The sequence below is a fragment of the Streptococcus sp. 29896 genome, from assembly GCF_032594915.1.
GTDB classification, from domain to species: domain Bacteria; phylum Bacillota; class Bacilli; order Lactobacillales; family Streptococcaceae; genus Streptococcus; species Streptococcus suivaginalis.
Genome location: NZ_CP118733.1, coordinates 1 through 57,671, shown reverse-complemented (window position 1 = coordinate 57,671; position 57,671 = coordinate 1). Strand labels below are relative to the sequence as shown.

Sequence of the window (57,671 nt, the reverse complement as noted above, 5' to 3'; positions counted from 1 at the left end):
TTTTACAATATAATATCTTCGAAGAAAATCTATACTTTTAATTTTTCTATCATCAAATTGGTCTATCTGCTTAATAGTGCTATTATATAGCGAGTCAATCTCAACTTGAATTTCAGAAAAATCACTCCAATTTAAATCATTAATCTCAATTTTTGAAAAAATATCTCGTTGTTTTTCAAAAATCTTTGATTCAAGTGTTTTCAAAGCTTCTTTTCTATCGCTAATGACATTTCTAATATCTTTATTTATATTTCGAATATCGGCTGCAGAATCATTAAAATAGTCTTCTTTATTAATATTTGGAATAAAATCTAATTTTTGGATTTCTGATTTTATCCTATTATTTTGCAGTGCTAATTCGTTTTCCAAAGAGCTTAACTCATCAGAAAAAGCCAACTTTAGATTTTGAATTAAGTCACTGTCAATACTGTTACCACAAAACACACATTTCTCTGGATTTTCCCCATGAATATCAACACCATGCTTAATCCAATTTATTTTATTTGGACTGTTTTTATATTCATCCAAAATATTACTTACCGAGACAACTTTAGATAATAATTTCTTCGTATTTTCTAAAAACAATGTAAAATTAAAATTTTTATCATAACTAACTAAATCTATTTTTTGAGGTTTATTTATGTTTTTTTCGAGAATTCGTATTTTTGCTTGTTTAATTTTCTTTTCTAACTCAGCTAGAGCATCCTTGTCACTTTGTGACGGTAGAATAGGAAATTGAGGTGAGTGTTCGCTGAACTCCTCCTTTATGTCTCGTATATCATATTTATTGCCAACTACGACCGAGGGATTCTTTAAATTCTTGATTTTTGAAGCAGTTGTTCTCAGTTTTGAATCTAAACTATCTTTGCTGATTTTTTTCTTTTTTTGCTTCTCAGTTATATCCGATTCAATCTGCAACAATTTTTCATTTCTAGGTTTAAGTTCGTTTAATTGTATATCTTCAATCTTCTTTAAAGTCTCATTAGTATCACTACCTATCGAAATTTGAAAACTATTTAATTTATTGTCATTGTGAAGATAAATATTATCATCAATAAATCGCTGGTTAAAAACCTTACAATCTATAGGTAATGTATGAGTAGCTATTTCATTTGACTTGATAAATGTCTGGTTAGCTAATTTGATTTCAAAATCTATATCTCCGTACTTTTCTGGAAGTTGCTTAAGTTCAATACTTTGAAAAATTTTCGAATAAGTGCTTTTTCCAGAATAGTTTCTGCCATAAAAAATATTAACTCTTCCATCATTGAAATCATTACCGATACCTGACCGACTATGCTGTTTGTAGTCTTTATAGCAACCAAAATCTTTAATGTCAATTTTTTTAATTTCTAAACTTAACATATTTAATACCTCTTTTTAATTATATCATATAGAGATAGCATTAACAGAACATATTTAAATTACTTTTGAGTAAAAATCGTTCTAATCGGTCTTCGAATCGTGTAGATGAAGAAAATTCTTTCAATCCCATAAAATGAGACTTTTAAGCTTAATCTATCACATGAAATACTACAAAACTTAGCCTAGATTTGTCAGCCCAAATCATTCCTAGAGTTACTTTAATCCTATTTCTGCCTTAACAGAAAAACTCACCAACCAACAATAAGATAGCTTGAATATCTCCAAGTTTATGACGAGAATTTCCAAATACACACAAGTTTCAAGATTAATCGTTGAAATAGTAAATGAACTAATTAATGAAATTGTGATTTACAAGTCAGCTGGTGTGAAACGCAATCGAATTATCCAGATAGACATTTATTACAACTTCATCGGAAAACTAAATAACGAAAAAGCGAGTCAGGCGGACTGACTCGCTACTATTACACCTTAATAATTAAACTGCTAGGTGTCAGATCGGCTAACTGCCAGCTGTTTTCAAGGAGATTATATGAAAAAGAAAAGTTTTAGGATAAGGATAGTATAGCCCGATTAGCTTAAGATTTCCTTAATCCTCAAATAATTCTTTGATTTCTAACAAAGCTCTGATGTTTTGATTCTGCTCCACACCATCAATTTGCAGGTTGATGCTATGAATCCCTGCGTTGATAGCTGTTTCTACATCGAGCAAACGATCGCCGATATAGTAGGTATTTTCTTTATCCAGTCCGTATTTTTCGATGAGAAATAGCAGAGCTTCTGGACTTGGTTTGCGGGCAAAACCAGAATCACTGGTCAAGATTTCTGTGAAATGGTGACGGACGCCAAGATCCTCCAAAACCTGAAAAGCATTGTCACTCTTGTGTGTATAGACGAAGTTTTGAATACCTTGCTGAGCTGTCCAGTCCAGAATTTCACGCGCACCTGCCATCAAGGGAATCTGCGTATTCTTCTCCTTCAAGGAAGTCGCACGTACGCGATTAAGCTCATCGCTATCCAGACCGTACTTGTCCGCATCACGCACCAGCAAATCCTTGACAGAATAGCGAAGAATGAAATTTCTTACTTCTTCGCGGTCAAAAGGAAGATCATATTGTTCATAGGTTTCCTGAATTCCAGCCAAAATCGCTTCATAGGAATCCAACAGCGTTCCGTCCAAATCCCAAATAAATATCGGTATCATCTTATCTCCATTCATATGCTTGATAGGGCTTGTTCAATTGGTAACCCAATTTTTCAGCCAGTTTCAAGGAAGTCAGAGTATGGGCATCCCAGCTAGGATAGAGATTACGGTCTAAACAAGCTAAGATTAACTGAGCAGCACAAGCTCTAGCTAAACCCAAACCTCGATAGTCTTCCCTAGTATCCACTTCTATCTCAATCCCACCTGAATAACTGGCATAGGATGAGGCACCTGACACCACCTGTTCCTTATGCAAGATGACATAGCCTAGACCCAAGTCTAAAAACTGCTCCACATCAGCATAATTGCCCACCAAATCGCGTGACCATTCTTCTACCAGACAGGCATCATACAGATTACGGTCAATCACTTTCAGGTCAAACTCTTTAGGTAGGGCATCATTCAGTTTCTGCAAATGCCCAAGGTCAAAACTAGTATCTTTTTTCGTAGCATAACGGGTAAAGGACCGGATACTGTCTCCGTAAGTCCCTTCTATCAAGTCTGACCAGGCTTGGTTTTGAGGTACTAAAATAATATCCTTTCCCTCACACATTTTTAGCAAGTCCGCATTTGGTTTTCCGGCCAAAAAACCAAAGAAGCTCTGCCGTCCATAGAGAGCTAGGGCTGACTGGGGTGACTGGGCATTATCGACATGAATCTGTCCCATTCTGCCTTCTAAACAGGTCCAAATAATTGCCTCAGGCCAATCTCCAAATAAACTAGCTACTCGTCTCATCTGCTCTGCCATTATTTTTCCGTATAGGGATAACCCAAGTGCTCGTAAGCCTTAGCTGTCGCGACCCGCCCTGTCCGTGTCCGCATAAGGAAGCCCTGCTGAATCAGGTAGGGCTCATACATATCCTCCACCGTTTCACGCTCCTCGGCGATATTGACCGACAGGGTGTTGAGGCCGACGGGACCGCCGCCGTACATTTCAATCATGGTACGGAGAATCTTCTGGTCCACATAGTCCAGACCTTCACGGTCCACATCTAGCATGGTCAGGGCCTTGTCCGTAATGCTATCGTCAATCAGGCCGTCGCCCATAATCTGGGCAAAATCCCGCACTCGCTTGAGCAGGCGGTTGGCGATACGTGGGGTCCCACGGGAACGACGAGCCAGCTCGATAGCTGCTTCATGGGTAATCTCCATGTCAAAGATGTCCGCTGTCCGCTCGACAATCTCGGTCAAATCAGCCAGTTCATAATACTCCATGTGTCCAGTGATACCAAAACGGGCTCGCAGGGGATTGGACAGCATACCCGCACGAGTGGTCGCTCCAATCAGGGTAAAAGGTGGTAACTCCAAATGCACGGAGCGACTGGCCTCCCCTGCTCCAATCATAATGTCAATGTAGAAGTCTTCCATGGCTGAGTAGAGAATCTCCTCAACCGCCATGGGCATACGGTGGATTTCATCGATAAAGAGGACGTCGCCAGGCTCCAAGTCGTTGAGAAGGGCCACCAAATCACCTGCTTTTTCAATAACAGGACCACTGGTCTGCTTAATGTTGACCCCCAATTCGTTGGCAATAACAAAGGCCATGGTGGTCTTACCCAAACCCGGAGGGCCAAACAGAAGGGTATGGTCCAAGGCTTCATCACGGAGCTTGGCTGCCTCGATAAAGATTTTCAGTTGGTCCTTGACCTTGTCCTGACCGATGTATTCATTTAATTTCTGTGGGCGCAGAGTGCGTTCTACGAACTCCTCGTCCTGCATTTGTTCCATGTCTAAAATTCTAGTCATGAAACCATTATAGCATAAAATGAAAATACCAGACTCAGTGAGTCCAGTATTTCCAGGAGATTATATGATACCTAGCTCTTGTCGCTTGCGACTTAGAGCTAGGGACACCTTTAGGTGAAAAGGAAGTCTGCTATTTCTAGCTTGAATAGAGTATAACTCGTCAAGCTTAAGGGAAACTAAAACAGGATTTACGCTTATTTCTTTTCAATAATCCGTAAAAATCGTTCTAAATAGTGCGGATCTAACTCATTATACTGACTGCCTTCTGTTGAACTTTCTTTGGGAATGCCCAAATTCATCAGTCGCCGATCAAACTCCTCTAGTTCGATGTAGGTATCGTCAGGGATCAAGTTCTGATTAACAGTTGGTTGCATAAACACAATCTTTTTCCCATCCAGTTGAATTTGATAGCTAAACTCCCCTTGCCTTTCAGCTCTGTTCACTGTCACTAGCTTGGTCCCAAAGCCTGTCCAGACAGACTTGACATCGCTGTAAAGATATTCCTTGGACGGTGTCAACAGATTGACATCGATAATCTGGTCTTCGGTCACTGCTGTCGTGGTAGAAATCAGCAGAGCGGTAACCATGATACAACCGCCTGCCAGACCCAAGCCGTATTTCCAAGATAACTTCACCAGCCTCGCCAGTTTTCCCAAAAGAAAAACGAGAAAAGCCATGATAAACAATATAGCAACCTTGTCCAGACCAGTCGAATACTCATAGAAGAGCCAATCGCTTGGTAGGAAAAATCTTTCGGTCAACCAGCCGACAAGGACAAAGTAGGCAATCCCACCTACGAGGGAGATGAGACCAATCGGAATCCACCAGGCATGACTACGATTCTTCTGGCGGATCTTGTCCCGATGTTTCCACCAGGTTACAAGGTAGTCTCGCCAGAGAAGCATTATCCAAGCGGTTGCTAGCAGGGAAACCACTGCTAGTAGGAAAAGATTTTCCTGACGACCCTCTTGGATTCGGGTAAACAGCCAGAGAATCGGACCTGATAGCGACAAGGTCTGCAAGAGAGTCATCCAAATACTTGGTAGCAAGGCATCTTCTAAATCTTGTTTGAAGTCTTGAAATTCACCGCTTTCCACAAAGGCAATGGATTCCTGTGCTTCTTCCAACCAATCCATTTTCTTACCCAAATCCCTGACCACCTGGTCCAACAAATCAACCTTGTCTGTCAATTCTTCTGCTTGCTGGCTGATTCCCCGCTTTTTCCCACGCAAGGCTGACTGCAAGTCCTCCTCTGGCAAGGCTAAGAGGTCCGTAATCTCTGCTAGGGAATACTCAAAATAGCGGAGCAACTTAATCAAGCGAAGCTGCCGCACATTTTCCTCTGAATAATCACGGTAATCGTTGAGCGGATTTCTCGCCACTTCAATCAAGCCCTTTTCTTCATACAGCCGAATCGCCTTAGTTGACAAGCCTGTCAACTTCTCCACATCTTTGACCTGCATAAACAACCTCCAACTGTTTTGATAGTCCTAGCATACACTATTCCCCTAGGGATGAGTCAAGGATTTTTTGATTTTTTATACAAAAACAGTCAGCTAATTCTTGCCGACTGTTTTCTGGAGATTATATGAAAAAGAAATTTCGCTATTTCTAGCTTGAATATAGTATAACTCGCCAAGCTTAAGGGAAACTAAAAAATTCTCTGGAAAATCCAAAGAATTTTAATTTTTCATAATCCAAGTCGTTCAAAGATGTCATCAACACGCTTCGCATAGTAGTCTGGGTTGAAGAGTTCATCGATTTCTTCCTGACTAAGTTTAGCTGTCACATGCTCATCCGCTTCGAGAAGGGGCTTGAAGTCCACTTGATTATCCCATGATTGCGCAGTTTTTGGTTGCACCAAGTCATAGGCTTCCTCACGGGTCATACCTTTCTCAATCAAACTGAGCATGACACGCTGGCTATAAATCAAGCCAAAAGTTGACTCCATATTGCGTTTCATATTTTCAGGGAAGACCGTCAAGTTCTTGACGATATTGCCAAAACGATTGAGCATATAGTTGATGAGAATAGTCGTATCCGGCGTGATAATCCGCTCCGCTGACGAGTGGGAAATATCGCGTTCGTGCCAGAGAGCCACATTTTCAAAAGCCGTCACCAAGTGACCACGCACCACACGAGCCAGACCGGTCATGTTTTCAGATCCGATAGGGTTGCGTTTATGGGGCATAGCAGAGCTGCCTTTTTGGCCTTTGGCGAAATACTCTTCGACTTCACGTTGCTCAGATTTTTGTAGTCCACGGATTTCTGTCGCCATACGCTCGATAGACGTTGCAATCAAGGCTAGAGCTGAGAAATATTCTGCGTGAAGGTCACGAGGAAGGACCTGGGTCGAAATTTCCTGCGGACGAATGCCTAATTTGCCACAAACATACTCTTCTACAAATGGAGGGATGTTGGCAAAGTTACCAACCGCACCTGAAATTTTACCAGCTTCAACACCCTTAGCCGCCACATCAAAACGCTCCATGTTGCGTTTCATTTCGCTATACCAAGTTGCCAATTTAAGACCGAAGGTCGTTGGCTCCGCATGGACACCGTGGGTCCGCCCCATCATAATGGTGTACTTGTGCTCACGAGCCTTGTCGGCAATGATGTTAGTAAAGTTTTCAAGGTCACGACGGATAATGTCATTGGCCTGCTTGTAGAGGTAACCGTAAGCCGTATCCACCACGTCGGTCGAGGTCAGACCATAATGGACCCACTTGCGTTCCTCACCAAGACTTTCCGAAACCGCACGGGTAAAAGCCACCACATCGTGACGGGTTTCCTCTTCAATCTCTAAAATGCGGTCGATGTCAAAAGTCGCTTTCTCACGAATCAAGGCCACATCTTCTTTGGGAATCTCACCCAACTCAGCCCAAGCCTCATCTGCGAGAATTTCCACCTCCAACCAAGCCTTGTACTTGTTCTCTTCACTCCAAATAGCCGCCATCTCTGGGCGGGAATAACGTGTTAGCATTTTTTGTTTACTCCTTTAATTAATCTTCTACATTATTATTTGAATTCTATTAGGTCAGATTCATTTGCAATATACATAAGAGCATCCCACAAGATATTTGCATAAATAAATCCGTAAAACAGCGTGCATCCAAATTCAATTAAATACAATTCTTTCGTATCTGTTTTATTTTGAAAACTTATTTTTTGCTCATTAGCATCGTAAGAGTAGTCCCTATGATCTATGCTATTTCTGACTTCATTATCAAATATTCGTTTAAGAAATTCATTGTTACTTTCATCAAAAAGAAGAACTTTAATTCTGTTACCTACATTTTTTATTTTGTTATTAAAATTTTCTAAGTCTTCTTCTACAGGTTCCACTACTTTAGGAAATTGAGTATAAAACTCCGAATGAAATTTATTTATTTTACCTCTATTACTGATATTATTCATTAATATAATAATCAATATTAAATCCTTTAAATCCTCGTAATTGTCAGAATAATACTTTTTGATAGTCTCAAAATCAGTTTGAGCAATTCCCCATTTAGCCTTTATCTCATCAATTGGAAATGTTCCGACAATTTCATTGAGCATTACAGGCAAAATATAATTATAATAATTCAGAAAGTTAGAAGTAACAGTATATATTTTTTTTACGTAGGACCCATAATCTTTTTTTACAAAACTAAATAATTCATTATATTCTCTATAATGCTTTTTTCTTATTGTCTCCAATTGACCTAGCACTTTCCGAGCAATGTTATTATAATATTCACTCTCTCTAATATCTCTATATACAACATCCTGTAGAAATGAAATTTTATCTGACTCATTCACCTTCTTATGCTTCTTCTCTTTTTTACTCAATAAATTAAGTTCTTTTTTTCTTTTATGAAGATAAGTTGGAGATTTTTCATATAAATCCCAAAATGATGTATAAAGTTCCGATTTCGGTCGAATATTAGTCAGAAATTCTTTAACAAATTGTTGTAGTTGCTCACTTTTTTCCCCTGCACCAGACACTGCATATTGCATATGAGGTGACAAATGAATTATCTGGTGCATACTTCCTGCTGATTTCAACATTTTATCGGTATATAATTCTGTTGAAAGCTGAATCACATACCCTACATCATCTACATCAAATTCATCATCTTTTATCCGCTTACAATTCCATAAATTATCTAAAACATCTCCTTTCTTATCTACTGGAGATACTTGTGAATTTATTAACACCTCACCTCTACACATCACTTTACATTCAGGACATTCATATGCAAATGGAATCCAATTATAATAACCAGCTTGTACTCTTAGTCTCATTAATGAGTTACACGTCGTACACTTTAACATATAATTTGCATTCATCTTGCATCCCTCAACTAATTTAAAATTCTTACATTAATTATCCAATATTTTACCGAACATTTTAGTATATGAACGACAATTAATCTCCATATTCTCTACCAAACGACTATATTGTTCTGTAGTACCATGGTAGTATCTCTCAATAAAGATTATCATTACTATATAGTAAAGAAACATGAATGCAAAGAAACTATTTGCATAAGTTGCCAAACTAGTCTTACTACTTTTTGTAATTGACATATTACTTCCATGTAAACTATCATTACGTAACGAATAAATATAACCTGATAATAAAAGGAAAATTACTTCTTCATGATTTAAATTGAAACTAGTACTACCAATTGAGAATGTTTTCCCATTTAAAAGATATCTCTTGTAAAGCAAACTTGGCTTCCTTATAGAAGCTTCATATTTAGAAAAATCAGGACTCCCATACTTCATACTTATATTTTCAATTACTTGATTATTAAAAGTAGTGTTAGTCCTTAAACGAGCTCTCACTCTACTATCTCTCTCACTAATCTTAAGATATAAATATTGACATGACTTAAGCGGAATTATACTTATAAGTTTTTCAAATGCTTTAGATAAGTTGTGATCAGTACTAAAAATATTATCTAAGTAACTTGACAACCATCTTATTACTTCTGTTATATTATTAGTTTCACTTTTATTATCAGAATATAATTTTTTAGAGATATTATCAAAACTTTTGAACATAAATTCAAACGAATGGTTAGGTTTAGTTTCTATATATTCCAAAGCATCAATTATGAAAGAAAGGGCAATATTGAAATTTTTTTCATCACAATCTAGCAGAGTAAACGGAATAAATATTCTCTGAGATTTTTTAATTTGTTGTACTAAATCAAAATACTCACTCTCTGCCTCAAATTTATCAACAATCGGCCAATTATTATAATAATAAATACGCTTTTTATAAAACTCGCTCATTTTTACTTCTTCCTAGAATTCTTCAACTCCATCTGGCTTATCCCCCAACACTGTCACGTGTCCCATTTTGCGATTGTGCTTTGCTTCTAGTTTACCATAAAAGTGGGGATGGGCGGTAGGATTTTCTCGAAGAAAGGTTTGAACTGCTTCCATGTCTTGTCCGAGGACGTTGATCATAACGGCTGGTGAAAGCAGACGAATCGGAGGTAAAGGCAACCCTAAAATACCTCGGATATGGGTATCAAACTGTGAAAAATTACAGGCTTCAATAGAATAATGTCCTGAATTATGTGGGCGAGGGGCAATTTCGTTAACCAGAATATCCTGCCTTGCCACAAACATTTCAACACATAGGGTACCTGCTAAATGGAGCTTGTCTGCGATTTGCATAGCCATAGTTTTGGCTTTTTCAGCAAGTTCATCAGAAATACGGGCAGGCACAATGGTTTTGTAAAGAATATTATTGCGGTGGATATTTTCCTGCACAGGAAAGACGGTGTAGTCGGAGCCATTCCCAGACACAAGGACGGAGATTTCCAGGTCGAAATTCACAAACTCTTCCAAAACACACTCGGCAGAGTTGGCTAGTTGGCTGGCTTCTACCAAGTCCGCATCTTCTCGAATAACCTTCTGACCATGTCCATCATAGCCCCCAGTCGCTGTCTTTAAGACATAGTTTTTGCTGAGGTCCAGCCCTTCTAGGTCTAGGCTAGAAGTGACGACTTTGTAGGGGGCGACTTGCACGCCAGCTTTTTTTGCCAAAAAATCCTTCTCAAAAATGCGGTTCTGAGAAATGCGAAGGAGGTCTGTCCCTTGAGGGAGCTGGCCGTCCTTGATGACCGCGTCCAGTCCGTCGGCATCGACATTTTCAAACTCGTAGGTCAGGACATCACACCGCTCCGCCAACTGTTTGAGGGCCGCCACATCGTGATAGGGAGCGACAATAACCTCGCTGACCTTGGAAGCTGGGCAGTCCGCTGCAGGATCCAGCGTGATGACCTTGTGACCCATGTAAATAGCAGAAATAGCCATCATCTGCCCCAGCTGACCGCCGCCGATAATTCCGATTGTCTTAGATGAGGTCATCTGTCATCGCCTCCGCAATTTTTTCCTGCTCCTTGGCAAATTCTACCAGCTGAGCCGCGATAGTCTGGTCTTCAATGGAGAGAATGCGAAGAGCTGTCAGAGCCGCATTGGTCGCACCTGCTTCACCGATTGCCATGGTCGCAACAGGTACGCCACCTGGCATTTGCACAATAGAATAGAGCGAATCCACACCGCTGAGGGCACGAGACTGGACAGGGACACCGATAACAGGCAGGGTTGTTTTAGCTGCCACCATACCTGGCAAATGAGCCGCACCACCCGCTCCTGCGATAATGACCTTGATGCCACGGCCACGCGCTTCCTCAGCATGACGGAACATAAGGTCTGGCGTGCGATGGGCAGATACCACTTTCTTTTCATAGGCTACGCCAAATTTGTCCAGCACATCGGCTGCTTTTTTCATGGTTTTCCAGTCGGAACTAGAGCCCATGATGATGGAAATTGGAATGTTCATGCTTGTCTTTCCTTTTCTTTATCCCTTATTTCACGGCCTTACTTCCAATATCTGTCCGATAAAAGAGGCCTGTCGTGTCTTGTTTCTTCAACTCCGAGTAAATTTTTTCTTGGGCTTCTTGGACGGTGTCTGCTGTGGTGACTAACATATAGACCCGACCCCCGTTTGATAGCAGTGCTCTGCTATTTTCCGCAAAACGAGCCCCTGCATAGTAGGTCGTGATGTCGCCCTCAGTCTTCGCTGGCAACTCCACACCTTTCTCATAGTCCAGTGGGTAGCCGTTTGAAGCCACGACTACACCCAGCGTCACGCCGCTTTCCAGCCAAGTCAGCTGTGTAGGACGTTTGTGGAGGATGTCGTCGATGTTCTGAGCAAAGTCGGAGGTCAGACGAGGCAGGATAATCTGAGTTTCTGGGTCGCCAAAACGGGCGTTGAACTCGATAACCTTGGGACCTTGGTCGGTCAGAATCAAACCAGCATAGAGCACGCCCATATAAGACCGCCCTTCCGCAATCATGCCGTCCAGAATAGGCTTGACAATGGTGTCAACCGCTGTATCTACCACGCTTTGAGGCAGGTGGGGAACAGGAGCGTAAGCCCCCATACCGCCTGTGTTGGGACCTTGGTCGCCGTCAAAGGCACGCTTGTGGTCCTGGGCTGTCGGCAGGATATAGAACTGGTCGCCATTGACCAGGGCAAAGAGGGAAAACTCCTCGCCCGCCAAGAACTCCTCGATGACCACGCGGGCACCCGAGTCGCCGAACTTGTTGTCCAAGAGCATCTCCCGTGCCGCATCGATAGCCTGCTCGACGGTTTCTGCCACGACTACGCCCTTGCCCAGTGCCAAGCCGTCCGCCTTGACCACGATTGGAGCCCCCTGCTCTTCGATGTAGGCTTTGGCTTCTTCGAAGTTGGAAAATGTGCCAAAGGCTGCTGTTGGAATGCCGTATTTGACCATGATTTGTTTGGCAAAGTCTTTTGACCACTCCAGCTCCGCGGCTAGACGACTCGGGCCAAAAGCTTTTAGCCCAGCCTGTTCAAAATCATCAACGATACCTGCTGCCAAAGCATCATCTGGACCAACAAAAGTCCAAGCAATATCATTTTCCTTGGCAAAGTTGATGAGAGCGGAATGTTCGGAAATTCCGATGTTGACCAACTCGATACCGTCCAAGGTCATTCCGTCATTACCAGGAGCAACAAAGACCTGTCCCACCCGTTCAGACTCTAACATTTTCTTTGCTATAGCGTGTTCACGACCACCAGACCCAACAACCAAAAGTTTCATTTTTTCACACCTCAAAAACGGATTTTACACTCTTATTTTAACAGAAATATTCAGTTTATCATAATTTACTTGGATTTTTTTCTTTTTTCTCAATTTTTACCGAACAATTAGGTAGGAGGTAAAAAAATGAAAAAATACACATCATTTTTATGTTCAACAGCTATCCTAGCTGCCAGTCTACTTTCAGTATCTGTCGCCCATGCCACTAGCGATACAAGCACCCCAGCAACTACAGTCGGGCAGATTGAAAATACAGCAACCAATAGCGCTCCGGTGATGACAGTAAAACCATCCGATGCTGGGCGATTCAGTGTACTAATTGAAAACATCCCTCAGAATGTCGTCGAAGTTTTAGTACCTATTTGGTCTGATGAGAATGGACAAGATGATATTAAATGGTACTCAGCCAAAAAAGATATGTCTGGGAAATTCTTTGTGGACGTAGATTTTAGTAATCACAAGAATATCGCCGGTCTGTACCACATTCATCTATATACTCGAACGGATGGAGGCTCTTTAAATGGGCAAGTTCCCATGTCACACACATTTAAACAAGCTGAAGTAATGACTCCTATCACATCGCATTATCAGACAAAACTGTCTGTTGACAAACCTGGATATTTACATGTCTCAATTTCTAATATCCCCAGCGAGGTTACTGAAATCAGGGTACCAACATGGACTGACTTAGCTGGTCAAGATGACATTATTTGGTACAGTGCAGCAAGGCAAACAAATGGAATTTTCTCCCTGGATATTCCACTTAAAAATCATAATTTTGAAACTGGGAAATACCATCTCCATATCTATTCCAAAACAAGGACTTCTCAACTTCAGGGCAAATCTGGAACCTCAATTCAAATCGCTGGCAATCAACTCCCCAACATCGAAAAACCTGACATTACAGTCTTAAATATCAACCAACAAAAAGGAACCTATTCTATTAAGATTCGTGAAAAAGAATTTTCGAAAAGAATAAAAAAGGTAGAGATTGCAACTTGGTCTGAAGCCAATCAAAGTAATATTAAATGGCGCACGCCAACAAATGTAAATGGAGAATATACTGCAAATATTGACTATGCTGAACATAGTTATAAAACAGGGACCTATAAAAACCACGTCTATATTACTTACCAAGACAATAGCAGAGTAGGATACATCGCTAACTCTGTCTCTATTACAAATCCCAAACCAGCCACTATCCAAAACTATACCCCAAACAAATATCCTGTGGGACAGTGTACCTGGGGGGCGAAGCAACTTGCTCCTTGGGTTGGCAACTATTGGGGAAATGCGAAACAATGGCTTTCTTCAGCTCGAAATGCTGGCTTTCAGACTGGTACAACACCACGTGTTGGTGCTATCGCTGTCTGGACTGGAGGGGGTTATGGACACGTAGCGGTCGTAACAGAGGTTTCTAGTACAACGCGCATTCGAGTTAGGGAATCAAACTACAATTACAACCAAAATATCAACGACTACCGTGGTTGGTTCAATCCTGTTGCTGATGGTGTCACAGGATACATTTACCCATAACAAAAAGCTCCCTTGGAGCTTTTTTGATTATTGATTAAAGGAAACATGGACGTGGTCATAGTGATTTTCTGTAATGCTACCACGATCAGGCATCAAATTCCAGGTATAGGCAGGGCCATAAATGCTGGCAAATGGTGAGTAAAATCGCTGCTTCCAAATGATATAGGAAATTTTCTTCGAAGCCATATTGGCAATACTATACTCAGCAATCTGATCTCCAAGGCTTGAACTCTCGGGAACCATAAAATCAAGGGCCAAACCTGAACCATGGTCTCCAGAATCACCAGCTCGGTAACCACCAACAGTAGTCAGCCCAAAGAGAGCCTTCACTTCATCTTTATAAGCAATGACGTGCGCTTGCAAACCTGCATTTTCAGCGCTTGAACTGATGATTGTATTTGTTGCAGTTGTTGTCGAAGTAGATGACGATGTCGTTGCTGCTTCTTGTGAAGTAAAGCTATCAGTCGATGCAACAGTAGCCGGCGCACGCTCTTCAGTGGCGGGAGCTACTTGAGCAACAGGAGTCTCCACAGAAGCTTCTTGCTCTTCTGTTGCAGTCTCTACCGTCGGTGCTTCCGTTGAACTTGGCTCTGCAGCCTCTTCTTCGCTCGCATCCGTTGTCACTTCTACTTGATTCAAATCAACTGTCTTATTTTCGACAACCACTTTATTGGACTTGCTTTCAATAACAACCTCATTCATTTGCAAATCAACCGTCGCTTCAACGGTTTCCTGCGGATTTTCTGGCGCAGGCGTCACAATTTCAATCTCTGTAACCTGATGATTGGCATCTAAGGTCGTCGTCAATACAGTATCTGGGAAAATCAAGTCTAGGTTCGTAATTTGATTAACTTTGGCTAACACTTCCATATCAATCGCCATTGCATTCGCAATTGTACTCAGCGTATCACCGTACTGAATGGTGTAGGTTTCCTTACTACCACTTGCAATAATATCAGCTGAAATCTCATCTACCGAACGTGGCGTCCAATTCAAGGTGTCAGCCTTCACTTGACTCGAGAACATAGTCAGAGCCATTGTTGATGCTAAAAAAATTCGTTTATTCCATTTCATATCGAAACCTTCTTTTCTGTTTGATGGTTCTAATAGTAACTGAAACTTTCCTGAAATTCAATGCTTTCTAGCCTGATTTAACCCAACTGTAGTTTCTGACTTAGACTCGACATTTTTTGACATCTCACCAACACATTTGTCACTAATTCGTTATATTTGTTACAAAAAGAAACTAGCCAGAAATTCCAAATAAATCAGGTAATTGTGCATTTTTATTGAAGTGAAATCAAAAAGACTCGCTTTCAACGAGCCTATAAATTGATATTAAAAAATTTTTTTGTTAATCGTAGAAACATTGTTTTTTCCAGCTCTGCCTTTATCACTAGGTGTTTTTGCAATTGTAAACGTATAGCGATTATCTCCAAAATAGATTAACTTATAATGTTTCCCTTCTTCTCGTATATCAAATCCTAAATTTTTTAAAGAATTTCTTAATTTTGTAGTCATTCCTGTATAGTTACTTAGTAAATCCTTAACAGTATTACTTTTTTCTTCCAATAATGCTTGAAAATTATTCGAAGCAACAATGTCAGATATAATTGTAAACCGTCTGGAATCTGGATTCATTTTATCTAAATTACTATTCAATACTGATAAAATAAACTCTTTTACCTCATCTACAAAAAATTCCTCCTCAGCTCCCATATCAATTACAGAAGTTCCTGATTGTAAACCGACCTTCGCTTTTAAACTTTGATTTTCAAAAATTAACCTGTCGTTCCGCTGAGTCAATTCCCTAACTTTTAATTCTAATGCCTTCAATTCTTCATCAAACTCTTCTAGTATTGATTCGGTATCTTTTTTCTCTATTAACGCCGCATTTCTTTTTTGTTTTTGACTTTGCAACTTATCATATAACAACGCATTATTGACACCTTGCCAGGTTGATAATACATCGATTTTCAATGTATTATGGTAATTTAGAACTGAATTTACTATTCTATTACGGAGCGAAATATTTCCATTTTGATAGCTGCTATATATGAAGCGCTTATTTGGAATTACTTGGTTTGGAAAATAAATCCCCACAGCTCCCGAATAATCATTCTTACCATTGCATAGCTCTCTTAATTGCGAATTAGTACTAGTTGTATTTTGAACAAAAACATGTGCAACTCCTTTTAGTGTTCGAGCTAATTTACAAACATCCAACGGAAATTGATTGCTACTTGTTTTTGAAACATACACAACCGGGAGTCTAAAATCAGAATCACCATTAATGATTGAAGCTAAGTCTTGAATATTTTTTTCAGTGATTTCAATTGGAACATCACTTATTTTTAATTCCTTATCATCTTTTAAATACCCCTCTCTAATTAACAGAGTTATAAAATACGGGGTCGCAAAAGAATAGGTAATCTCTTCTGCACTATCTGTGAAACTTCTATCAAGAATAACCGACATTTTCATCGTATCAAAATTCATAACATAGTCAGTATCCCATATAATTCCATTTTCATTTTTTTCAAAACGAACTGCAATTATATTCTTATTCCGATACTCCTGAATATCTAGCCATAAATTTTTGTCGGTGAATTTAATATTTCGCTCTCCACACCAATTAATCCCTGAAATAACATTATCTGTATGGGGGCTACCTTGATTCCATTTAATCACTAACTCAATAAATTTATCGTGAGTTAAAGATTCATCAATATTTAAAATTGTTGAGAATAATAACATACCTTCCCCTTAACTATAAAAAATGATTAACCAATATCTAGTTTTATTCTAACATAAAATGACAAGTAACCAAAATAAATCTAATAAAGAATTTTTATAAAAACCACCCCAACTTCTCCAGCTGGGGTGTTCCTATTTCTCTAAATTCTCAATGTCTAAAATGTCTGACTCCTGTAAAGACCATGGTCAAGCCGTACTTGTTGGCCATGTCAATGGAATCTTGGTCGCGGACAGAGCCACCTGGTTGGATAATAGCCTTGATTCCTGCCGCAGCGATTTCTTCCACATTATCAGCAAAGGGGAAAAAGGCATCCGATGCCAAAACAGCTCCTTCCAAACGGTCCTTGGCCTGCTCGATAGCGATACGGACGGAAGCCACACGGTTGGTTTGCCCTGGTCCCACGCCCAAGGTCATCTTGTCATTGGTGATGATGATGCCGTTGGACTTGACATACTTGGAGGACTTCCAAGCGAACTCCATGGCCGCCCACTCTTGCTCGGACGGTTGACGCTCGGTCACCACCTGCCAGTCCGTTGGGCTTTCCACCACCACGTCCTGATCCTGCACCAAGAGCCCGCCGACAACGCCTGTGAACTCTTTTTCAACTTCGCTCGCATCCTGTGCATCAAAAGCCAACTCTAAAATCCGAAGATTTTTCTTTTTATTGGTCAAAATAGCTAGCGCTTCTGCCGAGTAGCTCGGTGCGATGATGATTTCTAAGAAAATCGGGTGCATCTTTTCAGCCGTCGCAGCATCCACTTCCCTGTTCAGCACGACGATGCCTCCGAAAATCGATACTGGATCAGCCTCATAAGCGTAATACCAAGCCTGTTCAATGGTTTCTGCCTGTCCAATACCACAAGGATTCATATGTTTAAGAGCCACAACAGTTGGACGGTACTTGAAATCACGAATAATCCGAATAGCCGCATCCGCATCACGAATATTGTTGAAAGACAGCTCCTTACCATTTAACTGCTTGGCAGAGGCAATCGAATAGTCAGTCGGAAGGGCATTTTGGTAGAAATCCGCATTCTGTTGAGGATTTTCTCCGTAACGCATAGGCTGATTGAGGTCGTAGGTAATGGTAAGTTTTTCAGGCTTTTCTTCACCAACTTGCTTGGTGAAGTAATCTGCAATCAAGGCATCGTAGGCTGCGGTGTGACGGAAAACCTTGGCAGCCAATCGCTGACGCGTTGAGTAAGCCGTCTCACCCTGCTCTGCAATTTCCCCTAAAACCGTCGGATAATCTGCCGGATCCACCACAACGGTCACGCTGGCGTGGTTCTTGGCTGCTGAACGGAGCATGGACGGCCCGCCGATGTCGATGTTCTCCACCGCCAAGTCGTAGGTCACGTCTGGACGCAGAATGGTTTCTTTGAAGGGATAGAGGTTAACCACCACCAAGTCAATCAAGTCGATTTCATGGTCGCTGGCTGCTTGTAGGTGGCTGTCCAAATCCCGACGTGCTAACAAACCACCGTGTATTTTCGGATGAAGAGTCTTGACACGACCGTCCATCATCTCTGGAAAACCGGTCACATCGTCAATGGCGATGGTGGTTACGCCTGCCTGATCCAAGGCAACCTTTGTGCCTCCTGTCGAGATGATTTCCCAACCAAGTTTGATCAATTCCTGGGCAAACTCCACGATGCCTGCCTTGTCGGATACGCTAATTAACGCACGTTTTGTCATCTCTACTCTCCAATCTTAACTGATGATTATATTGTCCTACCAAAGTTTTAGTTTCTTCCTCATTAAATTTTAGCGTACACAAAGTTGGATTCTCATTATCCAGATAAGCAATAAAACTCAGTAACCCAAATGACCTTCTTTTTTCATCATAAGCACTATCATATTGATTTACTGAATTATTGAAAATATAATCTTGTATAATCGGAGGTAATTGAAAAGTAAGTCTATATTCTCCATTATCGACAGTAGGTCTCACTATCCAAGTACCATTCTCTGATTCATTCCAAGTAATTGTAACATCTTGATGTGGGTTTCTACGTAATGATTCACGAAATTTATCATCATTGTCAGGTATGAGCGCTATAATCTGTGAACTTTTTGTACTTGCTATATAAATACTATCAACAACTTCTAAACGATGTTTAAATTCGCTAATAACAGAGTCTTGATAATCTATATCTATCCAATTATTCAATGAATAATCATTCAAGTTACCAATCCATGTAGTAAATTTTTCCTTGAAATCATTAACAATATCTTTCCCAATACTTTCACCATTAACACTATGAAGATTAAATAATCTATCTACAATTTGATTTATAAAGTCTTTAATCCAACTATAGCAGCCTGAGGATAAATCCATTAGATAAATTTTGTGAGCTATAGCCATTCTTTGAGCATCGTCCGTAAATCCAGAAGTAGAAAAAATAGCATAATTATAATTATATTTAGGCAATTCTAACTCTACACTTGTCATATGAACTGTAGAGTAATTAGTATTCACATCTTGTAAAATCCCAACACCCATCCTTACTCGATCTATACCTACTTTATAGGTTGCAGCATAAAATTTAGCCTCCAGAAATAACCGTATAGGATAAACAAAAGGTGGGGTAATACGAAATGTTCCTAATGAATCAAATTGATGATATCCTCCTCTTCCTTTAACGTTCAATCCGTTTCCTCGTTGTACAATATCAGTACTTGTAGTTATAACTAAATCATACCCGTTAACTTTCAATAGTTTTGCTAGTACAAGCTCTAATAAATATCCTTTTACCTGATGTTTTTTCATTTTCTCCTCACTACCCCCAACTCCTCCAAGACTGCTGGATAGAGTTGGTATTCTGCTTCATGTATTCTGGCTTCGAAGCTTTCTAAACTATCATTAGCTAGTCTAGGCACACGGACTTGTTTGATAATTTGTCCTGTGTCGACACCGCTATCAACCCAGTGGACTGTTACGCCACTTTCAGATACTCCTGCCTGCCAGGCATCTTCAATTCCATGAGCTCCTGGAAATTCAGGCAAGTAGGCTGGGTGGATATTGATGATCCTACCTTCATACTGAGCCAGCAGGGTTGGTCCCACAATCTTCATATAGCCTGCCAAGACCACCAAGTCAATCTGGTGCTTGTCTAAGAGTTGGATGAGGGCTTCTTCGTAAGCCTGCTTATCCGCAAATTCTTTTAATTCAAAAGTAAATGCTGGCACACCTAGTTTTTCAGCCCGTTCCAAGACATAGGCATTTCTACGGTCTGAAAAGACGAATGCTACTTCAAACTGCTCTGCGATGACTTGGAAATTAGAGCCGGACCCGCTGGCAAAAACAGCTATTCGTTTCATTTGATGACCACGCTCTTATCTTCCTTGGCGATGATACGTCCAATAGTGTAAACCTCCTCGTCAACTAGTTGACAGACACTATCAACCTTGTCTGGACTGACAGCCAATACCAGACCGATACCCATATTGAAGATTTCAAACATTTCTTCGTGCTTGATTTGGCCGTATTTTTCAAGGGCAGTAAAGATTGGAAGGATTGGAATCTTATCTTCCTCAATCTCAGCTGCAAGGTTGTCCGCAAACATACGGGGAATATTTTCGATGAAACCACCGCCTGTGATATGGGCAATGCCGTTGACCAGCCCTGCTTTTACCAGAGGCAACACCTGCTGGACATAGATACGGGTCGGCTCTAAGAGGACATCCTTTAGAGCTCTGCCATTGAGCTCTGGCAACAGAGCGTCGCCAGCAACATCCGCAAATACACGACGGACTAGGGAATAGCCGTTGGAGTGGATGCCGCTTGAGGCCAAGCCGAGGAGAATGTCGCCCTCCTGGACCTTACTGCCGTCAATAATCTGAGACTTCTCCGCAATACCGACAGCAAAGCCAGCCAGATCATAGTCATCCTCGCCGTACATGCCAGGCATTTCAGCCGTCTCACCGCCAATCAAGCCGCAACCAGCCTGGACACAGCCTTCCGCAACACCTGCAACCACCTGCTCCAGCTTGGCTGGCTCATTTTTTCCAGTCGCAATGTAGTCGAGGAAGTAAAGTGGCTCCGCACCTGCAGCGATGATGTCGTTGACACACATGGCCACACAATCTTGACCGATTGTGTCGTGTTTGTCGTACTGGATAGCCAGCATGAGCTTTGTGCCGACACCGTCTGTCCCAGATACCAAGACTGGCTCTTTGACATCCAGCTTGGTCAGATCAAACATACCTCCAAAACCACCGAGGGCTCCCATAACACCCAAACGTTCTGTCCGAGCCACATGCTTCTTAATCCGCTCAACCACTTCATAGCCAGCTTCGACATCAACGCCCGATTGGGCGTAGGCATTTTTATTTGTCATTTTAATTCCTTTCAACAGTTTACAGGTCTGTCAAGCGTACTTGACAACTCTGTTACTTACTTGACATTCTCGATATAAAAACTCGTTTTCTCTTCTAGGCTACGGAGGTACTCTTCCTCATAGTCATATAGAGGAGTTGGAAATTCTCCGTCAAAATAGGCCACACAGAGTCCACCTTTTGGAGCATCGGTGTCGATACCAATGGCCTCAATCATACCTTCAAGAGAGAGGTAAGTCAGACTGTCAGCTCCGATAATCTCACAGACCTCATCAACTGTGTGATTGGCTGAAATCAATTCTCGACGGGTCTGAATGTCAATCCCGTAAAAACATGGATACTTAAGTTCTGGGCTACCAATAGCCACATGGACTTCTGCTGCTCCTGCTTCCCGCAAGAGCTGAACAATGCGACGACTGGTTGTTCCTCGAACGATGGAGTCATCAACCATGACCACACGTTTTCCCTTTACAATACTTGACACGGCTGACAACTTCATGCGGACGCCTTGTTCGCGGAGCTCCTGCGTCGGTTGGATAAAGGTCCGCTGGGTGTATTGATTTTTTATCAGCCCCATTTCATTGGGTAGACCGGATTCCTCAGAGAATCCGCTGGCTGCGGAGAGGGAGGAGTTTGGCACACCGACGACAATGTCTGCTTCATGTTTGAACTCCTGGGCCAAACGACGGCCCATGTTTTTACGTGCCGTATGGACATTGACACCATGGATAACCGAATCTGGTCGAGCAAAATAGACATATTCCATAGAACAAACTGCTAGCTGCGTGTCATTCGTATAGGTATCGTAATGAACTCCCGAGTCATCGATAATCGCTAGTTCACCAGGCAGGACATCACGAACCCACTCGGCTCCGACAACTTCAAATGCACAGGTTTCACTGGCAACCACCCAAGCTCCGTTTTTCATTTTACCTATTGAAAGCGGACGGAAACCATTTGGGTCCAATGCTGCAACCAATTTGTCTTCCAGCATAATCAAGTAGGCAAATCCACCCTTAACAGTATTGAGGGCTTCCTTGATTTTCCCTATGAAATCTGGGTTGTGACTGCGACGAATCAGGTGCATCAAAATCTCAGTATCAGAGGAACTTGAAAAGATAGAGCCATTCTTTTCCAATTCTGCCCTCAGACTGACAGCGTTAGTCAGATTACCATTATGTGCCAACCCTACCTGCATATCTGAGAAATCAAAGAGAAAAGGCTGGATATTGTTGATAGAAGCAGAACCTGAGGTCGCATAGCGAACATGACCGATGGCTGCATTTCCTGTCAGAGCCTCCAAATCCGCTGGATTTTTAAAAACTTCTGCAATCAAGCCTGTGTTCCGATGGCGACGCAGGAAACCAGCATCATTTGCTAAAATTCCTGCTCCTTCTTGCCCTCGGTGCTGCAAACTGTGGAGGCCAAAATAGGTCACCTGAGCAGCCTGCGGATGTCCCCAAATGCCGAAAACACCACATTCTTCATTGAGTGATTTAACTTCATATGTCATAGTTATTTTCCTGTAAAATAGCGAACTGCTGAAACAAAGAGCCCTTGGTCTTTCTTACCTGGAATATTCTGGAAAAGCCCCTCCTCATAACGTTCTGAGTGTCCCATTTTCCCGATAATCTGACCATTTCGGCTGGTAATGCCTTCAATGGCATGACTAGAACCATTTGGATTGTACTTAGAGTCCATGCTTGGCTGACCTGTAAACTCAACATACTGGCTGAAAATCTGACCATTGTCACGCAAGGTAGCAAATTCCTCGTCCGTCACCACAAATTTTCCTTCCCCATGAGAAACTGGGATAGCGTGAATGTCGCCGACTTGAACACCTGCCAACCACGGTGAGTTGACATTAGCAATCCGTGTTTCCACCATTTTGGCAACGTGCTGATTGGCATCGTTGTAGAAGAGGGTCGGACTGTTTTCTCCTGCCTCCTCAAAGTTTCCATACGGCAGCAAGCCCGATTTGACAAGGGCCTGGAAGCCATTACAGATACCGATGATGAGGCCACCTTTTTCGATAAATTGGTCAATAGCAGAGCGGACCTTGGCGTTTCGTAAGATGGTCACGATAAACTTAGCAGACCCATCTGGCTCATCCGCAGCGGAGAATCCTCCTGCGAAGAAAAGGATGTTGGCCTTGTCAATATTGTCAACCATTGTGTCAACGGACTGTTCAATACTTGCCGCATCCAAAGTCACAAATGGAACCAGATTGACCTTGGCACCAGCCTGTTCAAAAGCCTTGGCGGAGTCGTATTCTGAGTTGGTTCCCGGGAATACTGGGATGTAAACAAGCGGTAATTCGACTGTTTCTTTGGCTTGTATAACCGCTGAACTTGTGATTGCAGGAATATCCTGTAAGTCTGTCGCCTGTTCAAATTCTGTTGGATAGACTTCTTCAAACTTACCTTCAAAGGCAGCTTGTAGGCCCTGTCCAGCTAGGTTGACACCATTGACAAGCAGTGTAAAGTCTGTTGTTGTTTGACCGATTTTCACAGCATCTGGAATGTCTTCTTGCGATGTGAAGACAAAGCCACCTAGCTGACCTGTCAAGCTGGTTTCAAGCTCCGCCAACTCGATTTCTGCACCGAGCTGGTTACCAAAGGACATGAGGGCTAGACTTTCTAAGACACCGCCGTACTTGACTGCACTAGCAGCCGTAATCACATAATCGCTCTGCCATTTTTCAAAAGCCTCAAAATTAGACTTGATCAAGGCAAAATCAATGTCTTCTGACAAAATCTGACCTGGAAGATAATAGATATGCTCGCCAGCCGCCTTGAACTCAGGTGATAGAACCTTGCGGCTGTCTGCCGTTGTCACACCAAAGGCAACCAGGGTCGGCGGAACTGTCAAGTCCTCAAAGGTCCCAGACATGGAGTCCTTACCACCGATAGACGGCAAACCAAGCTGAATCTGAGCCTCGATAGAGCCCAGAAGTGCTGCTACTGGCTGACCAAAACGCTCTGCCTGCTTGTCCATTCGCTGGAAATACTCTTGATAAGAGAAGCGAGCCTTGGACCAGTTAGCCCCTGTTGCCACCAAGCGAGCTGTCGCTTCAATGACCGCATAGGCTGCTCCATGGTAAGGTGACCAGTCTGCTAGGTAAGGATGATAGCCCTGAGCCATAACAGAAGCCGTGGTCGTCACACCCTGTTGGACAGGCAACTTCTGTACCGAACTTTCTGTCGGAGTCAGCTGGTGACGACCTCCGAGTGGGTGGTTGACGGTTGAACGACCAACAGACGAGTCAAAAATTGTCTGCAAACCTTTTTGACTGGCATGGTTGAGGTCTGACAACAGTTCTTTCAAGTCTTCTTGCAGGGTTTCAGCAGCTGTTTTACGCCTTTCTGGCAAGTTGACAGCACTGTCAACCACCTTAGCATCAACGACCACACGCACACCGTTAGTATCAAGGAAGGAACGCTCCAAATCAACAATGATTTGTCCATTCCAGGTCATGACTAGGTTTGGTTTTTCAGTCACTTTGGCTACGACAACTGCATGGATATTTTCCTCACGGCAGGCTGCGATGAAGGTTTCCATATCTTGAGGACGGACAACGACGCTCATCCGCTCTTGTGATTCAGAAATGGCAATCTCCGTTCCATTCAAGCCTGCATACTTTAGAGGAACCTTATCCAAATCGATTTCAAGACCGTCCGCCAGCTCCCCAATGGCTACGCAGACACCGCCTGCACCGAAGTCATTGGATTTTTTAATGAGACGAGTGACGTCACCATTTCGGAACAAACGTTGGATTTTACGTTCTTCAATGGCATTTCCTTTTTGGACTTCCGCTCCAGCCGTTTCCACAGACTCAACTGTCTGCACCTTAGATGAGCCTGTTGCCCCACCGATACCATCTCGACCTGTTTTGCCTCCTAACAAGATAACCACATCGCCTGCGACTGGTTTTTCACGGACCACATTTTCCTTGGGAGCAGCACCAACCACGGCACCTAATTCCATCCGTTTAGCGACAAAGCCTGGATGGAAGTATTCACGTACATAGGTGGTCGCAAGACCGATTTGGTTACCGTATGAAGAATAACCATGTGCCGCTGTTTTTGAAATGATTTGCTGTGGCAATTTCCCTGAGCGAGTAGCCGTCAGAGGCTGGGTAATATCACCCGCACCTGAAATCCGCATAGCTTGATAAACATAAGAACGACCTGACAAAGGATCACGAATAGCTCCCCCGATACAGGTTGCCGCACCACCGAAAGGCTCGATTTCTGTAGGGTGATTGTGGGTTTCATTCTTGAACATGAGGAGCCACGGCTCTTTCACGCCGTCCACATCCACTTCAATCTCCACCGAGCAGGCATTGATTTCATCCGACACTTCCATATCATCCAGTCGACCATTTGCTCTCTCATAGCGACCAAAAATCGTCGCCATATCCATAAGCGTCTGCGGTTTGTCTGTCCGACCTAATTCTGTCCGCATCACCAGGTACTTGTCATAAGTCGCCTGCAATTGCTTGTGGAATTTTGAAGCTGAAAAGTCTATAGACCTGAGTTCTGTTTCAAACGTCGTATGACGGCAGTGATCACTCCAATAGGTATCCAAGACCTTGAGCTCCGTCTCAGTTGGCACTCGACCGATTGACTTGAAATAGTCCTGAATAAAGAGCAGGTCTTCCACTTCCATAGCCAAGCCAGCCTCACGCTTGTAGGTTGCAAATTCCTCTGCCCCATAGCTATCAAAAAAGTCCAAGCTTGGAATAGTCGCATCTGACACCGAAAACTCCTGTGCCACCAAAGGAGCTTCCAAGTCCTTGAAACGCGAATCCACAGGGTTGAGCAAATAGTTCTTGATAGCAGCTAACTCTTCTTCCCGCACATCGCCATTCAAGATATAGAGCTGACCTGTATTGACACGCACCTCCTGACGACTGCCCAATAAGAGAAGGGCCTCCTGACTGCTGACAGCCCGCTGGTCAAACTGACCAGGAAGAGCCTCAATCGCAAAATAAGCAGCTTCCTCCAAGCCCAGTTCCGCTTCCGACAAGACCTTGTCCGTCACCTGCTCGGTAAAGATATGCTTAATAGCTTGCTCCAGCAAGTCCTCCTCCAGATGAAAGACATCATACACCTGCACCAGACGTACACTCGTCAAACTCGTCAGCTGCAAATTATGGGTCAACTCCTTACGAAGAGCCTCCGCCTTAATCTGAAAATCTGCCTTCTTCTCAACAAAAATCCGCTTCGCCATTTTTTCCAATCCTTACTTCACTTCTTGTAACTTTGCCAATACGACCTCGTAAACCTCGGTCAATTCCCCGAGACCCCGACGGAAAACATCCTTGTCCAGATGATTGCCATCCGCATCCCATAAACGACAATTATCAGGTGAAAACTCATCCGCCAATAAAATCTGACCAGACAAGTCGACCCCAAATTCTAGCTTGAAGTCCACCAAAGTCAGCCCAATCTGCGCAAACAAGTCCTTCAAGAATCCATTAATTCGTCTTGTTTCTTCCTTGATATAGGCAATTTCTTCTGAACTAGCTAGATTAAGGAAAGCAATGTGTTCATCATTGATAAAAGGATCATCCAATTCATCTTTTTTATAGTAAAATTCCACGATAGGAGTAGATAAGGCTATACCTTCCTCCACACCGAAGCGTTTTGAGAAAGACCCAGCTGTCACATTTCTCAAAACCACCTCAAGAGGAATGATCTCCACCTTCTTATTCAACTGCTCCGTATCCGACAAGCGCTTGACAAAATGCGTCTTGACACCAGCTTCATTCAACTTTTCAAAAATCAAAGATGAAATCAGATTGTTGAGCCGGCCCTTGCCCACAATCTGTTCTTTCTTACCACCATTAAAAGCCGTCGCCTGATCCTTATAGACCGCAACAATCTGGTCACTGTCAACTGTAGCGTAAATGTCTTTGGCTTTTCCTGAATAGAGAAGGTCAGTTTTCATGAAAATGTTCGCCTTTCGTAAAATATTCTAGTCTTTTTGTTTATTCTATCACACAACATTCGTGTTAACAAACAAAAATCTAAAATACTATCGAATAAAAAGAAAAACGCCCGTAATCTACGAACGTTCTTTTAATTGACTCCAAATAAAATCCACAATATCTGCTAATATTTCAAAGCGCTCAATCGCTGCATCTGGAACATCGACACCAAACTCGTCTTCCAAGGTCAATACGAATTCCATAATTTCCACTGAATCCGCAGCTATATTATCTGCTAAAGAAGATTCTGCCTGTACTTGAAAATCATCGCCCTTCTCCTCTTGGATAATAGCAACAACACGCTGATAGACCTGCTCTCTAGTCATGACTTTCCTCCACTACTGAAAATTTGGCAACCGATTTTTCGACAATGCCAGCCTCCAAAACGGAACGTGTCTGCTTGATCGTATAGAAAATCGACTGAGCATCGCTAGACCCATGAGCCTTGATAACAGGTGCCTTCAGACCAAGCAAGACAGCACCGCCAGCAGTTTTATAGTCCATAGCCCCCAAGGCCTTTTTCAAGGTTGGCTTGACCAAAAGACCACCTAATTTAGCACGCAGACCACCATTCTTGATTGAGCCAGTCAACTGACCGACAATAGATTTTGCAGTCCCTTCAACTGTTTTCAGCACAGCGTTTCCCGTGAAACCATCCGTCACGACCACATCCGCCACGCTGTTAAGCAACTCACGCGCCTCCACATTCCCGATAAAGTTAATCGACTTGTCTTCCGCCAAGAGTTTATAGGCTTCTTGGTGAACTGGCGTGCCCTTGGTATCTTCCGTACCGTTGTTCAAAAGTCCCACACGAGGTTGTTTGACACCACGCACGTGCTCCGCGTAAAATGAGCCAAGAATACCATACTGATAGAGGTGATGAGCTGTATTTTCAGCATTTGCCCCCAAGTCCATCATGTCAAATCCCTGACCATCCATAGTTGGCAAAGTAGACATAAGACCTGGACGGTCGATGTTCCTGATGCGACCGACGACAAAGACGCCTGCCGCCAAAAGAGCACCTGTATTTCCAGCCGACAAGACCGCATCTGCCTGACCATCCTTGACAGCTTTGGTCGCTAGGACCATAGAAGCCTCTTTCTTACGACGAATAGCCTTGACAGGCTCATCATCTGAATTGATTTTCTCCGTCGTATGGACTATGCTGACACGCTCTGTCGCTGTCAAATACTGCTTGATTTTAGCCTCGTCACCATAAAGTTGAATTTCAATGTCTGGAAAGGCAGCCAGGGCTTGATTGACACCTTCTACCACTGCCTGAGGGGCATGGTCCCCACCCATAGCATCTACTGCAATACGTTTCATTCTGTTTCCTCATTTTCTGTTCTTGGTTTCATAATCTGCCCCCAAGAAGACAAATCATCTATAAATTTCTTGGATTTCAAGTGAATCCCCACATATTCCTCGTACAGCTGGTCAATAAAAAGCCGTAATTTTCGTTTCATCTCAGGCTTGATGGAAATGGTTTCCAGCTCATCAAAGGAAATAGCCTGAAATTGATCAAGTAGATAGGGAACATTTGGATCCAGATAAGCCCGTCGCTCATCTTGTTGATAGTGTTGCGGACACAAGACACCGCTGTACTTGTAGGAATAGTCAAAAGGCAGGCCAACCCGATGACAAAAAGCACACTCGTGAAAATTCAGACTGACACCAAAACGTCCCAAGAGCTGAATTTCAAAGATATTGGTCAAAATTTCATAGTCCAAACCTGACTCCATCAAATCCAAGGTCTTGACCAAAAAAGCAAAGAGGGCTGGGTCATAGACCTTGTCCTGCAAGGCCGCATCTGCCAAGGCTAAAATATAGGTAGCATAGCTAAGTTTAAAAATATCACCGTTAATACTCTTAAATGGCTGTACCTGATGAAAATCTTCGATATAAGACAGACCATCATCATTGATTTTAACGATAAAATCCGCATAAGTCAAAGGTTGGATAGAAGCTACCAGCTTGGACTTAGAGGCATGTTTCACGAAAAACATTCGCTTGCCAGCCTTCTCTGTAAAAATCTTGACCAGCTTGTCATCTTCTCGAAAATTCCGATTGTAAAGGACTAATCCCCTAGTTTCAATTCGTTCCATTTTCTTCCAGATATTCCTTCAAACGAGCCATAGCTGTTTGAATTTTCTCCATACTTGCTGCATAGGAAATTCGCACATAGCCCTCACCATATTGACCAAAGGCCGCACCTGGAATAAAGGCCACCGCTTTCTTTCTCGCAAAGTCTTGCAAGAAGCTAAAAGAATCTTGATTGTAACCCGCAGGGATTTTGGCAAAGATGTAAAAAGCTCCATCGGGCTTGATAATTTTAAAGCCTAAGTCCGTCATCTTCTCGATGATGTAATCCCTACGCTTGACATACTCCGCTCGCATCGGCAGAGCATCATCCTTACCATTTTTCAGGGCCTCAACTGCACCATACTGCATAGCAGTTGACGCCGCTGTCACAAGATACTGATGGCTCTTGATAATTTGAGCGATGATGGAAGCCTGACTCATAATCAAGCCAATCCGCCAACCTGTCATGGCATGGGACTTGGACAAGCCCTGAATTAAAATGGTCTGCTCTGGCAAAAATTCCGCAATCGAAGTATGGGGCTGACCAGTATAAGTCAACTCCGCATAAACCTCATCCGACAAGACAAAGACAGGATACTTACGCAAGACATCCGCAAAGGCCTGAATCTGCTCACGAGAGTAAGTCACCCCCGTTGGATTGGCAGGATAGTTGAGAATGACAGCTTTTAGCTTATCCCCCTGCTCAATAATCGCCTCTTCCAACATCTCAGGTGTCAACACAAAATCATTAGCTGTCGTATCGATTTCAACAACGTCTGCTCCCACCATGTTGACAATAGGCTCATAGCCAGGATAGGCAGGGGCAGGTAGAAGCACCGTATCCCCAGCTTCCAAAATAGCAACTAAACTCGCTGATAGAGCCTCCGTCGCACCAATCGTAGAAAGAATTTCTGTTTCTGGATTGTAGTGCAGGTTATATTTTTCTGCTACAAACTCAGCCGCAGCCTGACGCAACTCCAAAAGACCAGCCATTCCTGTATAGTAACTCTGGTTAGCATCAATGGCGGCCTTGGCCGCTTCTTTAACATGATCAGGCGTTGTAAAATCAGGCTCTCCCAAGGTCAGTTTCAAAATCCCTGGAACATCCGAAATGGACTGATCAAACTGACGAATCATCGAAACCTCAATCCGATTCAAATTCTTATTAAAACGGTCATGTAACTTCATAGCTGGCCCCCTTAAACTCATAATTGTATGCGAACTAAAAAGCTAGTGATTTAGATATAGTCATTTGAATTAACTTTGATACAGCGTTACTTTCGGCCTGCCGTACTCTACGAAAGTAACTAGCTTCGCAAGTCTTATCTCCAACCTAGAACAGCCTGCGCCTCAGTTCCTTGTCTGAAAGCTCTTCATTCGACTATAAATCCCCTTGAAGTCCTACCAACTTCCGCGCAGATTTTTTAAAATCATACGCTTTTCTTAACGTTCTCATTAATTATATAAGAACATTATACCAAAAAGAAGAGCCTGACGGCTCTTCCAACTATTATTTGGTAATCTTTGTTTCAAATAGAGGTGATAGTGGACGTTTCTCATGGATACGAATAATGGCATCCGCCAACAAATCAGCTGTTGAAATATGCTCAATCTTCTCAATCAAACGTTCTTTTGGAATCTCAATAGTATCCAAGACTACCAGTTTTTCAATGGCTGACTTGGTGATATTGTCCATAGCTGGTCCTGACAAAACAGGGTGAGTACAAGATGCATAGACAGCTGTTGCACCAGCTTCCGCCAAGGCATCTGCCGCATGACAAATAGTCCCTGCCGTATCAATCATATCATCAATTAGGATACAAGTCTTGCCCTCGATATTTCCAATGATATTCATAACTTCAGATGTATTCATCTTATCAACACTACGACGCTTGTCAATAATCGCAATCGGTGTTTTCAAAAATTGCGCCAGTTTACGCGCACGGGTCACACCACCATGGTCTGGTGAAACCACCACATAGCCATCGCCTGTCATCCCGCGACGCTCAAAATAATCCGCAATAAGTGGTGCCCCCATCAAATGATCCACGGGAATGTCAAAGAATCCTTGAATCTGGGCAGCATGAAGGTCGATGGTCAACAAACGATCCACTCCAGCAGTTTCCAGCATATTGGCAACCAATTTTGATGTGATTGGCTCACGAGCACGAGCCTTACGATCCTGACGAGCATAGCCGTAATAAGGAACAACAACATTTATCGACTCAGCAGATGCCCGTTTCAAAGCATCTACCATGATCAAAATTTCCATTAAATTATCATTTACAGGTGAACTAGTAGATTGAAGGATGAAAACGTGACTGCCACGAATTGATTCTTCAATATTTACTTGAATTTCACCATCTGAAAATTGACGAACACTTGATTTCCCCAAAGGAATTCCAATTTTTTTTGCAACCTTCTCTGCTAACTGTTGATTGGACGAAAGTGCAAACAACTTTAAGTCGGTAAACGCCATGATATCCTCCTAGATTTTTCTACTCTACTATTTTAAACCTTTTTAGACCAATTTTCAAACAAAAATAAAGACCAATTCCATCTTACCCCAGAAAAATAGACCCTTGTTACCAAAGGTCTATGAAAGATGATTAAGGATAAATGTAACCTGTTACGCCATTAGCTGCTGGATTGAACCAACCACGGAAGTTACCAACATATTGGTTCCCGTTATAGTTTGATTCCACAACTTGGATTTGAGATCCATTTACAGCTGTTACAACCGCAACGTGTCCGTATGCACCAGAAGTCCAAACTGCTACCGCGCCGACTACAGGTGTCGAACCAGTACTGAAGCCTGCCGCAGATGCTGAGTAGAGCCACTGGTTAGCATTACCCCAGTAGTTCCCAACCCAAGGAGCTGCTTGTTTTGCACCCCAAGTACATTGACCGATAGGGTAAGTATTACCACTGCTGCTATTGCTTGCTGCTACAGAAGCATTATTTGATGTTGTTGTAGTAGTTGTAGTTGTTGTACTAGAAGCCACAGTTGTAGTAGCTACCGCAGCCTGAGTAGTGCTACTTACTGCTGGAGTAGATGTAGTTGTTGCTGGTGCGCTAGATTGTGCTGTTGCTGCCGGAGCTGACGTTTGAACAACTGCTGCTACAGCTTGCTGTTGTTGTTGCGCTAACTGAGCTTGCTGTGCTTCATATGCTGCCTGCTCTTCTGCTGCCTTACGTGCTGCTTCTTCTGCTGCTGCTTTTTGAGCCAAGAGAGATGCTTTTTCATTTTCAGCAGTTGCTTTTTCAGCTGCAAGGTTCAATTGAGCAACTTTAAGAGCTGCCTCTTGTGTTTTCAATTCTTGAGCTGCATCGTTCAATTTTTTCCAGTTTGCTTCAACGGTGTTGATTGCCTCCTGGTTAGCCTTTTGTTTTTCTTCAATCGCAACTTTGTCAGCTTTTTGTTGTTCCAACATACGGTTGTTTGCTGAAACGATTTCACGCATTGCATTTACACGTGACAAAGCGTCAACGATATTTTTTGAATCAAGGATTGTATTGATGTAAGAGCTTGCTGATCCATCTGTCTGAGCACTACGAGCTTGCTCTTTCAAAGCAGCATCGCGAGAAACGATATCAGCAGCCAAACGTTCGATTTCAGCACTCAAGGCTTTTGATTCTGCTTCAAGGCGCTCATTCTCAGCAGTCAATTCTGCTTGCTCTGCAACGATAGCATCTACTTGAGCTTGAAGAGCATCAACCTGCTCTTGAGCAGCTTGTTGTTGAGCTGTAATTGCGTTGATCTTTGCATCTTGTGCAGCAATTTGACTATCTGTGTTCGCTTGCACTACAGCTACATTTCCTGCTTGGGTCAATACAATTGTACTCAATAACAATGTAGCCATGATTTTTTTCTTCATACGAATGAACTCCTCTAAACTCTTCTATTCTTTATGACATTACCATTTTAACAAAAAAATTGCGTAAATATATTACGCAATTATTACATTTCTATGTCTTATTTGTAATTCCAAAAAGTCGGTTTAACAAAGGATTTAAGAAGACAAATAAGAGGCTATTAAAGACCAATGTCGGAAATAAGTAATACATAATAAAAATAAATACCGACAGATTTGTCATTCCAAATAAACGAGCCAAGACAAAACTAGAGGTTTCAAAAATGAAGGTCCAAATCACCAAGAGTGAAAGACTTGAAAACCAACGGAATTGAATTTTTTCCAAGAGAAAGGCTGTGAAAAAAGCCATTAAAGGAAAAATACAGGTCGCCATTCCCAAAATATTAAAATAATAGATATCGTACAAAAGCCCAAAAAAACTGAACCAAGCAATCAAGCTAATCATTGAAAAATACGGTATGGTATACAGAGCTACAATAAAAAATAATTGACTGCTAACCAACCAGATACCTGGTGTAAAATTCCCCAATAAATGAGTAATTTGCCCATCTAGAAGAAAACTGACAAACAAAATCAAGGGAGAAAATAGAATAAGCTGGCGGTACTTCATCATGACATCACCACCAATACGGAATAAATAGTTGAAAAATCAGCAGTTGGTTCGATGTATACTTGACGATTCAAATTCCCAGAACTCGTTACAACTTCACTAACTTTACCAATTTGGATATTGGCCGGGCTAGTTCCTGCCAGGTCACTCGTTACAACAGCGTTACCAGCCGTCAAATCAGCGCTGCTATTCAATTGTGAAACAATCAATCGATTGCTATCTGTGTCGTAGCCTGATAAAATTCCATAAACATCCGTATCACCATTCTCAATACGAATAGCAATCTTCTTCAAGCCATCGGAATTCGTTAACAATGACACAGCAGCCGAATCATCGTATACTTTTTCAACCATCCCAATCAAGCCGCCATTCGCCATCACCAACTGCCCTTCCAAAATACCACTACTGCTCCCTACGTTAATCGTTAACGAATTAACCCATGATGCAGGATTACGTACTAAGACATTTGCAGAAAGAAAGGTTGTCGACTGATTTGAAGAAACAGTTCCCAAATCAGATTGAAGGGCAGCTAACTCTTCTCTTAAAGAAGCATTCTCAGCTTTCAAGGAATCCACCTCTGCAAGACCTACCTTCAATTCCTTATTCTCTTGATAAGTATTCATCAAATCAAGAACAGCATCCTTCTGAGCTGAAACATAATGTACAGGAATTGATAAAACTGAGTGAATAGCATCAAGCGAAGAATGTACAAAAGGTGTTATATATGGAATTGTAACAGATTGCTGAATCGACAAAAACAGCAAAGAAAAAGAAAGTACAAAAAAAAGCGATACAGCAACAATAACCTTAGCAAAACGATTCATAGAAAAACCTCAAACATGAAAAAGATACAAGAAAACGAGAATATCAAAAGATAATCTCGTCTAGTACGGAGAATAAGGGATTCGAACCCTTGCGCCAGTTACCCGACCTAACGATTTAGCAAACCGTCCTCTTCAGCCTCTTGAGTAATTCTCCAATATATTAATGGGCACGAGTGGAATCGAACCACCGACCTCACGCTTATCAGGCGTGCGCTCTAACCATCTGAGCTACGCGCCCAAGGTAAGAACTTGGGTATATGGCGCGAGACGGAATCGAACCGCCGACACATGGAGCTTCAATCCATTGCTCTACCAACTGAGCTACCGAGCCAAATTAACAATTGCGGGAGCAGGATTTGAACCTACGACCTTCGGGTTATGAGCCCGACGAGCTACCGAGCTGCTCCATCCCGCGATAATAAAAAAAGGAGGATGTGGGATTCGAACCCACGCACGCTTTTACACGCCTGACGGTTTTCAAGACCGTTCCCTTCAGCCGGACTTGGGTAATCCTCCAAGAAAGTGGACCTTGTAGGACTTGAACCTACGACCGCTCGGTTATGAGCCGAGAGCTCTAACCAGCTGAGCTAAAGGTCCAGCAACAAGTATAGCGGCGAAGGGGATCGAACCCCCGACCTCCCGGGTATGAACCGGACGCTCTAGCCAGCTGAGCTACACCGCCAAATAACAAAATCGGGAAGACAGGATTCGAACCTGCGACACCTTGGTCCCAAACCAAGTACTCTACCAAGCTGAGCTACTTCCCGATATCATTAAAAATAAACCTCCCCTAATGTTCTACATTAAGCGAGTGATGCACCCTAGAGGAGTCGAACCTCTAACCGCCTGATTCGTAGTCAGGTACTCTATCCAATTGAGCTAAGGGTGCTCGTCATGCCGAGGACCGGAATCGAACCGGTACGATGTTGCCATCGCAGGATTTTAAGTCCTGTGCGTCTGCCTGTTCCGCCACCCCGGCCTCTCAAAGCGAACGACGGGATTCGAACCCGCGACCCCCACCTTGGCAAGGTGGTGTTCTACCACTGAACTACGTTCGCAATCTTTTCTTAATGCCGGCTACATGACTTGAACACGCGACCCTCTGATTACAAATCAGATGCTCTACCAACTGAGCTAAGCCGGCCTATTATTATTCTCTATGCGGGTTAAGGGACTTGAACCCCCACGCCCGAAAGCGCCAGATCCTAAATCTGGTGCGTCTGCCAATTCCGCCAAACCCGCATATGACTCGTGCTGGGCTCGAACCAGCGACCCATTGATTAAAAGTCAATTGCTCTACCAACTGAGCTAACGAGTCGTAAATATGATGCAAACTTTGTTTGCTCTATTTCCTACTTCAAACAATCCAATAGACTGATTGAACGGTCCCGACGGGAATCGAACCCGCGATCTTCGCCGTGACAGGGCGACGTGATAACCGCTACACTACGGGACCTATGGGAGTTAACGGGATCGAACCGCTGACCCTCTGCTTGTAAGGCAGATGCTCTCCCAGCTGAGCTAAACTCCCTTGCGCTAAGCGACTACCGTATCTCACAGGGGGCAACCCCCAACTACTTCAGGCGTTCTAGGGCTTAACTGCTGTGTTCGGCATGGGAACAGGTGTATCTCCTAGGCTATCGTCACTTAACTACTGAGTCTTGTCAACTCAAAATTGAATATCTATATTCTAACAAGTTTTACCAACGCTGTCAATATTGACTCTAGTTTATTTTTTGGATAAGTCCTCGAGCGATTAGTATTGGTCCGCTACATGTGTCGCCACACTTCCACTTCCAACCTATCTACCTGATCATCTCTCAGGGCTCTTACTAACATAAAGTTATGGGAAATCTCATCTTGAGGTGGGTTTCACACTTAGATGCTTTCAGCGTTTATCCCTTCCCTACATAGCTACCCAGCGATGCCTTTGGCAAGACAACTGGTACACCAGCGGTAAGTCCACTCTGGTCCTCTCGTACTAGGAGCAGATCCTCTCAAATTTCCTACGCCCGCGACGGATAGGGACCGAACTGTCTCACGACGTTCTGAACCCAGCTCGCGTGCCGCTTTAATGGGCGAACAGCCCAACCCTTGGGACCGACTACAGCCCCAGGATGCGACGAGCCGACATCGAGGTGCCAAACCTCCCCGTCGATGTGAACTCTTGGGGGAGATAAGCCTGTTATCCCCAGGGTAGCTTTTATCCGTTGAGCGATGGCCCTTCCATACGGAACCACCGGATCACTAAGCCCGACTTTCGTCCCTGCTCGAGTTGTAGCTCTCGCAGTCAAGCTCCCTTATACCTTTACACTCTGCGAATGATTTCCAACCATTCTGAGGGAACCTTTGGGCGCCTCCGTTACCTTTTAGGAGGCGACCGCCCCAGTCAAACTGCCCGTCAGACACTGTCTCCGATAGGGATAACCTATCCGGGTTAGAGTAGCCATAACACAAGGGTAGTATCCCAACAGCGCCTCTGTCGAAACTGGCGTCCCGACTTCATAGGCTCCTACCTATCCTGTACATGTGGTACAGATACTCAATATCAAACTGCAGTAAAGCTCCATGGGGTCTTTCCGTCCTGTCGCGGGTAACCTGCATCTTCACAGGTACTAAAATTTCACCGAGTCTCTCGTTGAGACAGTGCCCAAATCATTACGCCTTTCGTGCGGGTCGGAACTTACCCGACAAGGAATTTCGCTACCTTAGGACCGTTATAGTTACGGCCGCCGTTTACTGGGGCTTCAATTCAGATCTTCGCTTACGCTAAACCCTCCTCTTAACCTTCCAGCACCGGGCAGGCGTCACCCCCTATACATCATCTTACGATTTAGCAGAGAGCTGTGTTTTTGATAAACAGTTGCTTGGGCCTATTCACTGCGGCTCAGTTTAACTGAGCACCCCTTCTCCCGAAGTTACGGGGTCATTTTGCCGAGTTCCTTAACGAGAGTTCTCTCGCTCACCTGAGGCTACTCGCCTCGACTACCTGTGTCGGTTTGCGGTACGGGTAGAGTATGATACAACGCTAGAAGATTTTCTCGGCAGTGTGACGTCACTAACTTCGCTACTAAACTTCGCTCCCCATCACAGCTCAATGTTATAGATACAAGCATTTGACTCATATCACACCTCACTGATTAGACGGGCACTTCCAATCGCCCGCTTTAGTTAGCCTACTGCGTCCCTCCATCACTTCATACTCTAGTACAGGAATATCAACCTGTTGTCCATCGGATACACCCTTCGGTCTCTCCTTAGGTCCCGACTAACCCAGGGCGGACGAGCCTTCCCCTGGAAACCTTAGTCTTACGGTGGATGGGATTCTCACCCATCTTGCGCTACTCATACCGGCATTCTCACTTCTATGCGTTCCAGCACTCCTCACGGTATACCTTCTTCACACATAGAACGCTCTCCTACCATAACACCTAAGTGTTATCCACAGCTTCGGTAAATTGTTTTAGCCCCGGTACATTTTCGGCGCAGGGTCACTCGACTAGTGAGCTATTACGCACTCTTTGAATGAATAGCTGCTTCTAAGCTAACATCCTAGTTGTCTGTGCAACCCCACATCCTTTTCCACTTAACAATTATTTTGGGACCTTAGCTGGTGGTCTGGGCTGTTTCCCTTTCGACTACGGATCTTAGCACTCGCAGTCTGACTGCCGACCATAAATCTTTGGCATTCGGAGTTTATCTGAAATCAGTAAACCGAGATGGCCCCCTCATCCAAACAGTGCTCTACCTCCAAGATTCTTAATGTCGACGCTAGCCCTAAAGCTATTTCGGAGAGAACCAGCTATCTCCAAGTTCGTTTGGAATTTCTCCGCTACCCACAAGTCATCCAAGCACTTTTCAACGTGCCCTGGTTCGGTCCTCCAGTGCGTCTTACCGCACCTTCAACCTGCTCATGGGTAGGTCACATGGTTTCGGGTCTACGACATAATACTAAGGCGCCCTATTCAGACTCGGTTTCCCTACGGCTCCGTCTCTTCAACTTAACCTCGCATCATATCGTAACTCGCCGGTTCATTCTACAAAAGGCACGCTCTCACCCATTAACGGGCTCGAACTTGTTGTAGGCACACGGTTTCAGGTTCTATTTCACTCCCCTTCCGGGGTACTTTTCACCTTTCCCTCACGGTACTGGTTCACTATCGGTCACTAGAGAGTATTTAGGGTTGGGAGATGGTCCTCCCGGATTCCGACGAGATTTCGCGTGTCTCGCCGTACTCAGGATACTGCTAGGTATAAAGACTATTTCGAATACGAGGCTATTACTCTCTTTGGCCTACCTTCCCAGGTAGTTCTTCTATAATCTTTAAGTCCACATTGCAGTCCTACAACCCCGAGGAGTAAACTCCTCGGTTTGCCCTCCTGCCGTTTCGCTCGCCGCTACTAAGGCAATCGCTTTTGCTTTCTCTTCCTGCAGCTACTTAGATGTTTCAGTTCACTGCGTCTTCCTCTACACTACCTTAACAGTAGTGAGTGACAGGCATCAACCTGCCGGGTTCCCCCATTCGGACATCTCTGGATCTTCGCTCACTTACAACTCCCCAAAGCATTTCGTCGTTTGTCACGTCCTTCATCGGCTTCTAGTGCCAAGGCATCCACCGTGCGCCCTTATTAACTTAACCTTATTAACCTAACTTTTTTTCAAAAATTAGAAAACTCATTAAATATTCACAGCGTTTTCGGTTTATTTTCTTGTTACTATTTCTTAATGTATCTTAATCGATACATCAGGAATGTTTGATAGATATTCAATTTTCAATGGACAAAACTTTAACAACTTCCGTTGTTAATGGAGCCTAGCGGGATCGAACCGCTGACCTCCTGCGTGCAAAGCAGGCGCTCTCCCAGCTGAGCTAAGGCCCCACAAGACCTCTCAAAATTAAAGAAGACTAACGTACAGGTTCCATTTCCTTAGAAAGGAGGTGATCCAGCCGCACCTTCCGATACGGCTACCTTGTTACGACTTCACCCCAATCATCTATCCCACCTTAGGCGGCTGGCTCCTAAAAGGTTACCTCACCGACTTCGGGTGTTACAAACTCTCGTGGTGTGACGGGCGGTGTGTACAAGGCCCGGGAACGTATTCACCGCGGCGTGCTGATCCGCGATTACTAGCGATTCCGACTTCATGTAGGCGAGTTGCAGCCTACAATCCGAACTGAGACTGGCTTTAAGAGATTAGCTTGCCGTCACCGACTTGCGACTCGTTGTACCAGCCATTGTAGCACGTGTGTAGCCCAGGTCATAAGGGGCATGATGATTTGACGTCATCCCCACCTTCCTCCGGTTTATTACCGGCAGTCTCGCTAGAGTGCCCAACTGAATGATGGCAACTAACAATAGGGGTTGCGCTCGTTGCGGGACTTAACCCAACATCTCACGACACGAGCTGACGACAACCATGCACCACCTGTCACCAGTGTTCCGAAGAAAAATCCTATCTCTAGGACGGTCACTGGGATGTCAAGACCTGGTAAGGTTCTTCGCGTTGCTTCGAATTAAACCACATGCTCCACCGCTTGTGCGGGCCCCCGTCAATTCCTTTGAGTTTCAACCTTGCGGTCGTACTCCCCAGGCGGAGTGCTTAATGCGTTAGCTGCGGCACTGAGTCCCGGAAAGGACCCAACACCTAGCACTCATCGTTTACGGCGTGGACTACCAGGGTATCTAATCCTGTTCGCTCCCCACGCTTTCGAGCCTCAGCGTCAGTTACAGACCAGAGAGCCGCTTTCGCCACCGGTGTTCCTCCATATATCTACGCATTTCACCGCTACACATGGAATTCCACTCTCCCCTTCTGCACTCAAGTTTGACAGTTTCCAAAGCGTACTATGGTTAAGCCACAGCCTTTTACTTCAGACTTATCAAACCGCCTGCGCTCGCTTTACGCCCAATAAATCCGGACAACGCTCGGGACCTACGTATTACCGCGGCTGCTGGCACGTAGTTAGCCGTCCCTTTCTGGTAAGATACCGTCACAGAGTAGATTTTCCACTCCTACTCCCGTTCTTCTCTTACAACAGAGCTTTACGATCCGAAAACCTTCTTCACTCACGCGGCGTTGCTCGGTCAGGGTTGCCCCCATTGCCGAAGATTCCCTACTGCTGCCTCCCGTAGGAGTCTGGGCCGTGTCTCAGTCCCAGTGTGGCCGATCACCCTCTCAGGTCGGCTATGTATCGAAGCCTTGGTGAGCCGTTACCCCACCAACTAGCTAATACAACGCAGGTCCATCTCATAGTGAAGCAGTTGCTCCTTTCAAGCATCTACCATGCGGTAAATACTGTTATGCGGTATTAGCTATCGTTTCCAATAGTTATCCCCCGCTATGAGGCAGGTTACCTACGCGTTACTCACCCGTTCGCGACTCACTTATCTCGGTGGAGCAAGCTCCGGTGATATAAGTGCGTTCCACTTGCATGTATTAGGCACGCCGCCAGCGTTCGTCCTGAGCCAGGATCAAACTCTCATAAAAAGTTTTGATTCAAACTCAAGCTATCACTAGCTTTCCGTTTTATTGTTTTTTTCGTTATTGACGATTTATCCTTAGATAAATCACCCTGCACGTTTGGTTCGTCTTCTTTAATTTTCAAAGGTCTTGTTCGTTATCGCTCTCTCGCGACAACTATCTTAGTTTATCATTTCTTGCGAAACTTGTCAACACTTTTTTGAAACTTTTTTTATTTCGTTTCTTCTCTGTTAACTGCTCGCTCGAGACAACTCCATTATTCTATCACCTTAACCTACCTTTGTCAATAACTTTTTGAAACTTTTTTTATTTTTTCTTTTCCTTTTCCTTTTTCTTCATCCCCCTTGTCACCTAAAATCTTTCAAGACTTCTCTGAGTTCTCTCACCATCTCTTGTCGGCCTTTGAACCGTTCGCCTCGGATTAGTTTCATATAGTTATCTTGTTGGGTTGGGGATAGCTGGTCATAATAGCTCCGTAATCCATCTCGTAGTGTCAATAAGTCATCTTGTAAGAGCCCTGGACTGCGTAAGCAATGGCTCAGATCTCCTATCTCTTCATGTTGCATGCGATCAAAGGTCCGTTTTTGGCTGGCTTGTTGGCGAAGTTTATCCTTAATGTAGTTCCGAAACCGGACTTTGAAGAAGCCGTATAGGTTCTGACTATCCTTAAGCCCTGGGTACTCCTGTATGAGTTGATAGAAGACCAGCATCCCCTCTTGGTGCCAATCGCTGTGTTCCCACCCTTTTAAATAATACTCTCTGCGGGTTTTATCAACTATTCCCTTAACTTTTCTGTACTCTGATGAAAACATATAGTCTACCTCTTCCTATTTTTGTTTTCATTCTACTAACAATATCATCTCCTGAACAGGACATAAATGTCCGATTACTCTAAAATACCAAAAAAACTAAACCTTTACTGGTCTAGTTTTTCTTTTATTTCATCGTAAGAAAGTGGGTGTACTTCTTCACCTTCGGTTAATTCATTGTCCGTTGGCATCTGACCTGTTTCATACAAGGCTTTAATCTGTACACTATCCAATGTTTCATACTTAAGAAGGGCTTCCGCAATGAGTTGGTGTTTCTCACGGTTATCTTGGATAATCTCAGCTGCTTTATTATGAGCTTCTGTCAATAAATTACGGACTTCTGTGTCCAATTCGTAGGCTGTTTGTTCTGAGATGTATTTTTGTGTTGTTTGTCCACCAAACATGGCATGGCTACCTTCGTATTGCATTGGACCCATTTTCTCACTCATTCCGTATTCAGCTACCATAGCACGCGCCATTTGAGTAGCTTGTTCAAAGTCATTTGAAGCACCGGTTGTTTGAGTATTGAAAATAATTTCCTCTGCGACACGCCCGCCCATCAGGCCTGCCAATTGCTCTTTCATATCTTCTTTAGATAGGAGCATTTGGTCTTCTTTAGGAAGTGCAATCATATAGCCACCTGCACGGCCACGTGGAACAATTGTTACCTTATGGACTTCGCGGGCATTTGACAAGACAAGCCCGACAATTGTATGACCGGCTTCATGATAGGCCACGATTTCTCGTTCTTTGGCTGAAACTTGGCGATCTTTCTTAGAAGGACCTGCAATAACACGATCTTCTGCTTCATCAATATCTGCCGCATCAATCTTGTCTTTATTGCGACGTGCTGCAACAAGTGCTGCTTCGTTCAGTACGTTTTCCAAATCAGCACCAACAAAACCTGGTGTCTGTTGGGCAACCAACTTCAAATCGACATCGTCTGCCAATGGTTTATTCTTTGCATGAACTTTCAGAATTGCTTCACGGCCCTTCACATCTGGACGGCCGACAAGTACCTTACGGTCAAATCGTCCTGGACGTAAAAGAGCTGGATCGAGAACATCACTTCGGTTGGTTGCAGCAATAACAATAATTCCTTCGTTGCCTTCAAAACCATCCATTTCAATCAAGAGTTGGTTGAGGGTTTGTTCACGTTCGTCATTACCGCCGCCCATTCCAACACCACGTTGGCGACCAACAGCATCGATTTCATCGATAAAGATGATTGCTGGCGCAGCTTTTTTCGCATCTTCAAACAATGAACGAACACGGCTAGCACCGACACCGACAAACATTTCAACAAAATCAGAACCAGAAATAGAGAAGAATGGAACTCCTGCTTCTCCAGCGACAGCTTTTGCCAAAAGGGTCTTACCAGTTCCTGGAGGGCCTTCTAGCAAGACACCGGCTGGAATCCGGGCACCTAGTTTAGTAAAGCGTTTTGGATCTTTAAGGAACTCTACAACCTCTACCAGTTCTAGTTTTTCTTCTTCCGCGCCTGCAACATCTGAGAATCGAACTTTGATATTGCTTTGTTCCAAGGCTTTGGCTTTATTGCGGCCAAAATTCATGGCACCACGTGCACCGCCGCCACCTTGGTTCATCATCATCATGAAGAAGACGCCGAACAAGACAAGTGGGAATAGGTTCAGCAGGATATTTAACCACAAGCTATTAGAAGATTCTGGTTTGATTGTCACATCTACACCTTGTTCATCCGCTAGACTTTGAAGGGTTGACAAGGTTGAATCGGAAGCTAAAATCGTTGACCTAAAGTTTTTATAGGTTTGCGTGTCGGATACCTGGAAGAGCTTGATAGAGGAAGCTAGCTCACTTTTTGCTTCTACTGCATTCTTATAAGTACCCTTGATTTCGATAATACTGCTATTGGGTTGGTAGGTGAGTTCCGTAACATTTCCATTCTTTAATTCTTCTAGAACGGTTGAGTAGGAAATTTCCTGAGTTGCTACCTGACTGCCAGCATTCATGAATTGGAATCCTGTAATCAGTGTCGCAATGATGAGAATAATGAGAAAAGGATTTCTAATAAATCCTTTATTGGGCTGTTTGTTCATAAATTAGCAAAAACCTTCTATTAATTTGAATAGACTTCCTCTTTCAATACTCCGACATAAGGAAGGTTACGATAGTTTTCATTGTAATCCAATCCAAATCCAACTAAAAACTCTTTTGGAACTGTAAAGCCTGAATAGTCCGCTTCAATTTCCACTACACGGCCTTCAGGTTTGTCAATCAAAGTCGCAATTTTAATTGAATTTGCTTGACGTAGCGCAAATAACTCTTTCAATTCTTTGAGTGTACGGCCAGTGTCAATGATATCTTCAATAAAGAGAATATCGCGACCAGCAACACTGTTATCCAAATCTTTGATGATTTTTACAGTTCCGCTACTTTCTGTACCACCGTGGTAGCTAGACACTACCATGTAGTCCGTCTCGATATGTGTATCGATATGTTTGATCAATTCTGCCATGAAAGGAATAGAGCCCTTCAAGATACCAACAAGAATTGGATTTTTTCCTGCATAGTCTTCTGTCAGAACTTTTCCTAATTCTTTACACTTGGCAGCAATCTCTTCTTCCGTAATCAGAACTTTTTTAATGTCTTTTTCCAGCATAAGTCTACTCTTTCATTTTTATGTATAATGTAGCTTTGATTATACCATTTTTTGCAGATTTACTCAAATCACTAGTAGCAATATTGGAAATTCCAAGAATTTTTCCATCTTGTTCAATCACAGCGGCCCTGCGACGTTCAGAAAATGGGATTTTATTGTCTATAAAATAGCGACTCACTTTCTTTTGAATCCCATTTAAGAGAATTCGGTCGCCTGGCTGCCAGGTCCGAAATAGGATAGGCTTTTCTGATGGCAAAGCAAGACTCCAAGCATCAGGAAGGGGATGATTTTTAGTGACCAGATAGGGTCCCCAATGAAAAATACCATCTGATTTTATCACAATGTCTTGGGGTGCACTATCCGTCTCAGGTCCTATTTTTTGAATAGACATGGTCTTGTAGTCTTTTTTAAACCAGTAGCCATTTTTCAAATAGGTGTGAACATTTGCCTTTTCTACTATTATATGGTGCAATTCTTTGAATTGGGATTTTGAAAGATGAAGGTCAGGAAACTCTTGCAAGTAAAGCTGTAGTAAAACGTGTTGTACTGCTCTGCTTTGTCCCAAAAAAGTCGCAAGATTTGTCACATCCATCCCCTTTGTCAAATCGATCAGCGCCTGTTTAAAAATATAACTTTCTTGACCTACTTCAATCAAGGCTTGTGAAATGGCGGGATTCTCTTTTTCCAACTGGGGAAGGTAGTTGTTGCGAACTCGATTTCTAAAAAATGCTGGTGACTGGTTAGATTGGTCATCAAAATGAAAACAGTCCTCTAAATCTGATTTTCTAAAATGTAAGAGCGGGCGAATCAACTGGCCTGGTGGAAAATCTTGGACTGGTTGCATGCCTGCCAGATGAATCAGACGGCTGCCTCTCACCAATTTCATAAAAATGGTTTCTGCCTGATCATCTGCATGGTGGGCAGTCACCAAGGCGCTATAATCCTCTGTCTCCATGATGTCTTTAAAGAATTGGTAACGAAAATCTCGACCCCGTTCTTCTGTAAAGACACCTTGAAAAGACCGACAGTAAAAAGCCAGTCCATGTTGATGGGCCCAGTTTTGGAGATAGGCTTCTTCCTGGTCAGAACTTGGTCGGAGTTTATAGTTGACATGAGCTAGCCCCAGTTCAATTCCTAAGTCCTTGCGATAATGATAGAGAAGCTGAAGGAGGTTCATAGAGTCTTTTCCTCCTGAAATCGCCAAGAGGACGCGTTTGTGTTTATCAAAAAAGTGACCATCTTGTGTCACTTTTAAAAATTGTTTTTTTATCATTTTAGAATCTCATACACATCTTTTGCGATTTGTGAAATCGTGTCATAGGTAGATCTTTCTGTAAAGATAGAAAGAATGAAAGGACTGTCTGTATAAACGACTGCCACATCATGTCTAAAATCATAGGCATCTCCAATCTTATGGGCAACTGGAACGGGAATATCTTTAGAAATCCGTTGGTTATCGAACTTGGTTTCTTTCAGACTTTCCAAAACATAGCCATTTTGTTCATAGAGTTTTTCCATCATTTTTCCAGCCATTTTTGCAGAAGCAAGTCGTTCTTCCATGTCCCATTTTTGGCCCACAATACCTTCAATGGTAGCGGTAAACGTTGCATCAAACTGATGGCTTGTGTAATATGCAAGAATATTGCTAGCTACATTATCGGATTCTTTGGCTGTCCGATTAATCAAATCCTCGACACTATACACTTTATTATTAGCTGTTTTTGGAAGAGATCCACTTCCAAAAGCATCAAATGCTCCATAGAATTCCAATGTTTCCTTGGTGTAGGTTAAAGGTTGATTTAGTTGAAATTCTCCAGCATTAATGACTTCTTGAGCATAATAAAGGGTCGTTAATTTACTAGTGGATGCAGCATACATGAGTTTATCTTCATTCACTCCAGCTGCTTGACCTGTCTCAAGCTGCTGAACATAGATTGAAAGAGTATCTTTGTTATACTTTTCTTTTAATAACTGCTGAACAGCTTCCATGCGGTTGTCTGTTGCAGACAAATCTTCCATAGCAATCCAGCCTAGTCCTTCTACGTGAGCAAAAAGTCCCCAATGTGTTTCTGATAATTGATCCACTTGAACAGCTTGATAGGCCTTTTTCTGCTTTTGACTCACTTGGGCTTGATTGGCAATCGGGCTGGTATAGAAAACCGCATCTGCCTTTGTCCAATAAGTTTGATCCACATCTTGGTTCGAAAGTATGCTATCATCATAAATCATCGTCTGATCTGCTGCAATGTAGGTCTGGTCTTCTAATTGAAAAACCAAGACTTGCTGGTCATTGACACTGATTCCGACAATTCTAAAGACTTGATTGGGTTCAATCGTTCCAACTTTTTCAGTCAAGGCCTGGTCGGAAAATGTCGAGATTGTAGCAAAGACATTTGGATTGGTTGGGACAGTTTGAAAATCCGTATTATACGACTTATAATTCAACTGATAGCGGGCTTGGTTGCTTAGTTGAAATGGAAGTTCTGTGCTATCTACCTTGGTAGCATTCCATAGCACTGGCAATAGCAATAGCAATAGAACGAACTGCATTTCCCCTCCTTTCCATACTTCTTCATTAGTTTTCGTCTGGCTCTTCTTGTGCCAGTTTTAATTCCTTATTTTTTTCAGATAACTCTTCTAGTTTATCATCAGAATATTGCAAGAACTTTTCAACTGTTTCAAAGATAGATGACATCATTGCGGTAGTATCCCTGGAATATTATAGATAAATTCCCCTTCCTTAGACCATTGGTATTTCGCGCGGACATATTTGGCTGCAAAGTCTTCATTTTCTAATTGTTTGACCAAAGCTGCGCGTTCTTCTTGCTCAGCCACAAGATTTTGATACTGGTTTTCCAATTCTACCAACTGGCTCTCCCTGTCTTTCAAAGTTTGGTAGCTTTGAACTAGGTTATAGGTTGGCAAAATGAACAAAAAGACCACTAAAATCAAAATGGAGGCCATAAAGCGATTTTTCTGACGCTTTTCTGCCAAGGTCAGCTTGCTTTTCTCACGTTGGTTCTGGATATAAGAATTATTGATTTGAACGATTTTCGACTTCTTCATCAGTTTCTATCCTTGTCTCACTGATTATTTCATACATTTTCAGTGCATCTTCTTTCTTGGTACTGTCCTTCATTTCAAGAACCTTTACAGTCAATAATTTGTTCCCAAATCGGATTTCGATCTGGTCCTCTAGCTTGACATCTGTTGAAGATTTAGCCAATATGCCATTAATTTTGATCCGGCCCTTATCTGCAACTTCCTTTGCAACTGTTCTCCGTTTAATGATACGGGAAACTTTCAAATATTTGTCTAATCTCATGATTTCACCTCATCTCTTTATTTTACCATGTTTTAGTGAAAATGCGGGAATTATCCCGCTTTTCTCTGCTTGATTTCAACTAGTTTTTCGGCAAATAGCATCAATTCTTCCAGAATCTCAAAATCCTTTTTCCCTCTTACAGTAAAAATGACTTCTAATTGCCCCTTATTTTCAGCAATGCGGGCTTTCAATTGAGTCGCAGAAAGAGCTTCAAAATAGTCTTGTGTCAAGAAATGTTGACCAGCCATTGCTTCAAATCGCACTGTAACCTGCTGGTCTTTTCGTTCAACCAACTGGGTAAAGGTTTGATCAAGAAAGGTTTTTAGTAAGCCGATTTCAAGTAAATAGGCCACCACATCTGGGTATTCTCCGAAGCGGTCCATCAATTCATCTTGCAATTCTTGATAGTTTACACGAGTGTCAATTTGCTTGATTCGTTTGTAAATTTCAATCTTCTGACGCTGGTCTGTAATATAATCACTCGGTAAGTAGGCATCGATTGCCAAATTGATCTCTGTATTGCTCTTCTGCCGTTTCTGACTCTTGCCCTGTTTATCAAGAATAGCTTGTTCTAACAACTGAGAGTAGAGTTCATATCCAACCGAATCAATAAAACCAGACTGGGCAGCTCCTAGGATATTTCCCGCACCGCGAATGGACAAATCTTGCATGGCAATCTTGAAACCTGAACCTAGTTCTGTAAAACCTTTAATGGCTTCCAAGCGTTTTTCAGCCACTTCTGTCAAGGACTTATCTGGGCGGTACATGAGATAAGCATAGGCAATCCGATTGGAACGACCGACACGACCTCGAAGTTGATAGAGAGTTGACAGACCCATGTGGTCAGCATTTTCGATAAAGAGGGTGTTGGCATTTGGAATATCGACACCTGTTTCGATAATGGTAGTGGTCACTAAGACATCGTATTCCCCTTCAATAAAGGCAAAGAGGGTATTTTCCAACTGGATTTCTGACATTTGTCCGTGAACATAACCAATAGAGGCTTCTGGGACTAACTCCTTCAACTCAGAAACCTTCTGTTCAATGGTGTCAACTTTGTTGTAAAGGTAGTAAACCTGTCCACCTCGGTCCAATTCTCTCAAAACTGCATCACGAATGACACCTGTATTGGTTTCCATAACATAGGTTTGAACGGGATAGCGATTGGTTGGCGGAGTTTCAATAACAGACAAGTCGCGGATACCAAGCATGGACATTTGAAGGGTGCGTGGAATGGGTGTCGCTGTCAAGGTTAAGACATCGATTTTCTTCTTGAGTTCCTTCAATCGTTCCTTATGTTTGACCCCAAAGCGTTGCTCTTCGTCAATGACCAGTAAACCTAGGTCTGCGAAGACGACATCTTGTGACAGGAGTCTGTGGGTCCCGATCAGGATATCCACCTGACCCTTTTTCAGTCTTTCTAAGATCGCAGCCTGCTCTGCCTTTGTCTTAAAACGACTCATGACCTCGATGTTGACAGGAAAATCGGCAAAGCGTTCTTGAAAATTGGCAAAGTGCTGCTGGGCCAAGACGGTGGTAGGTACCAAAATGGCTACCTGCTTGCCGTCATTGACTGCCTTGAAAGCTGCCCGCATGGCTACCTCAGTCTTACCGAATCCGACATCTCCGACCAAGAGACGATCCATAGGAGAATCCTTCTCCATATCTTTCTTGATTTCCTGAATGGAGCGGATCTGATCATCGGTTTCCACATAGGCGAAGGCATCGTCAAACTCTGCCTGATTGGCATCATCTGGAGAATAGGCAAAGCCCTTGAGCTGACTGCGTTCAGCATAGAGTTTTATCAGGTCATCGGCAATGTCCTCCACCTGCTTCTGCACCTTCTGCTTGGTCTTTTGGAAACGGCCATCATTAAGCTTGTTGACTTTAGGAATTTTTCCGTCTGATGCCAAATACTTGGACAGTAGGTCAATCTGGTCAACAGGGAGGGAAATCCTATCAGAATTTTGGTACTGAATGGTCAGATAATCCCTGTGAATGCCGGATACGACAATGGTTTCAATCCCCAGATACTGACCAATTCCGTGTACATGGTGGACAACGTAATCCCCCACAGCAAGCTCTGTGTAGTCCTTTAATCGCTCGGCATTGGAAATATTTTTCCTTCTGACCTTCCGCTTGATTTTCCTATGGAAAATTTCGCGTTCTGTGATAAGGACCAGTTTTTCATCTAGGAAATGAAAGCCGCTAGCCAAGGAGCCAATGGTTACTTGTTGCTGACCTGCTACCAATTCATGCGGTGCATAGACAGGCAACTGAATGGCATATTCCTGTAACGTTTTCTGTAAAGCCTGTAAAGATGTCTGCGATTCTGCCTGGATAATGACTGTATAATTTGACTTGGCATAGCGAGCTAATTCATCTTTCAAAAGAGGAATTTGATTGAAAAATTCCTGCATAGGATGCTGGTTAAAGGAATGAATAGCATCGAAACGCAGGTTTCCTAAGCCTTTTTGAAAGGTAGAAAAGAAAGTCGCTGGTTTGTATTTTCGCAGCGGTTGATAAGAGGAGGCGAAGTAATTAAGACTTGACACTGCTTTACCCTTTTGTAAATCATCTGTCAAGATACCAGCAACTTCCTTATCAAACTGAGCGTGGCGATCCGCAATCTTATGAAAATCATCTAAAAAGACAGGAGAGCCTGCTGGTAAATAGTCCAATAAGGTCCATTCTTGCTCGTAAATGAAGGATAAAAATCGTGCTAAGTCTGGATGACGGTAGGATGTTTTTACATCTGCTAAGACTTCTTTTAAGTAGGAAATTTGTTCTTCTGACTGAGAATTTTCGATTGCATTTTCTAGCTTCTCACCTGCACGCAAAAAGTCTTCTGCTGAGAAAATCATCTCAGAAGCGGGGGAAATCCTCACCTGATCACAGCTCTCTAAGGATTTTTGACTGTCGACATCAAAGGTTCGAATGCCGTCAATTTCATCTCCGAAGAATTCCAATCGATAGGGAAAATCTGCATTGATATCAAAAATATCTAAAATATCACCACGTTGGCTGAATTCTCCTGCACTCAGTACACGTGACACCTTTTTATAGCCAATGGCTGTCAACTGCTTGACAATACTGTCAACTTCTATCTCTTGTCCAATAGACAAATCAAGTTTGGCTTGATGAAAAGCACTTGGACTTGGAAGTAAAATCCGACAGGCTGCCATGCTAGCAACTAGAATCCCACTTGCTGTTGGATCTAGTAGAAAGTTTAGACTATCAATTCGGGCTTGTGTTCTGTCCTTTGAAGCAAAAACAAATTCAGCAAGGGGACTATCATCTGTAAAGAAGTTGTAAACCACCTCATTACCTAAAATAGCTGCCAAATCTCCTGCCAGTTTTTCAGCTTCATTCTGACTGGCTGTTACCAGTAAGATTTTTTCTGAAATGGAGTCATAAGCAGAAGCAATCGTTATGGCCTTGCTGCTGCCTGACAAGCCCATAACGAGCTGCCTGGTGGATTTATTAAGGTTTGCCTGCCAGGTTTGAATGGTCTTATTTTGACCTAGTAAATCTAATAGGTTCATTATCCGTTAAACTTTCTCATAATGGTATCAAAATCGTCTTCTTCCAAATAAAAGTTGACAGCCTTGTCAAGTTTCTCTAAAGCAAGATCTATCTCGATACGGTCTTCTGTGTCAAAACCTGATAAGACGTGATTGACAACGCTCATCTTTCCTTTTGGACGACCAATACCTATCTTAATGCGGTCAAATTCTTGTGTCCCAATATGCTTAACTATGGACTTAATCCCATTGTGACCGCCTGCCGAGCCTTTTTGACGGAAACGGATTTTCCCAACAGCCATGTCCAAGTCATCGTAAGCCACCAGAATATCGGTTTCATCTAGACCATAATAAGTCATTAAGGCATGAACAGCCTTGCCTGATTCGTTCATGAAGGTCGTTGGCTTTACTAGATAGATTTTTTCACCGTCAATAAAGGTTGTGGCAATGTCCGCTTGGAAAATCTTGTCGTGGTTAAAGGTCACATTTTCACGCTTGGCGATCTTATCCAGCAACATAAAGCCGACATTGTGTTTGGTTTCAAAATAGCGGTCCCCAGGATTGCCCAGGCCTATGATTAATCGTGTCATTTTTTCTCCTTATCGTCACTTAGTTTATCTTTTATTACTTCGTTAACTCACCTTGCCGTACTCTAGTACTGCCTACGGTTCGTTGCCTAGTACTAAAAGCAAACTAAACGACTAGAAATACCAAAAGGCTGGAAAATACTTTCCAACCTGATTGTCTATTATACGTTAAAGCGGAATTCCATGATGTCCCCGTCTTGAACGACGTATTCTTTTCCTTCTTCACGGAGGCGTCCTGCTTCCTTAACAGCTTTCTCAGAGCCATATTGAATCAAATCATCATAGGACATGGTGACGGCACGGATAAAGCCTTTTTCGAAGTCTGAGTGGATGATACCAGCACATTGAGGGGCTTTCATACCGCGCTTGAAGGTCCAAGCACGAACTTCCTTCTCTCCTGCTGTAAAGTAGGTACCAAGTCCAAGCAAGTGATAGGCTGCACGGGTCAATTTGTCCACGCCAGATTCTGTTAATCCAAGGGCTTCCAAAAACTCACCCTTGTCTTCATCATCGAGTTCTGAAATTTCTTCTTCAGCACGCGCAGAAATCACCACCACTTCTGCATTTTCTGTTGCTGCAAAGTCACGGATTTGCTGAACATAACTGATAGACTCAGGATCTGCTACCTTGTCTTCATCGACGTTGGCAACATAGAGGACTGGCTTGGTGGTCAAGAGGAAGAGTTGCTTAACGATTTTTTGTTCTTCATCTGTGAAGTCAACTGTACGAGCAGATTTTCCATCTTCCAAGACAGGTTTGATTTTTTCAAGGACTGCAAATTCTGCGACAGAATCCTTGTCTTTTTGTGTACGGGCCATTTTTTCTACACGCGCATAACGCTTGTTGATGCTCTCTAGGTCCGCCAAAATCAATTCTAGGTTAATAGTATCAATATCTGCGATAGGATCAACAAAGGCATCTTCACGGCCTTGTTCACGCATGACATTTTCATCATCAAAGGCACGCACCACGTGGACAATTGCATCAACTTCGCGGATATTGGCCAAGAATTTATTTCCAAGCCCTTCACCTTTAGAGGCACCTTTTACGATACCAGCAATATCGGTAAATTCAAAGGTCGTTGGCACTGTCTTTTTAGGAGTGATGAGTTCTGTCAACTTCTGCAAACGCTCATCAGGCACTTCTACCATGCCGACGTTTGGATCAATGGTCGCGAAAGGGTAGTTGGCAGCCTCTGCTCCTGCCTTTGTAATCGCGTTAAATAGGGTTGATTTACCAACGTTTGGCAAACCGACGATTCCTGCTGTTAAAGCCATGTTTTTTACTCTCCAATTAAAAATTCAATCATGACTATTATAGCAGAAAAGTAGAGAAAAAGGGAGTGGGAAAGAACTCGACTAGTCTAAAAAAGAGTTCGTCTTCCCACCCCCGCACAGTTGATTAGGCCAGATTTGGAGTATAACGAACAAATCTGCCAATCAACCACTGCGCTGAGATGTTGACACAAACTCTGAAAAGTGGCGCTGGGCTTGAGCCCAGTCTCTTCGTTAAAAATAATGCATAATGAAAAATGAACCTAAAACAACAACTGCAACAAAAATGAGAGAGATAATATCTCCTCTTGTAAGAGGTCGTTTGGATTCTTCGTTCAAGTATTCCCAAACATTCATTTTTCCTCGTTGTTCCACCACAATTTCCTTCTCAGGTTCTTTTCCTAAAACCAGATAATCCAGACTGACACCAAAGATTTTTGCCAGCTGGATCAGTTTGTCAATGTCTGGCGTTGCTTCACCATTTTCCCACTTGGAAAAGCCTGACGGGAAATATAGAGTTTCTCTGCCAACTCATCTTGGGATAGGTTCTTGGCTGTTCGTAAAACTCGAATTTGCTGTGCTAACTGATTCATGATCATTTCCTCCTCTTTTTTCTAAGTCTATTATAGTTTAGAAAGGAACAGTTGACTAGCACTTGTTAGGAAAATTTCGCAACCAGCAGTTGCAAACTGCCAACTAGGCTTCAATCGGCAGCACTTGTTTCATTTTTCGTTCAAAATCATGCCGACTCATCATGACTACATGGTCACAGTTGGTACAACGGATTTTGATATCCGCTCCTAGACGAACAACCTCCCACTTATTTGCTTTCTTGCCGGTCGATTTGATGACACAGGCATGAGGCTTCTTCATTTCGACAAATGATCCTAATTGATACATACTTTCTCCTTATCGATACATCCTTCGTTCTTGACAGTTTAAAACAATCTCTCTAGCTTCTACTACCTCACCATCTATTTGGATGGCTATTACTTCATCTGCTATGACAGTGACTTCCTTGGCCATGCAGTGTTGGATAATCTTAGACGATTTATGACGATGAAAAATCATTTCCAATAGCGCCGTTATTCGATAAAAGAGAGAACCAGTAGCAAACCAGACCAGGTGCAACTGAGCTTGAAAAGGACTGGCGTCCGGCCAAATCATGATTCCCCCTCCAAAATAGGGATTGTTGGCTAAAGATAGAAAGAATAGGCGGTCTAAACGCATCTGCTCCCCGTCCAACTCCACTTGGACTGACAGAGGGGATTGACCAAATAAACTTCTTAAACCAAACAAGAGATAGGCTAGTTTCCCTAAACCAACTGTCTTTAACCATCTTTTGGTCCTCGATCCTTCTGAATAGGAGATAACCTGGGCAGCAAATCCTAGATCCAGACTATTGACGACAACTCCAAAATTCGATTGGAGAACTGTGATAGGGGTTGTGCGCTTTTCTATCAGTGCCTCCATCACTTGACGGATATCTTTGATAGCAAGGGCACGAGCAAAATCATTTCCAGATCCTGTAGGAAAATAGGCAAAAGGGATGTTCTCTGGCAGGGCCGTTAAGGCTTTTGATAGGGTTCCATCTCCTCCCAAAATCAACAAAGCATCCTGGTCTGGTTCGAACTCCGCCAAGATAGCCTGAATCTGACTGTACTCATCATCCACTCCCATGGTCAAAAAAATAGTAGGGACTAGCTGTGGATAAGTATCACTTATCTCTTGGATAAGCGACTGTGCTCCCTGACTCCCTGCCTGAGGATTGGCTAAAATAAATAGCTTCATACAATACTCTTTTTTAAGATTTTTTTCTAGTATAACATAAAAAAACGTCCTTAGAAGAACGTTTTTAGGATTTTAGTTGGTCCGAACTGGCGTAATCAATTGAATAAAGGATTCGTCTTCTTTATTTGGCACAACTGTGAACGGACGGACCGGAGAAATGAAGCTAACTTTTACCTGCTCGCTAGCAACAGCTTTCAATGAATCGATCAAGTAACTTGGGTTGAAACTAATGACAAGATCCTGCCCAGTCACTTCTAGGGCATCCAATTCTTCATTTACCTTTCCGACTTCAGGTGAGTGAACGTGAGCTGTTACGCTACCGTCTTTGATTTCCAACTTCACTGTTCCATTTTGTGTTGCATTTGACAAGAGACGGGCACGCTCCATTGCATGTCGGAGATTTGCGGTGTCAAATACTGCGCTGGTATTAAATTCTGCTGGAATCAACCGGTCAGTATCAGGGTAGGTTCCTTCAAGCAAACGTGTATAGAAGCTGATATGATCGCTTCTGAACAAGAGTTGGTTGTTAGAGAAGAAGACTTCAACAGTTTCCACTTCATCTGTAAAGACTGAGGTAAATTCTCTGAGGGAACGGCTTGGAATAACAACGTTGAAATTATCTCCTGCTTTTTCAAGTTGGAGTTTACGCTGGCTCATACGGTGGGAGTCTGTTGCAACTGTCTTTAATTCTGTATGGTTTGAAAGAACAAAATGAACCCCAGTCAAGATTGGGCGACTCTCTTGAGTCGATGCTGCGAAGGCTGTTTCATTGATAGTTTGTTTCAATAACTTGGTTTCCAATACCAAAGGCGTTGTTGCTGGAACTTCTTGCAAACGTGGATAGAGTTCTGCTTCTTTTCCTTTCAGAGTGATTTCTGATTTACCACTGGTTAACACAACTTGCTTTTGTTCAATCTCAGTAAAATCAACAACAATATCTGGAAGACTAGAAATGACATTGATGAAAAAGGCAGCCTCTAAAAGAATGGAGCCTGTTTGGCTAACCAAAAGTCCTGCATTTTCATCTTGAACGGAAATATAATTTTCAATTGAAATCTGACCATTTGAACCTGTAAGGCTGATACCGTCAGTTGTAACATCGATTTTTACAGTTGAAAGAACAGGGATTGCATTTTTACTGCTGATGGCTCTTTTGGTAATATTCAATGCTTGCAGAAAAACTGTCTTATTGATAGCGAATTGAATCATGGATTCTCCTTTATATTTATTAATAATAAGATTAGTAGTAGTAGTAGGTCTTGTGTATAGTGTGGAAAAATAGGTTCAACCCTTGTCAAGCCTGAAAAACTAGCTTGTTCACAACTTGTGGAAAACTGTGGAAGAAAATAAAAACTTATCCACAGCTAGCGAATCTTGTTTTTGATATTGGTGATTTCAATTTCTAGATTATCACTGTCCACCAGCATGTTGCGAATCTTATTGTAGGCATGCATGACGGTTGTATGGTCACGATTGCCAAAAGCTCGACCAATTTTTGGAAGGGAATTGTCTGTCATTTCACGTGCCAAATACATGGCTACCTGACGCGCGTGCACAATATGCTGCACACGTTTGGCCCCCTGGATTTCCTTTAGGCTGACTCCATAGAAATTACCGACTTCTGTTTGGATTTTTTCAATTGGAATGACTGTATTGCGAGGATTGGACTGGTTGCGCGATCGAATTGCTTCTGCTGCCACTTCCACGCTGATTTCATCCAAATTCTTTATTTTAGCCAGTAAGTCAATATCTTTCAGTGCTCCTTCTAGGTCTCGGACATTGGATTCAAAGGATCCTGCGATGTATTTCAAGGTTTCCATCGGAAAGACATAAGGACTGTCTTGGATTTTACTCTGTAAAATAGCAATCCGAGTTTCCAAATCAGGTGGGTAGATTTCATTGGTCAAGCCCCAGCTAAAACGAGAGACTAGTCGTTCTTCTAGGTTATCCAAGTTTTTAGGATTGCGGTCACTGGTTAGGACAATCTGGCTATTTTTCCCGTGCAGGGTATTGAAAGTATTAAAGAATTCTTCCTGTGTTGCTTTTTTATTTTTTAGGGTCTGGATATCATCAATTAGGAGCAGGTCAAGATTGCGGTACATGTTCTCAAAGTCCTTGAGTTTATCCAGACGATTGTGCTCGACATAGTCACTGAGGAAGGTCTCAGAAGTAACATATTTAACACGCGCGTGAGGATTAGCTTCAAGTACACGATTACCAATTGCATTGAGGAGGTGGGTTTTTCCTAATCCTGGGCCCCCATAGATAAAGAGTGGGTTATAATAGCCTCCAAGGTTATCTGCTACGGCTAAGGCTGCAGCTTTAGAGAGCATGTTATTGTCACCCTGGACAAAATTATCAAAAGTATATTGAGATTTGATATCAGGATGTCCTTGCTGAACAGCTGGTGGTATCAATTCTTCTTGAACGACTCTAGCTACTGTTACTTCTTGTTTCAGAGGGGCTGGCTGTGTGTCTGTTGTTGAGTCCAGCTTTTCGAGAATTTTAAAACCGAGTTGAAAATCTCTGCCATAGACTTCATAGCTGGCAGCATCAATCAATTCTTTAAAGTTTTTTGATTTTTCCCAATAGCGTTGTTTAAATTCTTTTGGAAGTTGAATCATCACTTCTTGATCGGTGATTTGGGCCAGGCTTGCACCAACAATATAGAATTCATAGATGTTTTTTGGAATATTTTCCTTAGCTAATTCAATAAAAATAGACCAAAATTCTTCTTCTTTCGTCAT

General features: G+C 42.8%; 45 protein-coding genes, 17 tRNA genes, 3 rRNA genes and 1 pseudogene (1 of these 66 running past the window's edge). 2 read left to right on the top strand and 64 right to left on the bottom strand.

The genetic code is table 11. From position 1 onward, the window contains the following. Positions 1-1,365: the 5' portion of an AAA family ATPase gene (locus PXH68_RS00330; protein ID WP_172016753.1), read on the bottom strand. It extends 1,035 nt beyond the left edge of the window; the window shows 1,365 of its 2,400 coding nt (coding positions 1-1,365); it begins with the start codon at positions 1,363-1,365; the stop codon falls past the left edge of the window. 289 nt (positions 1,366-1,654) lie between these two features. On the opposite strand from PXH68_RS00330, the gene PXH68_RS00325 reads away from it, so the two are divergent. Further along, entirely contained in the window at positions 1,655-1,837 is a 183-nt protein-coding gene (locus PXH68_RS00325; RefSeq protein ID WP_172016751.1) for a DUF4368 domain-containing protein, read from the top strand. A 135-nt stretch (positions 1,838-1,972) separates the two neighbouring features. On the opposite strand, the gene PXH68_RS00320 is transcribed toward PXH68_RS00325, so the two are convergent. The 10 genes from PXH68_RS00320 to purD form a co-directional block, all read right to left on the bottom strand. After that, positions 1,973-2,587, bottom strand: coding sequence for an HAD-IA family hydrolase (locus tag PXH68_RS00320; RefSeq protein WP_248028201.1), 615 nt, complete (start codon positions 2,585-2,587; stop codon positions 1,973-1,975). 1 nt (position 2,588) lies between these two features. Further along, positions 2,589-3,335 carry a GNAT family N-acetyltransferase gene (locus PXH68_RS00315; protein WP_248028200.1) on the bottom strand — a complete coding sequence of 249 codons (747 nt, stop codon included), beginning with the start codon at positions 3,333-3,335 and terminating at the stop codon, positions 2,589-2,591. Further along, positions 3,335-4,333, bottom strand: a complete 999-nt coding sequence (gene ruvB / locus PXH68_RS00310; RefSeq protein WP_248028199.1) for a Holliday junction branch migration DNA helicase RuvB — start codon at positions 4,331-4,333, stop codon at positions 3,335-3,337. The genes PXH68_RS00315 and ruvB overlap by 1 nt, the downstream gene beginning before the upstream one ends. 194 nt (positions 4,334-4,527) lie before the next feature. Next, the gene (locus PXH68_RS00305) at positions 4,528-5,796 is read right to left on the bottom strand and encodes a MerR family transcriptional regulator (RefSeq protein WP_248028198.1); all 1,269 of its coding nucleotides are present in this window, start codon (positions 5,794-5,796) and stop codon (positions 4,528-4,530) included. Positions 5,797-6,023: 227 nt separating this feature from the next. Then, positions 6,024-7,316, bottom strand: coding sequence for an adenylosuccinate lyase (gene purB / locus PXH68_RS00300; RefSeq protein WP_248028197.1), 1,293 nt, complete (start codon positions 7,314-7,316; stop codon positions 6,024-6,026). Positions 7,317-7,351: 35 nt separating this feature from the next. After that, entirely contained in the window at positions 7,352-8,668 is a 1,317-nt protein-coding gene (locus PXH68_RS00295) for a hypothetical protein (RefSeq protein WP_248028196.1), read from the bottom strand. 33 nt (positions 8,669-8,701) lie between these two features. Beyond that, a complete protein-coding gene (locus PXH68_RS00290) occupies positions 8,702-9,622 on the bottom strand; it encodes a hypothetical protein (protein ID WP_248028195.1) in 921 nt (306 codons plus the stop codon). A gap of 12 nt (positions 9,623-9,634) precedes the next feature. Beyond that, positions 9,635-10,708 carry a 5-(carboxyamino)imidazole ribonucleotide synthase gene (purK, locus tag PXH68_RS00285; RefSeq protein WP_248028194.1) on the bottom strand — a complete coding sequence of 358 codons (1,074 nt, stop codon included), beginning with the start codon at positions 10,706-10,708 and terminating at the stop codon, positions 9,635-9,637. Continuing rightward, positions 10,695-11,183: a 5-(carboxyamino)imidazole ribonucleotide mutase gene (gene purE, locus PXH68_RS00280; RefSeq protein ID WP_248028193.1), complete on the bottom strand. Its 489-nt coding sequence runs from the start codon at positions 11,181-11,183 to the stop codon at positions 10,695-10,697. Before purE ends, purK begins: the two co-directional genes overlap by 14 nt. A 25-nt stretch (positions 11,184-11,208) precedes the next feature. Further along, positions 11,209-12,471, bottom strand: a complete 1,263-nt coding sequence (gene purD, locus PXH68_RS00275) for a phosphoribosylamine--glycine ligase (RefSeq protein ID WP_248028191.1) — start codon at positions 12,469-12,471, stop codon at positions 11,209-11,211. Between the two features lie 126 nt (positions 12,472-12,597). On the opposite strand from purD, the gene PXH68_RS00270 reads away from it, so the two are divergent. Further along, positions 12,598-14,007, top strand: coding sequence for a GBS Bsp-like repeat-containing protein (locus tag PXH68_RS00270; protein WP_248028190.1), 1,410 nt, complete (start codon positions 12,598-12,600; stop codon positions 14,005-14,007). 27 nt (positions 14,008-14,034) lie between these two features. Here the strand turns inward: PXH68_RS00270 and PXH68_RS00265 are convergent, their stop codons facing one another. The 53 genes and pseudogenes from PXH68_RS00265 to dnaA all read right to left on the bottom strand — a co-directional run bounded on the left by PXH68_RS00265 (position 14,035) and on the right by dnaA (position 57,671). Then, positions 14,035-15,081: a LysM peptidoglycan-binding domain-containing protein gene (locus tag PXH68_RS00265; protein WP_248028188.1), complete on the bottom strand. Its 1,047-nt coding sequence runs from the start codon at positions 15,079-15,081 to the stop codon at positions 14,035-14,037. 264 nt (positions 15,082-15,345) lie between these two features. Beyond that, positions 15,346-16,764, bottom strand: coding sequence for a hypothetical protein (locus PXH68_RS00260; protein WP_248028186.1), 1,419 nt, complete (start codon positions 16,762-16,764; stop codon positions 15,346-15,348). 148 nt (positions 16,765-16,912) lie between these two features. Beyond that, positions 16,913-18,460: a bifunctional phosphoribosylaminoimidazolecarboxamide formyltransferase/IMP cyclohydrolase gene (purH, locus tag PXH68_RS00255; protein WP_248028184.1), complete on the bottom strand. Its 1,548-nt coding sequence runs from the start codon at positions 18,458-18,460 to the stop codon at positions 16,913-16,915. Beyond that, positions 18,438-19,535 (bottom strand): hypothetical protein, encoded by a 1,098-nt coding sequence (locus tag PXH68_RS00250; protein WP_248028183.1) that lies wholly within the window; start codon positions 19,533-19,535, stop codon positions 18,438-18,440. The genes purH and PXH68_RS00250 overlap by 23 nt, the downstream gene beginning before the upstream one ends. Further along, a complete protein-coding gene (gene purN, locus PXH68_RS00245; RefSeq protein ID WP_248028182.1) occupies positions 19,532-20,086 on the bottom strand; it encodes a phosphoribosylglycinamide formyltransferase in 555 nt (184 codons plus the stop codon). Before purN ends, PXH68_RS00250 begins: the two co-directional genes overlap by 4 nt. Then, positions 20,083-21,105 (bottom strand): phosphoribosylformylglycinamidine cyclo-ligase, encoded by a 1,023-nt coding sequence (gene purM / locus PXH68_RS00240; RefSeq protein WP_248028181.1) that lies wholly within the window; start codon positions 21,103-21,105, stop codon positions 20,083-20,085. The genes purN and purM overlap by 4 nt, the downstream gene beginning before the upstream one ends. Positions 21,106-21,161: 56 nt before the next feature. Next, complete coding sequence (gene purF, locus PXH68_RS00235) at positions 21,162-22,616, bottom strand: amidophosphoribosyltransferase (protein WP_248028180.1); 1,455 nt, start codon at positions 22,614-22,616, stop codon at positions 21,162-21,164. A gap of 2 nt (positions 22,617-22,618) precedes the next feature. Further along, positions 22,619-26,338, bottom strand: coding sequence for a phosphoribosylformylglycinamidine synthase (locus tag PXH68_RS00230; RefSeq protein WP_248028179.1), 3,720 nt, complete (start codon positions 26,336-26,338; stop codon positions 22,619-22,621). A gap of 12 nt (positions 26,339-26,350) precedes the next feature. Next, positions 26,351-27,058 (bottom strand): phosphoribosylaminoimidazolesuccinocarboxamide synthase, encoded by a 708-nt coding sequence (gene purC, locus PXH68_RS00225; RefSeq protein WP_172079734.1) that lies wholly within the window; start codon positions 27,056-27,058, stop codon positions 26,351-26,353. Between the two features lie 117 nt (positions 27,059-27,175). Then, positions 27,176-27,424 (bottom strand): phosphopantetheine-binding protein, encoded by a 249-nt coding sequence (locus PXH68_RS00220; protein ID WP_248028178.1) that lies wholly within the window; start codon positions 27,422-27,424, stop codon positions 27,176-27,178. After that, complete coding sequence (plsX, locus tag PXH68_RS00215; RefSeq protein WP_248028177.1) at positions 27,417-28,424, bottom strand: phosphate acyltransferase PlsX; 1,008 nt, start codon at positions 28,422-28,424, stop codon at positions 27,417-27,419. The genes PXH68_RS00220 and plsX overlap by 8 nt, the downstream gene beginning before the upstream one ends. Next, positions 28,421-29,203 (bottom strand): DNA repair protein RecO, encoded by a 783-nt coding sequence (recO, locus tag PXH68_RS00210; protein WP_136628820.1) that lies wholly within the window; start codon positions 29,201-29,203, stop codon positions 28,421-28,423. Before recO ends, plsX begins: the two co-directional genes overlap by 4 nt. Beyond that, the gene (locus PXH68_RS00205; protein ID WP_202848303.1) at positions 29,190-30,368 is read right to left on the bottom strand and encodes a pyridoxal phosphate-dependent aminotransferase; all 1,179 of its coding nucleotides are present in this window, start codon (positions 30,366-30,368) and stop codon (positions 29,190-29,192) included. Before PXH68_RS00205 ends, recO begins: the two co-directional genes overlap by 14 nt. A 322-nt stretch (positions 30,369-30,690) precedes the next feature. Beyond that, positions 30,691-31,659 carry a ribose-phosphate diphosphokinase gene (locus PXH68_RS00200; RefSeq protein WP_202848302.1) on the bottom strand — a complete coding sequence of 323 codons (969 nt, stop codon included), beginning with the start codon at positions 31,657-31,659 and terminating at the stop codon, positions 30,691-30,693. A gap of 130 nt (positions 31,660-31,789) precedes the next feature. Continuing rightward, the gene (gene pcsB / locus PXH68_RS00195; protein WP_205031832.1) at positions 31,790-33,058 is read right to left on the bottom strand and encodes a peptidoglycan hydrolase PcsB; all 1,269 of its coding nucleotides are present in this window, start codon (positions 33,056-33,058) and stop codon (positions 31,790-31,792) included. A gap of 91 nt (positions 33,059-33,149) precedes the next feature. Beyond that, positions 33,150-33,668 (bottom strand): rod shape-determining protein MreD, encoded by a 519-nt coding sequence (locus PXH68_RS00190; RefSeq protein WP_202848300.1) that lies wholly within the window; start codon positions 33,666-33,668, stop codon positions 33,150-33,152. Next, the gene (gene mreC, locus PXH68_RS00185) at positions 33,665-34,288 is read right to left on the bottom strand and encodes a rod shape-determining protein MreC (protein WP_239513557.1); all 624 of its coding nucleotides are present in this window, start codon (positions 34,286-34,288) and stop codon (positions 33,665-33,667) included. Before mreC ends, PXH68_RS00190 begins: the two co-directional genes overlap by 4 nt. Before the next feature lie 267 nt (positions 34,289-34,555). Beyond that, positions 34,556-34,643: transfer RNA gene (locus PXH68_RS00180), tRNA-Ser, on the bottom strand. 10 nt (positions 34,644-34,653) lie between these two features. Beyond that, positions 34,654-34,727: transfer RNA gene (locus PXH68_RS00175), tRNA-Ile, on the bottom strand. A 20-nt stretch (positions 34,728-34,747) separates the two neighbouring features. Further along, a tRNA-Phe gene (locus tag PXH68_RS00170) sits at positions 34,748-34,820 on the bottom strand. Between the two features lie 10 nt (positions 34,821-34,830). Next, positions 34,831-34,904: transfer RNA gene (locus PXH68_RS00165), tRNA-Met, on the bottom strand. Between the two features lie 11 nt (positions 34,905-34,915). Continuing rightward, positions 34,916-35,005, bottom strand: a tRNA-Ser gene (locus tag PXH68_RS00160). 7 nt (positions 35,006-35,012) lie between these two features. Further along, positions 35,013-35,086, bottom strand: a tRNA-Ile gene (locus PXH68_RS00155). An 11-nt stretch (positions 35,087-35,097) separates the two neighbouring features. Then, a tRNA-Met gene (locus PXH68_RS00150) sits at positions 35,098-35,171 on the bottom strand. A gap of 11 nt (positions 35,172-35,182) precedes the next feature. Continuing rightward, positions 35,183-35,256: transfer RNA gene (locus tag PXH68_RS00145), tRNA-Pro, on the bottom strand. A 48-nt stretch (positions 35,257-35,304) separates the two neighbouring features. Beyond that, positions 35,305-35,378: transfer RNA gene (locus PXH68_RS00140), tRNA-Arg, on the bottom strand. Positions 35,379-35,384: 6 nt separating this feature from the next. Continuing rightward, positions 35,385-35,468: transfer RNA gene (locus tag PXH68_RS00135), tRNA-Leu, on the bottom strand. 7 nt (positions 35,469-35,475) lie between these two features. After that, positions 35,476-35,547: transfer RNA gene (locus tag PXH68_RS00130), tRNA-Gly, on the bottom strand. Between the two features lie 13 nt (positions 35,548-35,560). Next, a tRNA-Thr gene (locus PXH68_RS00125) sits at positions 35,561-35,633 on the bottom strand. Between the two features lie 16 nt (positions 35,634-35,649). Then, a tRNA-Leu gene (locus PXH68_RS00120) sits at positions 35,650-35,731 on the bottom strand. A gap of 3 nt (positions 35,732-35,734) precedes the next feature. Further along, positions 35,735-35,807, bottom strand: a tRNA-Lys gene (locus PXH68_RS00115). Positions 35,808-35,872: 65 nt separating this feature from the next. Further along, a tRNA-Asp gene (locus PXH68_RS00110) sits at positions 35,873-35,945 on the bottom strand. Between the two features lie 2 nt (positions 35,946-35,947). Then, a tRNA-Val gene (locus tag PXH68_RS00105) sits at positions 35,948-36,020 on the bottom strand. Positions 36,021-36,024: 4 nt separating this feature from the next. Beyond that, positions 36,025-36,140 (bottom strand): 5S ribosomal RNA (gene rrf, locus PXH68_RS00100). Between the two features lie 85 nt (positions 36,141-36,225). Further along, a 23S ribosomal RNA gene (locus PXH68_RS00095) occupies positions 36,226-39,129 on the bottom strand. A gap of 168 nt (positions 39,130-39,297) precedes the next feature. After that, positions 39,298-39,370 (bottom strand) — tRNA-Ala (locus PXH68_RS00090). A gap of 52 nt (positions 39,371-39,422) precedes the next feature. Continuing rightward, positions 39,423-40,979, bottom strand: a 16S ribosomal RNA gene (locus PXH68_RS00085). Together the 16S, 23S and 5S rRNA genes with 17 tRNA genes alongside form the textbook arrangement of a ribosomal RNA operon. Positions 40,980-41,320: 341 nt before the next feature. Then, positions 41,321-41,785: a sigma-70 RNA polymerase sigma factor region 4 domain-containing protein gene (locus PXH68_RS00080; protein ID WP_248028205.1), complete on the bottom strand. Its 465-nt coding sequence runs from the start codon at positions 41,783-41,785 to the stop codon at positions 41,321-41,323. Between the two features lie 104 nt (positions 41,786-41,889). Beyond that, complete coding sequence (gene ftsH / locus PXH68_RS00075; protein WP_158456100.1) at positions 41,890-43,860, bottom strand: ATP-dependent zinc metalloprotease FtsH; 1,971 nt, start codon at positions 43,858-43,860, stop codon at positions 41,890-41,892. A 20-nt stretch (positions 43,861-43,880) separates the two neighbouring features. After that, the gene (gene hpt, locus PXH68_RS00070) at positions 43,881-44,423 is read right to left on the bottom strand and encodes a hypoxanthine phosphoribosyltransferase (protein WP_158456102.1); all 543 of its coding nucleotides are present in this window, start codon (positions 44,421-44,423) and stop codon (positions 43,881-43,883) included. 4 nt (positions 44,424-44,427) lie between these two features. Further along, positions 44,428-45,696, bottom strand: coding sequence for a tRNA lysidine(34) synthetase TilS (tilS, locus tag PXH68_RS00065; protein WP_398582964.1), 1,269 nt, complete (start codon positions 45,694-45,696; stop codon positions 44,428-44,430). Then, complete coding sequence (locus tag PXH68_RS00060) at positions 45,693-46,973, bottom strand: serine hydrolase (RefSeq protein ID WP_248028567.1); 1,281 nt, start codon at positions 46,971-46,973, stop codon at positions 45,693-45,695. The genes tilS and PXH68_RS00060 overlap by 4 nt, the downstream gene beginning before the upstream one ends. Positions 46,974-46,998: 25 nt before the next feature. Next, entirely contained in the window at positions 46,999-47,121 is a 123-nt protein-coding gene (locus PXH68_RS00055; protein WP_398582963.1) for an SP_0009 family protein, read from the bottom strand. Then, a complete protein-coding gene (locus tag PXH68_RS00050; protein ID WP_158456108.1) occupies positions 47,118-47,489 on the bottom strand; it encodes a septum formation initiator family protein in 372 nt (123 codons plus the stop codon). Before PXH68_RS00050 ends, PXH68_RS00055 begins: the two co-directional genes overlap by 4 nt. Next, complete coding sequence (locus PXH68_RS00045; RefSeq protein WP_158456110.1) at positions 47,458-47,748, bottom strand: RNA-binding S4 domain-containing protein; 291 nt, start codon at positions 47,746-47,748, stop codon at positions 47,458-47,460. The genes PXH68_RS00050 and PXH68_RS00045 overlap by 32 nt, the downstream gene beginning before the upstream one ends. A 50-nt stretch (positions 47,749-47,798) precedes the next feature. Next, positions 47,799-51,293, bottom strand: a complete 3,495-nt coding sequence (gene mfd / locus PXH68_RS00040) for a transcription-repair coupling factor (RefSeq protein ID WP_248028566.1) — start codon at positions 51,291-51,293, stop codon at positions 47,799-47,801. Beyond that, complete coding sequence (pth, locus tag PXH68_RS00035) at positions 51,293-51,862, bottom strand: aminoacyl-tRNA hydrolase (protein ID WP_205030872.1); 570 nt, start codon at positions 51,860-51,862, stop codon at positions 51,293-51,295. The genes mfd and pth overlap by 1 nt, the downstream gene beginning before the upstream one ends. A 158-nt stretch (positions 51,863-52,020) precedes the next feature. Continuing rightward, on the bottom strand, positions 52,021-53,136 hold the full coding sequence (gene ychF, locus PXH68_RS00030; protein ID WP_014637241.1) for a redox-regulated ATPase YchF: 1,116 nt from the start codon (positions 53,134-53,136) through the stop codon (positions 52,021-52,023). A 231-nt stretch (positions 53,137-53,367) separates the two neighbouring features. Then, positions 53,368-53,726: pseudogene (locus PXH68_RS00025) on the bottom strand (helix-turn-helix domain-containing protein). A gap of 103 nt (positions 53,727-53,829) precedes the next feature. After that, entirely contained in the window at positions 53,830-54,033 is a 204-nt protein-coding gene (locus PXH68_RS00020) for a DUF951 domain-containing protein (RefSeq protein ID WP_248028565.1), read from the bottom strand. 9 nt (positions 54,034-54,042) lie between these two features. Then, entirely contained in the window at positions 54,043-54,924 is an 882-nt protein-coding gene (locus PXH68_RS00015) for a diacylglycerol/lipid kinase family protein (protein ID WP_248028564.1), read from the bottom strand. Between the two features lie 72 nt (positions 54,925-54,996). Beyond that, a complete protein-coding gene (gene dnaN, locus PXH68_RS00010) occupies positions 54,997-56,133 on the bottom strand; it encodes a DNA polymerase III subunit beta (RefSeq protein WP_205030875.1) in 1,137 nt (378 codons plus the stop codon). A 155-nt stretch (positions 56,134-56,288) separates the two neighbouring features. Beyond that, a complete protein-coding gene (dnaA, locus tag PXH68_RS00005; RefSeq protein ID WP_158456124.1) occupies positions 56,289-57,671 on the bottom strand; it encodes a chromosomal replication initiator protein DnaA in 1,383 nt (460 codons plus the stop codon).

Coding starts and splice junctions, on each gene's coding strand:
- PXH68_RS00325 (WP_172016751.1), top strand. CDS start 1,655: ATGACGAGAATTTCCAAATACACACAAGTTTCAAGATTAATCGTTGAA.
- PXH68_RS00320 (WP_248028201.1), bottom strand. CDS start 2,587: ATGATACCGATATTTATTTGGGATTTGGACGGAACGCTGTTGGATTCC.
- PXH68_RS00315 (WP_248028200.1), bottom strand. CDS start 3,335: ATGGCAGAGCAGATGAGACGAGTAGCTAGTTTATTTGGAGATTGGCCT.
- ruvB (WP_248028199.1), bottom strand. CDS start 4,333: ATGACTAGAATTTTAGACATGGAACAAATGCAGGACGAGGAGTTCGTA.
- PXH68_RS00305 (WP_248028198.1), bottom strand. CDS start 5,796: ATGCAGGTCAAAGATGTGGAGAAGTTGACAGGCTTGTCAACTAAGGCG.
- purB (WP_248028197.1), bottom strand. CDS start 7,316: ATGCTAACACGTTATTCCCGCCCAGAGATGGCGGCTATTTGGAGTGAA.
- PXH68_RS00295 (WP_248028196.1), bottom strand. CDS start 8,668: ATGAATGCAAATTATATGTTAAAGTGTACGACGTGTAACTCATTAATG.
- PXH68_RS00290 (WP_248028195.1), bottom strand. CDS start 9,622: ATGAGCGAGTTTTATAAAAAGCGTATTTATTATTATAATAATTGGCCG.
- purK (WP_248028194.1), bottom strand. CDS start 10,708: ATGACCTCATCTAAGACAATCGGAATTATCGGCGGCGGTCAGCTGGGG.
- purE (WP_248028193.1), bottom strand. CDS start 11,183: ATGAACATTCCAATTTCCATCATCATGGGCTCTAGTTCCGACTGGAAA.
- purD (WP_248028191.1), bottom strand. CDS start 12,471: ATGAAACTTTTGGTTGTTGGGTCTGGTGGTCGTGAACACGCTATAGCA.
- PXH68_RS00270 (WP_248028190.1), top strand. CDS start 12,598: ATGAAAAAATACACATCATTTTTATGTTCAACAGCTATCCTAGCTGCC.
- PXH68_RS00265 (WP_248028188.1), bottom strand. CDS start 15,081: ATGAAATGGAATAAACGAATTTTTTTAGCATCAACAATGGCTCTGACT.
- PXH68_RS00260 (WP_248028186.1), bottom strand. CDS start 16,764: ATGTTATTATTCTCAACAATTTTAAATATTGATGAATCTTTAACTCAC.
- purH (WP_248028184.1), bottom strand. CDS start 18,460: ATGACAAAACGTGCGTTAATTAGCGTATCCGACAAGGCAGGCATCGTG.
- PXH68_RS00250 (WP_248028183.1), bottom strand. CDS start 19,535: ATGAAAAAACATCAGGTAAAAGGATATTTATTAGAGCTTGTACTAGCA.
- purN (WP_248028182.1), bottom strand. CDS start 20,086: ATGAAACGAATAGCTGTTTTTGCCAGCGGGTCCGGCTCTAATTTCCAA.
- purM (WP_248028181.1), bottom strand. CDS start 21,105: ATGACAAATAAAAATGCCTACGCCCAATCGGGCGTTGATGTCGAAGCT.
- purF (WP_248028180.1), bottom strand. CDS start 22,616: ATGACATATGAAGTTAAATCACTCAATGAAGAATGTGGTGTTTTCGGC.
- PXH68_RS00230 (WP_248028179.1), bottom strand. CDS start 26,338: ATGGCGAAGCGGATTTTTGTTGAGAAGAAGGCAGATTTTCAGATTAAG.
- purC (WP_172079734.1), bottom strand. CDS start 27,058: ATGAAAACTGACCTTCTCTATTCAGGAAAAGCCAAAGACATTTACGCT.
- PXH68_RS00220 (WP_248028178.1), bottom strand. CDS start 27,424: ATGACTAGAGAGCAGGTCTATCAGCGTGTTGTTGCTATTATCCAAGAG.
- plsX (WP_248028177.1), bottom strand. CDS start 28,424: ATGAAACGTATTGCAGTAGATGCTATGGGTGGGGACCATGCCCCTCAG.
- recO (WP_136628820.1), bottom strand. CDS start 29,203: ATGGAACGAATTGAAACTAGGGGATTAGTCCTTTACAATCGGAATTTT.
- PXH68_RS00205 (WP_202848303.1), bottom strand. CDS start 30,368: ATGAAGTTACATGACCGTTTTAATAAGAATTTGAATCGGATTGAGGTT.
- PXH68_RS00200 (WP_202848302.1), bottom strand. CDS start 31,659: ATGGCGTTTACCGACTTAAAGTTGTTTGCACTTTCGTCCAATCAACAG.
- pcsB (WP_205031832.1), bottom strand. CDS start 33,058: ATGAAGAAAAAAATCATGGCTACATTGTTATTGAGTACAATTGTATTG.
- PXH68_RS00190 (WP_202848300.1), bottom strand. CDS start 33,668: ATGATGAAGTACCGCCAGCTTATTCTATTTTCTCCCTTGATTTTGTTT.
- mreC (WP_239513557.1), bottom strand. CDS start 34,288: ATGAATACTTATCAAGAGAATAAGGAATTGAAGGTAGGTCTTGCAGAG.
- PXH68_RS00080 (WP_248028205.1), bottom strand. CDS start 41,785: ATGTTTTCATCAGAGTACAGAAAAGTTAAGGGAATAGTTGATAAAACC.
- ftsH (WP_158456100.1), bottom strand. CDS start 43,860: ATGAACAAACAGCCCAATAAAGGATTTATTAGAAATCCTTTTCTCATT.
- hpt (WP_158456102.1), bottom strand. CDS start 44,423: ATGCTGGAAAAAGACATTAAAAAAGTTCTGATTACGGAAGAAGAGATT.
- tilS (WP_398582964.1), bottom strand. CDS start 45,696: ATGATAAAAAAACAATTTTTAAAAGTGACACAAGATGGTCACTTTTTT.
- PXH68_RS00060 (WP_248028567.1), bottom strand. CDS start 46,973: ATGCAGTTCGTTCTATTGCTATTGCTATTGCCAGTGCTATGGAATGCT.
- PXH68_RS00055 (WP_398582963.1), bottom strand. CDS start 47,121: ATGATGTCATCTATCTTTGAAACAGTTGAAAAGTTCTTGCAATATTCT.
- PXH68_RS00050 (WP_158456108.1), bottom strand. CDS start 47,489: ATGAAGAAGTCGAAAATCGTTCAAATCAATAATTCTTATATCCAGAAC.
- PXH68_RS00045 (WP_158456110.1), bottom strand. CDS start 47,748: ATGAGATTAGACAAATATTTGAAAGTTTCCCGTATCATTAAACGGAGA.
- mfd (WP_248028566.1), bottom strand. CDS start 51,293: ATGAACCTATTAGATTTACTAGGTCAAAATAAGACCATTCAAACCTGG.
- pth (WP_205030872.1), bottom strand. CDS start 51,862: ATGACACGATTAATCATAGGCCTGGGCAATCCTGGGGACCGCTATTTT.
- ychF (WP_014637241.1), bottom strand. CDS start 53,136: ATGGCTTTAACAGCAGGAATCGTCGGTTTGCCAAACGTTGGTAAATCA.
- PXH68_RS00020 (WP_248028565.1), bottom strand. CDS start 54,033: ATGTATCAATTAGGATCATTTGTCGAAATGAAGAAGCCTCATGCCTGT.
- PXH68_RS00015 (WP_248028564.1), bottom strand. CDS start 54,924: ATGAAGCTATTTATTTTAGCCAATCCTCAGGCAGGGAGTCAGGGAGCA.
- dnaN (WP_205030875.1), bottom strand. CDS start 56,133: ATGATTCAATTCGCTATCAATAAGACAGTTTTTCTGCAAGCATTGAAT.
- dnaA (WP_158456124.1), bottom strand. CDS start 57,671: ATGACGAAAGAAGAAGAATTTTGGTCTATTTTTATTGAATTAGCTAAG.